The sequence below is a fragment of the Microbacterium sp. bgisy207 genome (assembly GCF_965345035.1).
Classification (GTDB): domain Bacteria; phylum Actinomycetota; class Actinomycetes; order Actinomycetales; family Microbacteriaceae; genus Microbacterium.
In genome coordinates, this window is record NZ_CBDRMG010000010.1 from 57672 (window position 1) to 115342 (window position 57671).

General features: G+C 69.2%; 50 protein-coding genes and 1 tRNA gene (2 of these 51 cut by a window edge). 35 read left to right on the forward strand and 16 right to left on the reverse strand.

All coding sequences use genetic code 11. From position 1 onward, the window contains the following. A protein-coding gene (gene guaA / locus ACSGC5_RS10975) for a glutamine-hydrolyzing GMP synthase (protein ID WP_434970655.1) crosses the window boundary here: on the forward strand, nt 1-724 show its 3' end. Its footprint begins 860 nt before the window's first position; 724 of the gene's 1584 nt are visible here — the last part of the coding sequence; its start codon lies off the left edge, out of view; the stop codon is at nt 722-724. Nucleotides 725-862: 138 nt separating this feature from the next. Further along, entirely contained in the window at nt 863-2257 is a 1395-nt protein-coding gene (locus ACSGC5_RS10980) for a glycosyltransferase family 4 protein (RefSeq protein WP_434970656.1), read from the forward strand. A 108-nt stretch (nt 2258-2365) separates the two neighbouring features. On the opposite strand, the gene ACSGC5_RS10985 is transcribed toward ACSGC5_RS10980, so the two are convergent. Next, nucleotides 2366-3286 carry a Bax inhibitor-1/YccA family protein gene (locus ACSGC5_RS10985; RefSeq protein ID WP_434970657.1) on the reverse strand — a complete coding sequence of 307 codons (921 nt, stop codon included), beginning with the start codon at nt 3284-3286 and terminating at the stop codon, nt 2366-2368. A gap of 122 nt (nt 3287-3408) precedes the next feature. Between ACSGC5_RS10985 and ACSGC5_RS10990 the strand changes: the two genes are divergently transcribed. The 4 genes from ACSGC5_RS10990 (at nt 3409) to ACSGC5_RS11005 (ending at nt 10001) form a co-directional block, all read left to right on the forward strand. Next, the gene (locus ACSGC5_RS10990) at nt 3409-4440 is read left to right on the forward strand and encodes a glycerophosphodiester phosphodiesterase family protein (protein WP_434970658.1); all 1032 of its coding nucleotides are present in this window, start codon (nt 3409-3411) and stop codon (nt 4438-4440) included. Nucleotides 4441-4533: 93 nt separating this feature from the next. Next, a complete protein-coding gene (locus ACSGC5_RS10995; protein ID WP_434970659.1) occupies nt 4534-6189 on the forward strand; it encodes an ATP-binding protein in 1656 nt (551 codons plus the stop codon). A gap of 226 nt (nt 6190-6415) precedes the next feature. Then, entirely contained in the window at nt 6416-8161 is a 1746-nt protein-coding gene (locus ACSGC5_RS11000; protein ID WP_434970660.1) for an ATP-binding protein, read from the forward strand. A 163-nt stretch (nt 8162-8324) separates the two neighbouring features. After that, on the forward strand, nt 8325-10001 hold the full coding sequence (locus ACSGC5_RS11005; RefSeq protein ID WP_434970661.1) for an ATP-binding protein: 1677 nt from the start codon (nt 8325-8327) through the stop codon (nt 9999-10001). Here the strand turns inward: ACSGC5_RS11005 and ACSGC5_RS11010 are convergent, their stop codons facing one another. The 3 genes from ACSGC5_RS11010 to ACSGC5_RS11020 form a co-directional block, all read right to left on the reverse strand. Next, entirely contained in the window at nt 10002-10298 is a 297-nt protein-coding gene (locus tag ACSGC5_RS11010; RefSeq protein WP_434970662.1) for a hypothetical protein, read from the reverse strand. A 111-nt stretch (nt 10299-10409) separates the two neighbouring features. Further along, nucleotides 10410-10688, reverse strand: coding sequence for a helix-turn-helix transcriptional regulator (locus ACSGC5_RS11015; protein WP_434970663.1), 279 nt, complete (start codon nt 10686-10688; stop codon nt 10410-10412). A 49-nt stretch (nt 10689-10737) separates the two neighbouring features. Further along, entirely contained in the window at nt 10738-10986 is a 249-nt protein-coding gene (locus ACSGC5_RS11020; protein ID WP_434970664.1) for a hypothetical protein, read from the reverse strand. 90 nt (nt 10987-11076) lie between these two features. Between ACSGC5_RS11020 and ACSGC5_RS11025 the strand changes: the two genes are divergently transcribed. From ACSGC5_RS11025 to ACSGC5_RS11035, 3 genes are read left to right on the forward strand one after another with little or no spacing between them, the layout of a single operon-like run. Then, nucleotides 11077-12003: an ABC transporter ATP-binding protein gene (locus ACSGC5_RS11025; RefSeq protein WP_434970665.1), complete on the forward strand. Its 927-nt coding sequence runs from the start codon at nt 11077-11079 to the stop codon at nt 12001-12003. After that, nucleotides 12000-13043: an ABC transporter permease gene (locus ACSGC5_RS11030; protein WP_434970666.1), complete on the forward strand. Its 1044-nt coding sequence runs from the start codon at nt 12000-12002 to the stop codon at nt 13041-13043. The genes ACSGC5_RS11025 and ACSGC5_RS11030 overlap by 4 nt, the downstream gene beginning before the upstream one ends. A gap of 24 nt (nt 13044-13067) precedes the next feature. Beyond that, complete coding sequence (locus ACSGC5_RS11035) at nt 13068-14051, forward strand: hypothetical protein (protein ID WP_434970667.1); 984 nt, start codon at nt 13068-13070, stop codon at nt 14049-14051. A gap of 152 nt (nt 14052-14203) precedes the next feature. Here the strand turns inward: ACSGC5_RS11035 and ACSGC5_RS11040 are convergent, their stop codons facing one another. Beyond that, the gene (locus tag ACSGC5_RS11040; protein WP_434970668.1) at nt 14204-15904 is read right to left on the reverse strand and encodes a DUF222 domain-containing protein; all 1701 of its coding nucleotides are present in this window, start codon (nt 15902-15904) and stop codon (nt 14204-14206) included. Nucleotides 15905-16071: 167 nt separating this feature from the next. Between ACSGC5_RS11040 and ACSGC5_RS11045 the strand changes: the two genes are divergently transcribed. After that, on the forward strand, nt 16072-16620 hold the full coding sequence (locus tag ACSGC5_RS11045) for a DUF421 domain-containing protein (protein WP_434970669.1): 549 nt from the start codon (nt 16072-16074) through the stop codon (nt 16618-16620). A 101-nt stretch (nt 16621-16721) separates the two neighbouring features. Further along, nucleotides 16722-16913, forward strand: a complete 192-nt coding sequence (locus ACSGC5_RS11050; protein ID WP_434970670.1) for a hypothetical protein — start codon at nt 16722-16724, stop codon at nt 16911-16913. A 25-nt stretch (nt 16914-16938) separates the two neighbouring features. Here the strand turns inward: ACSGC5_RS11050 and ACSGC5_RS11055 are convergent, their stop codons facing one another. After that, nucleotides 16939-18114: a Mur ligase family protein gene (locus ACSGC5_RS11055; protein WP_434970671.1), complete on the reverse strand. Its 1176-nt coding sequence runs from the start codon at nt 18112-18114 to the stop codon at nt 16939-16941. A 199-nt stretch (nt 18115-18313) separates the two neighbouring features. Here ACSGC5_RS11055 and ACSGC5_RS11060 point away from each other — a divergent pair, with 199 nt between their 5' ends. Both ACSGC5_RS11060 and ACSGC5_RS11065 read left to right on the forward strand, forming a co-directional pair. Then, nucleotides 18314-18898, forward strand: coding sequence for a helix-turn-helix domain-containing protein (locus ACSGC5_RS11060; RefSeq protein ID WP_434970672.1), 585 nt, complete (start codon nt 18314-18316; stop codon nt 18896-18898). Then, the gene (locus ACSGC5_RS11065; protein ID WP_434970673.1) at nt 18889-19347 is read left to right on the forward strand and encodes a hypothetical protein; all 459 of its coding nucleotides are present in this window, start codon (nt 18889-18891) and stop codon (nt 19345-19347) included. Before ACSGC5_RS11060 ends, ACSGC5_RS11065 begins: the two co-directional genes overlap by 10 nt. Before the next feature lie 37 nt (nt 19348-19384). Here the strand turns inward: ACSGC5_RS11065 and ACSGC5_RS11070 are convergent, their stop codons facing one another. From ACSGC5_RS11070 to ACSGC5_RS11080, 3 genes are all read right to left on the reverse strand, one after another. Continuing rightward, nucleotides 19385-20170 carry a nucleotidyltransferase domain-containing protein gene (locus tag ACSGC5_RS11070; protein ID WP_434970674.1) on the reverse strand — a complete coding sequence of 262 codons (786 nt, stop codon included), beginning with the start codon at nt 20168-20170 and terminating at the stop codon, nt 19385-19387. A gap of 33 nt (nt 20171-20203) precedes the next feature. Further along, nucleotides 20204-20276 (reverse strand) — tRNA-Met (locus ACSGC5_RS11075). A 60-nt stretch (nt 20277-20336) separates the two neighbouring features. Beyond that, a complete protein-coding gene (locus ACSGC5_RS11080) occupies nt 20337-20948 on the reverse strand; it encodes a MerR family transcriptional regulator (RefSeq protein WP_434970675.1) in 612 nt (203 codons plus the stop codon). A gap of 94 nt (nt 20949-21042) precedes the next feature. On the opposite strand from ACSGC5_RS11080, the gene ACSGC5_RS11085 reads away from it, so the two are divergent. Further along, the gene (locus ACSGC5_RS11085) at nt 21043-21459 is read left to right on the forward strand and encodes a hypothetical protein (protein WP_434970676.1); all 417 of its coding nucleotides are present in this window, start codon (nt 21043-21045) and stop codon (nt 21457-21459) included. A gap of 9 nt (nt 21460-21468) precedes the next feature. Here the strand turns inward: ACSGC5_RS11085 and ACSGC5_RS11090 are convergent, their stop codons facing one another. Both ACSGC5_RS11090 and ACSGC5_RS11095 read right to left on the reverse strand, forming a co-directional pair. After that, nucleotides 21469-21885, reverse strand: a complete 417-nt coding sequence (locus ACSGC5_RS11090) for a YccF domain-containing protein (protein ID WP_434970677.1) — start codon at nt 21883-21885, stop codon at nt 21469-21471. Nucleotides 21886-21979: 94 nt separating this feature from the next. After that, complete coding sequence (locus ACSGC5_RS11095) at nt 21980-22687, reverse strand: DUF1684 domain-containing protein (RefSeq protein ID WP_434970678.1); 708 nt, start codon at nt 22685-22687, stop codon at nt 21980-21982. A gap of 109 nt (nt 22688-22796) precedes the next feature. Between ACSGC5_RS11095 and ACSGC5_RS11100 the strand changes: the two genes are divergently transcribed. From ACSGC5_RS11100 to ACSGC5_RS11145, 10 genes are all read left to right on the forward strand, one after another. Continuing rightward, the gene (locus tag ACSGC5_RS11100) at nt 22797-25466 is read left to right on the forward strand and encodes an ABC transporter substrate-binding protein (protein WP_434970679.1); all 2670 of its coding nucleotides are present in this window, start codon (nt 22797-22799) and stop codon (nt 25464-25466) included. A 76-nt stretch (nt 25467-25542) separates the two neighbouring features. Continuing rightward, nucleotides 25543-26481, forward strand: coding sequence for an ABC transporter permease (locus ACSGC5_RS11105; RefSeq protein ID WP_434970680.1), 939 nt, complete (start codon nt 25543-25545; stop codon nt 26479-26481). Beyond that, nucleotides 26478-27335, forward strand: a complete 858-nt coding sequence (locus ACSGC5_RS11110) for an ABC transporter permease (RefSeq protein ID WP_434970681.1) — start codon at nt 26478-26480, stop codon at nt 27333-27335. The genes ACSGC5_RS11105 and ACSGC5_RS11110 overlap by 4 nt, the downstream gene beginning before the upstream one ends. Continuing rightward, nucleotides 27332-28900 carry an ATP-binding cassette domain-containing protein gene (locus ACSGC5_RS11115; RefSeq protein ID WP_434970682.1) on the forward strand — a complete coding sequence of 523 codons (1569 nt, stop codon included), beginning with the start codon at nt 27332-27334 and terminating at the stop codon, nt 28898-28900. Before ACSGC5_RS11110 ends, ACSGC5_RS11115 begins: the two co-directional genes overlap by 4 nt. Before the next feature lies 1 nt (nt 28901). Further along, a complete protein-coding gene (locus tag ACSGC5_RS11120) occupies nt 28902-29990 on the forward strand; it encodes a peptidase C39 family protein (protein WP_434970683.1) in 1089 nt (362 codons plus the stop codon). Nucleotides 29991-30063: 73 nt separating this feature from the next. After that, nucleotides 30064-32460 (forward strand): ATP-dependent helicase, encoded by a 2397-nt coding sequence (locus ACSGC5_RS11125; RefSeq protein WP_434970684.1) that lies wholly within the window; start codon nt 30064-30066, stop codon nt 32458-32460. 126 nt (nt 32461-32586) lie between these two features. Further along, nucleotides 32587-34170 carry an aspartate:alanine exchanger family transporter gene (locus ACSGC5_RS11130; protein WP_434970685.1) on the forward strand — a complete coding sequence of 528 codons (1584 nt, stop codon included), beginning with the start codon at nt 32587-32589 and terminating at the stop codon, nt 34168-34170. 96 nt (nt 34171-34266) lie between these two features. Beyond that, on the forward strand, nt 34267-35298 hold the full coding sequence (locus tag ACSGC5_RS11135; RefSeq protein WP_434970686.1) for an SseB family protein: 1032 nt from the start codon (nt 34267-34269) through the stop codon (nt 35296-35298). After that, complete coding sequence (ligD, locus tag ACSGC5_RS11140) at nt 35288-36343, forward strand: non-homologous end-joining DNA ligase (protein WP_434970687.1); 1056 nt, start codon at nt 35288-35290, stop codon at nt 36341-36343. The genes ACSGC5_RS11135 and ligD overlap by 11 nt, the downstream gene beginning before the upstream one ends. Beyond that, nucleotides 36340-36852, forward strand: a complete 513-nt coding sequence (locus tag ACSGC5_RS11145) for a nitroreductase family deazaflavin-dependent oxidoreductase (protein ID WP_434970688.1) — start codon at nt 36340-36342, stop codon at nt 36850-36852. Before ligD ends, ACSGC5_RS11145 begins: the two co-directional genes overlap by 4 nt. 19 nt (nt 36853-36871) lie before the next feature. Here ACSGC5_RS11145 and ACSGC5_RS11150 read toward each other — a convergent pair whose 3' ends face one another. The 3 genes from ACSGC5_RS11150 to ACSGC5_RS11160 all read right to left on the reverse strand — a co-directional run bounded on the left by ACSGC5_RS11150 (nt 36872) and on the right by ACSGC5_RS11160 (nt 40682). Further along, on the reverse strand, nt 36872-37918 hold the full coding sequence (locus tag ACSGC5_RS11150) for an ATP-dependent DNA ligase (RefSeq protein ID WP_434970689.1): 1047 nt from the start codon (nt 37916-37918) through the stop codon (nt 36872-36874). A 44-nt stretch (nt 37919-37962) separates the two neighbouring features. Further along, on the reverse strand, nt 37963-39120 hold the full coding sequence (locus ACSGC5_RS11155) for an AI-2E family transporter (protein ID WP_434970690.1): 1158 nt from the start codon (nt 39118-39120) through the stop codon (nt 37963-37965). 95 nt (nt 39121-39215) lie between these two features. After that, nucleotides 39216-40682: a phytoene desaturase family protein gene (locus tag ACSGC5_RS11160; protein ID WP_434970691.1), complete on the reverse strand. Its 1467-nt coding sequence runs from the start codon at nt 40680-40682 to the stop codon at nt 39216-39218. A 183-nt stretch (nt 40683-40865) separates the two neighbouring features. Here ACSGC5_RS11160 and ACSGC5_RS11165 point away from each other — a divergent pair, with 183 nt between their 5' ends. Continuing rightward, nucleotides 40866-41351, forward strand: coding sequence for a flavodoxin family protein (locus ACSGC5_RS11165; protein WP_434970692.1), 486 nt, complete (start codon nt 40866-40868; stop codon nt 41349-41351). A 61-nt stretch (nt 41352-41412) separates the two neighbouring features. Here the strand turns inward: ACSGC5_RS11165 and ACSGC5_RS11170 are convergent, their stop codons facing one another. After that, nucleotides 41413-42090 (reverse strand): TetR family transcriptional regulator, encoded by a 678-nt coding sequence (locus ACSGC5_RS11170; protein ID WP_434970693.1) that lies wholly within the window; start codon nt 42088-42090, stop codon nt 41413-41415. A gap of 209 nt (nt 42091-42299) precedes the next feature. Between ACSGC5_RS11170 and ACSGC5_RS11175 the strand changes: the two genes are divergently transcribed. From ACSGC5_RS11175 to purH, 10 genes are all read left to right on the forward strand, one after another. Beyond that, a complete protein-coding gene (locus ACSGC5_RS11175) occupies nt 42300-45893 on the forward strand; it encodes a glycosyltransferase family 2 protein (RefSeq protein WP_434970694.1) in 3594 nt (1197 codons plus the stop codon). Then, entirely contained in the window at nt 45890-47467 is a 1578-nt protein-coding gene (locus ACSGC5_RS11180; protein ID WP_434970695.1) for a chitinase, read from the forward strand. Before ACSGC5_RS11175 ends, ACSGC5_RS11180 begins: the two co-directional genes overlap by 4 nt. 130 nt (nt 47468-47597) lie before the next feature. Next, on the forward strand, nt 47598-48761 hold the full coding sequence (sucC, locus tag ACSGC5_RS11185; protein ID WP_434970696.1) for an ADP-forming succinate--CoA ligase subunit beta: 1164 nt from the start codon (nt 47598-47600) through the stop codon (nt 48759-48761). Nucleotides 48762-48797: 36 nt separating this feature from the next. Next, nucleotides 48798-49700, forward strand: coding sequence for a succinate--CoA ligase subunit alpha (gene sucD, locus ACSGC5_RS11190; RefSeq protein ID WP_434970697.1), 903 nt, complete (start codon nt 48798-48800; stop codon nt 49698-49700). 129 nt (nt 49701-49829) lie between these two features. Next, entirely contained in the window at nt 49830-50264 is a 435-nt protein-coding gene (locus ACSGC5_RS11195) for a nitroreductase family deazaflavin-dependent oxidoreductase (RefSeq protein WP_434970698.1), read from the forward strand. Between the two features lie 131 nt (nt 50265-50395). Then, nucleotides 50396-50983, forward strand: a complete 588-nt coding sequence (locus tag ACSGC5_RS11200) for a hypothetical protein (RefSeq protein WP_434970699.1) — start codon at nt 50396-50398, stop codon at nt 50981-50983. After that, entirely contained in the window at nt 50980-52569 is a 1590-nt protein-coding gene (locus tag ACSGC5_RS11205) for a polysaccharide deacetylase family protein (protein ID WP_434970700.1), read from the forward strand. Before ACSGC5_RS11200 ends, ACSGC5_RS11205 begins: the two co-directional genes overlap by 4 nt. A gap of 43 nt (nt 52570-52612) precedes the next feature. Further along, a complete protein-coding gene (locus ACSGC5_RS11210) occupies nt 52613-53869 on the forward strand; it encodes a cell division protein PerM (RefSeq protein WP_434970701.1) in 1257 nt (418 codons plus the stop codon). Between the two features lie 4 nt (nt 53870-53873). Beyond that, nucleotides 53874-54458, forward strand: coding sequence for a phosphoribosylglycinamide formyltransferase (gene purN / locus ACSGC5_RS11215; protein ID WP_434970702.1), 585 nt, complete (start codon nt 53874-53876; stop codon nt 54456-54458). A gap of 102 nt (nt 54459-54560) precedes the next feature. Further along, a complete protein-coding gene (purH, locus tag ACSGC5_RS11220; protein ID WP_434970703.1) occupies nt 54561-56168 on the forward strand; it encodes a bifunctional phosphoribosylaminoimidazolecarboxamide formyltransferase/IMP cyclohydrolase in 1608 nt (535 codons plus the stop codon). A 141-nt stretch (nt 56169-56309) separates the two neighbouring features. Here purH and ACSGC5_RS11225 read toward each other — a convergent pair whose 3' ends face one another. After that, on the reverse strand, nt 56310-57671 hold the 3' portion of the coding sequence (locus ACSGC5_RS11225) for a dihydrolipoyl dehydrogenase family protein (protein WP_434970704.1). 57 nt of this gene lie beyond the right edge of the window; 1362 of the gene's 1419 nt are visible here — the last part of the coding sequence; the start codon falls outside the window, past its right edge — the gene reads right to left on this strand; it ends in the stop codon at nt 56310-56312.

Here is a 57671-nt window from a genome sequence, read left to right on the forward strand (position 1 = left end):
GACGTTCCTCGAGGCCCTCGCCGGGGTCAGCGATCCCGAGCAGAAGCGCAAGATCATCGGACGCGAGTTCATCCGCGCGTTCGAGCGGGTCCAGCGCGAGCTCGTCGACGAGGCCAAGGCCGACGGTGAACCCATCCGCTTCCTCGTGCAGGGGACCCTGTACCCGGATGTCGTCGAATCCGGCGGCGGCGCGGGAACCGCGAACATCAAGAGCCACCACAATGTCGGCGGGCTTCCCGAGGATCTGCAGTTCGAACTCGTCGAGCCGTTGCGGACACTCTTCAAGGACGAGGTCCGCGCGATCGGACGCGAGCTCGGTCTTCCCGAGGTCATCGTCGGCCGCCAGCCCTTTCCGGGGCCCGGTCTTGGCATCCGGATCGTGGGTGAGGTCACCGCTGACCGCCTCGAGATTCTGCGTGATGCCGACGCCATCGCCCGCGAAGAGCTGACCAAGGCGGGGCTGGATGCCGAGATCTGGCAGTGCCCCGTGGTGTTGCTCGCCGACGTGCGGTCGGTGGGAGTTCAGGGCGACGGGCGCACGTACGGGCATCCGATCGTGCTGCGCCCCGTCTCGAGCGAGGACGCGATGACCGCCGACTGGACGCGGCTGCCCTACGACGTGCTCTCGCGCATCTCGAACCGCATCACGAACGAGGTGCGTGAGGTCAACCGCGTCGTGCTGGATGTCACCTCCAAGCCCCCGGGGACAATCGAGTGGGAGTGACGCGAAGCGGCGCTCACACTCGAATGATGGGCGCAGTGTGGCACTCGACCGCGGGAGCGGGCGAGTGGGAGTGACGCAGAGCGGCGCTCACACTCGAGCGATGGGCGCAGTGTGGCACTCGACCGCGGGAGCGGGCGAGTGGGAGTAGCTCCCACCGGTGGGGGTGCTTTGCCGGAGGCGCGTTACCTCGTGCTCGCGTCGCGGCTCGTTCCCGACCGCGATGGCGGGTTCACGATCTCGGTGCTTCGACGAGCGGCTGACATGGCAGCCGCCGGCGCGGATGTCACACTCCTGACCGTCGACCCCGGTGAGACTGCCGACCACGACGCTCACCGAGCCGAGTGGGTGCGGCGCGGGCTGCTTGCGGACCGTTCCCGGCTTCGGAACCTCTTCGATGACGCGCGATCCGATCCGTCGTGGCTGCGGCGCGCGGCGCGTCCGGGCCCCGTGCCGTCATCCCCGTGGCCGAGGCGTGCCATCACCGACGTCAACGGCGCGACCGTCCTCGATCTGCCGGTCGTGAGTGACGATCCCGCCTGGCATCTGACGGATGCCCCCGTCCAGGTCTACGACGGCGGCGCGGTGATCGGCTGGCTGCCCGGATTCGGCGGTCTCTATCGCGCGTGGCTCAACGCCGTCGCGGCGGTTGCTGCACCGAGCGAAGAGCCAGTGCCAGTCGTACTGTGCGAGGCGCGGCAGATCGGCGAGACGCTGGTCGCCGCGGGCAAGCCAGCGCTGGATGCCGGCATCCGCGTGCTGCACACGACGCACGCGTGCCATGTCCTTTCGCCGTTCCAGTGGGACTCGCCGATGGATGCCGCCTGGGAGCGGTGGTTCGAGATCGCAGGCCGGTTCGACGGCGTGCTGTGGTTGACGCCCTCGCAGCGCGATGACGTCGAGCGGCGGTTCGGCGCGCAGTGGATGCGGTCGTTCGTCGTGCCGCATCCTGCCCCGGCGGTGTCCGTGTCCGCCGATCCGGTCGCCGGCCGGATCGTCATCCTGAACTCGCTGATCCCCCGTAAGCGCGTCGACCATGTGCTGCGGGCGCTTCCCGCGGTGCGCTCGGTCGTGCCGCACGCGCACGTTCGCGTATTCGGCGACGGTCCTGCCCTCCCCGAGCTTCGAGCGCTGGCGGCCGAGCTGGACATCCGGGATGCCGTGGAATGGATTGGTCACGTCGCCGATCCCGCGACGCAGGCCTGGGCATCCGCCGACGTGCTCGTCCTGGCGAGCACGAACGAGGGACAGCCGCTGGTGATCCTCGAGGCGCTCGCGGCGGGTGTTCCGGTCGTCGCGTACGACATGCCCTACGGTCCGCGCGACACCCTCGCGCACGGGGGCGGCGTGCTCGTCGCCGATGGCGACATCGACGCCCTGGCCGCAGCGCTCATCGACGTGCTCTCGGATCGGGAGCGTCACGCAGAGCTTTCGGTCTCGGGACGAGCCGCTGCTGCGGCGATGGATGCTGCGGCATCCATGCGTGCCCTGGGCGACGCCGTCCGTGCCGCCCTGGCCGATCCCGTCAGCCGCTGACACCTCGCGCGCGCCGCGCCGAGCCTCCAGGGGCAAGGGCGAGCGTGCGCCGAATGCAGAAGGGCCGCCCGACTCCGGAGAGTGGCGGCCCTTCTCAGGATCAGTGCGTCAGTTGTTCCCGCGCAGAATCGCGAGGATGCGCAGGATCTCGATGTAGAGCCAGACGACCGTGACCATGATGCCGAAGGCACCGAGCCACGCGTACTGGCGCGGGGCGCCGTTACGCACGCCCTGCTGGATCGAGTCGAAATCGAGCACGAGCGAGTACGCGGCCATGATGACTACGAAGACGCCGATGATGACACCCAGGGGGATGCCGAAGATCTCGATCGTGCTCGACATGCCGAAGGCGCCGCCTGCGATCGGGGCGTTGAAGACCATCAGCAGGACGTTGACCAGCGAGTACACGAGGTAGCCGATCATCGCGATCATGAAGACCTTCGTCGCCTTCTTGGAGGCGCGCACCTTGCCGCTGGCAAACAGCGCCAAGGTCACGCCCACAACCGCCAGCGTGCCGATCGTCGCCTGGATGACGATGCCGGGCCAGATGAACTCGAAGAACGCCGAGATGGCGCCGACGAACAGGCCCTCGAACGCCGCGTAGCCCCAGATGAGCGCGGGGCGGATCTTCTTGCGGGACGTGAAGATCACGACCATCGCGAGGACGAAGCCACCGAGCGCCCCGACGATCCACGGGATCATCGTCGGGTTGGGGTTGGTGGCCGTGACCGGCGCCATGGTCCACATCCAGCCCACGACCGCAGTCACCAGCAGGATCGCGAACAGGCCGATCGTCTTGATGACGGTGTCTTCGACCGTCATCCGTCCGGTCTCGATCGCACCTGCCGACGGTGCCGCGTAGGCGCCCTCGAGCTGGGCATTGACTGCGGCATCCGTTGCCGCCGCGTGGGTGGATGCGTACTGGGTCTGCGCGCCGAAGCCGCTCTGGCCGCTCGTCGGGAAAGCGCGGCCCGCGCCCTGCTCCTGGAACGCGGGGTTGTTGAATGCGGGGTTGTTTCCAGCCGCCACGAGTTCTCACACTCCAAAGTCCGTGAAAAACAGCCGTCTGCTGTTGATCAAGCGTATCGGACGGGTGTGGTCAGGCGACCGGCGACCGCTGTGAAGCCGCTATGAACGACTAGCCTGAGCGCGTGAACCGGCCCCTGATCATCGGCCACCGCGGTGCGCCCGGCTACCGCCCCGAGCACACGCGCAGCTCCTATGAGCTCGCGATCCGGATGGGGGTGGACGCGGTCGAGCCCGACGTCGTGGTCTCCCGCGACGGCGTTCTGGTCATCCGTCACGAGAACGAGCTGTCGACGACGACGGATGTCGCTGAGCGGCCCGAGTTCGCAGGCAGGCGCACAACGAAGCGGATCGACGGGCTCGACCACGCGGGGTGGTTTGCCGAGGACTTCACCTGGGAGCAGCTTGCGACCCTCCGCTGCAGAGAGCGGATTCCCGGCATCCGTCCCGCAAGCGCAGCTTTCGACGACCAGGAGCCGCCGCTGCGGCTGCGCGATCTGCTGGCGCTGCTCGACGAACACCGAGCGCAGGGCCGTGTGGTCATCCCGGTCATCGAGATCAAACACGCCACCTTCTTCGCGTCCCTCGGGTGGGACATGGCCGCGCTTCTGGATGCCGAGCTGCAGGCAGGGGGATGGCATGACCGCCGCGTCGTGGTCGAGTCGTTCGAACTCGGTGTCCTGCGGCAGCTTCGCGAGCGCGGAACGACCGCAGAACTGGTGTTCCTCATGGAGGCCGACGGCGCTCCTGTCGATCGGCACACGAGCCCCGGGGCGCGAACGTATGCCGAGTGGATGCAGCCCGAGGGTCTGGATGTCCTGGCCGCCGAGGTCGACGGAATCAGTCCTGACAAGGCAGTCATCCTGACCCCGGATGTCCAGGGCTCCACGATCGGTCCGGCGCCGTTGATCACGCGAGCGCACGAACGAGGCCTGACCGTGTTCACCTGGACATGTCGCCCCGAGAATGCCTTCCTCCTCCCGGAGTTCCGGTCGGGCGAACTGGCCGACTACGGCGATTGGCGTGGTGAGTGGAGCGGACTGCGCACCGCGGGCGTGGACGGCATCTTCGTGGATCACCCCGACCTCGGCATCGAGGTCTTCGGATGCGGGGCTCACAGCGAGATGTCGACAGATCAACGAGGTGTTGACATATAAACCCGGCAGCGGAATCGTGTGAACCGGGTACAGGAATCGTGAGATCACGGTTCGTATCGCTGTGACGCGGCAGTGGCACGGAGGGTGATGTCCTTGGTCGACACACAGGCGGATACGCTGCGCGTGCAACCCTGGGCTCAGGTAGCCATTCTTGTCATCTCGGCTGTCACCTTCGTCGCCGGAACCGTGGGGTACGGGTTCCCGCTGCTGACCCCCGTGGCCGTATCGTTTGCCGTTCTGATCGCGGGAACTGCTGTCGTGTTCTGGGTGGACCGCACCCGAGACCGGGTCGATACCCGATGGCTTTCGATCGTTCCCCTGTTGGACATCATGGCCACGGCGGTCATCGCGGCACCGATGTCACACGATCTGCAGTTCGCCGCTGTCCTCGTGATCCTGCCGTTGATGTGGCTCGCGCTGGCGTTCGATCCCCTTTCCATCGCAGTCGGCGTGGTGTTCTCGGCATCCGTGCCTGCCGCGCACTCGCTGGCCACCGACGACTGGCCGGACCACCCGGTGGACTGGGTTCCGTTCGTCCTGGCTCCCGTCGTCATGTCCGTCTTTGCTGCCTCGGCTTTCCTCGTCGGTCGTGCACTACGCGCTAATCAGCGCGCAACTGACGCGACGATGAAGCGACTGCGAGCGGAGTCGCGGGCGCGGGCCGCGGATGTCGCGACGATGGCCGCGATCGAAGAGGGAACCGAGGACGCCGTCGTCGTCTTCGATCGCGCAGGCGAGCTCCTGCGAATCAACGACAAGGCGCGGCGTCTCGCAACCAAGGCCAGGCTGGACTTCCGTCAGCCCGGGCTGGGAGACCACCGTATCTTCGCTGCTGATAGGCGCACCCCGCGGGTGTTCCCGAGGGATTCGATTCGCAAGGCCATGGAGCTCTCGGTCGCTGTGGAGCACGTGGCCTGGCTCGGCGCGGAGGGTGACCAGGTCGCGGTGCACTATCGGATCTTTCCGATCGTCACGGGCGGAGAGGTCGTTGGCGCGGCGATCATCGCTCACGATGTCACTGAGCTCGTGGAGGCGATCGAGATCCGCGACCGTTTCCTCGACGCGGTCGGGCACGAGCTGCGCACACCGCTGACCGCGTTGCTCGGAGAGACCGATCTTGCCCTCATGGGCGAGGTCCCGGATGACGTTGCGGAGCGTCTCTCCGCTATCGACGAGGCCGCGAGCCGCGTGCTCACCGCAGTGGAACGGCTCGTCGCTGCCGGCCGCGAATCGGTATCCATGATGCGCGACACGGCCGACATTGCCATCATCACGGGCGATACCGTGGCCGACCACCGTGGTCTCGCCGAGGAGTGCGGCGTGGCGCTTCGGGTCGTAGACCGGAGGGTGGGCTTCTCGCGCGTGGACACGCGTGTCTTCCGCTCCATTCTCAGCGAGTTCCTCGTCAATGCGATCCGGTTCACCCCGGCGGGAGGCGAAGTCGTCGTCACGACGGACGTCGTTGACCTGGTGGGACCGGTGGTGGAGATTCGCGACACCGGGGTCGGGATGACTGACACCGAGAGACGCCGCGCTTTCGAGCGCTTCTACCGCTCGGATTACGCGCGCGATAATGCGATTCCCGGCGCTGGTCTAGGGCTTTCGATAGCAAAGAAGCTCGCCGACCAGTCGGGGATCGGTGTCGGACTGTATGCCACGGTGGATGGGGGAACCCTCGCCCGGCTGATGCTGCCCAGCGCGGACCCCGAGGACTTCGCCTCGGCTGTTGCGGTCGTGCCGAGGCCGTAGGTCAGAGGTCGAGCGCCGTTCGCTGCGCGTCCTCATCTCGCTGCGACCGAAGCGTGTAGCTGCAACCGAAGCGCTCGCCGCGCCCCGTCCGGACCCAGTGCGATACGCGCACTGTCGCCGGCGTCGAGCACGAGCCACGTCTGGTCCCCAATCCTCCGCCGGGCCGGCCTCGACGGCGTGTTCGTGGACCATCCCGATCTGGGAGTCGCGTCCTTCGCCTGAGTGCTTGACAGCGTGCGTCGTCTGGGCGACGGTTGAGGCGGGGGTGACCTCGATGGATGAGTTGGCCCGTGTCGGACAAGGTGGTTCGACAGTGACCGGCGCGCAGAGCCGTGAGCAGGAGGCTGCGGTCTCCCCGGTGATGCTTCGCACTCAGCCGTGGACGCAGTTGGCGTTGCTCGCGGCAGCCGTGGGTGTGGTCGCCACCGCCCACGCGTTCGGAGCCGACATGCTCACTCCTAGCGCACTCACCGGTCTGGGCCTCATCGCCGTCGGTGCGCTGGTGATGGTCATCCTGTCTCGGATCCGGCCGCGAGAGCACACGGCGTGGGTGGCGGTTGTCCCGCTCAGCGGCCTGGTCGGCATCCCCTTGATCCGCAACGAGGCGTCAGAGCTGGTCGACGGCATCGGGTTCATGATGGTGTTCCCGTTGGTGTGGCTGGGGGCGGCGTTCCCCCTGGCCACCATCGCGATGGGGATCGTGCTGGCCGGTGCGATTCCCCTCGCCCCTGCGATCAGTGCTGGGCGGGTCCCCGACGCGGCGCCGGAATGGATCGCGTTCGGGGTCTTCGTCGCGTTCGCAGCTCTCATCGCCCTGTCGGCCTTCGTGACCGCCCACCAGCTGCGTCGGGAGGTGTCGCATCGCCACGCGGCGCTCGCGGCCTCCCGTGAGGCGTCCGACGCCCAGGAGCGCCTGTCGGCAATATTCCAAGCGGTGTCCGAGGCGACGGAGGATGCCGTCATCGTCTTCGACCCGCACGGCCGAGTTCTCACCGCGAACGGGTCTGCTCATCGCCTGGCGAAAAGGGCCGGAGTCGACCTCGAAGGGTCCTCCTTCTCGCGCGGTCGGTGGGTCTACTCCGCGGATCGGCGGACTCCGTTGCTGCTGTCGCGTGACGCGATCGCGGAGCTGGCGCGCAGACCCGGTATCCGTGCGCGGATCGCCTGGCTGGGGGAGCGCGACCAGGTCGCGGTCAACTATTCCGCGCATCCGATCTCTCACGACGACGAGCCCCTCGGGTTCGTGTTGATCGCCCACGACGTCACTGACCTCGTCGAGGCGATCGAGGTGCGCGACCGCTTCCTCGATTCGGTGAGTCATGAGCTGCGGACGCCGCTGACGGTGCTCATGGGCGAGACGGAGCTCGCTCAGATGGAAGACGTGTCCGAACGCGTCGCTTCGCGTCTTGATCGCGTGGATCAGGCAGCGCAGCGGCTCTTCAGCACGGTCGAGCACCTTCTGTCGGCCTACCGTAAGACGGTGCGCGCCCTTCCACAGACCACGAGTGTCGCGCTGACCGTCGGGGATGTCGTGGAGCGGGAAGCGTCGCTCGCGCGCGAACGTGACGTGCGGGTGCGGTTCGCCGATCATGGGGTGGGTACAGCGAGTGTGGACCCGCGGAGCCTTGCTGCGATCCTGGACGAGCTCCTCCGTAACGCGGTCCTCTACTCACCGCCCGGTGCCACGGTGTCGATCGACACCCGGCGCGACCAGGACCGGCCGGTCGTTGAGATCACCGACGCCGGTGTCGGGATGAGCGAGACTGAGCGCCGTCGCGCCTTCGACCGCTTCTACCGCACGGATTTCGCCCGTGAGCAGGCTCTCCCGGGAGTGGGGCTCGGGCTGTCGATCGCGCAGAGCCTCGCCGAGGGGAACGACATCTCGATCGAACTGGAGCCGGCGCCGCGTGGAGGAACCCGGGCGCGGGTGTGGCTTCCGCCGGCGATGCGCTCCGACGAGGAGGCGGCGTGATCGTCGTGCGCGCCGCGGGGGTCGGTGCGGTGGCGCGGCACCGCGCCTGACGGTCTCCACGGCACACGCCGGAACAGTTCTTGACAGACTCCCGGTCAGCCGGAAGGGTGAGCCAGACGAGTCCGGAAGGGTGAGGCGGACCGGGCTAGGGGTTGATGCAGTAGTGAATCGAGGAGCGGCGCTCGGCGACCCGATTTTGCGCCTGCGCCGTCAGCCCTATCTGCAGGTCGGGCTGGTCATCGCCGCATGCGTCGTCCTGCTGGTCGATGCCCTTCGCGGGGGAAACTGGTCGTATTGGTTCGCCGTGGACGGATTTGCCGTCCTGGTCGTCGGACTCGGCATCATGATCTTCGTCGCCGTCGCCCGGCCGTCTGGGCCGGGACGCTGGATCGCGGTGGTGCCGCTGGCCGACCTGGTCGGCGTCGCACTGATCTGGCCCGGTGTGGAGGAAGCGTTCCCGTCGGCGGCGTTGCTGTTCCTGCCGCCGCTGATGTGGCTCGGGCTCGCGTTCCCGCTCCCGATGGCCGCGCTCGGCGTCGTGCTGGTCTTCGTTGCCCCCGCGGTCGCGCTCGCGCGGGAGACCGGCGCCTCGCTTTCTGAGGATGCCCTCGCGAACCTGCCGTTGTTTCCGCTGATCGGCGCGCTCGTCACGGCGTCGGCCTACGTCGTCGGTCGCCTGCTGCGCACGGAGCATGAGCACGCTGCGGAGGCATTCGAGCGCGTCCTGGTGACCATGCGCTCGCAACGCGACCAGGCCGAGGTGTTCCGATCCGTGCTCGATGCGAGTCCCAACGCGATCGCCGTCATCACGCCCCGTGGCCGCATCCTGCATCGAAATGACGCATTCGATGCGTTGGTGGCTCGCGCGGGTCTCGACGTGGGGACGGACTGGTCGGAGGGCCCCGCCTCTCACGTCTACGGTGAGGACCGCAGTTCTCGCGTGCGGCTTGATCGAAAGCTGTTGGCGCGGGTCGCCAGTAGCTCTCGCAGCGAGCGCCGCACCATCTGGGTCGGCGCCCCCGGGGATCAGCGGGCGATGAGCGTGACGGTGCGGCCCATCGCCCGCGGCGAGGAGCCCATCGGCGCCGCGTTCATCGCGGCCGACATCACGAGCCTCGTGGACGCGGTCGATGTTCGTGATCGCTTTCTCGACATCGCCGGGCATGAGCTGCGGACGCCGCTCACCGTGCTCTTGGGCGAACTCGATCTGCTCGACCTCGAGGGTGCCCCGCCCCAGCAGAACGAGCGGCTCGCGCGGATCGAGGCAGCCGCAATGCGTCTGCGGGAGGTCGTCGACAAGGTCATCGCCGCAGGTCGGCAGGAGGTGTCCGCATCACGCGAGGTGACCGACGCCGCCCTGATCGTGACGCAGGCCGTCGCAAACTGGCGGCCCGCTGCCGACGAGATGCGGGTGGACCTGACGGTCCGAGAGATGTCTTCGTTCTTCGCGTACGTCGACTCGTACCTGTTGCGCCGCGCTCTCGAGGAGTTGCTCTCGAACGCGCTGCGTTTCACGCCGCCGGGGGGTGCGGTCCGTGTGAGCGTTGAGCGCGACGGCGAGCGACCCGTGATTGTCGTGACCGATACGGGGATCGGGATGACGGCGGGTGAGCAGCGACGCATGTTCGAGAAGTTCTACCGCACCGACAGCGCACACCGCAGCCAGATCCCGGGCTCGGGGTTGGGGCTGCACATCGTTCGCACGATCTGCGACCAGTGCGGAATCGATGTGTCGGTGCGGTCGACTCCCGGCCGAGGGACATCGGTGCGGCTCGCGCTTCCGCCGGCAGCCCAGACGCCGAGACCGGGCCGGGATCGCGATACTCGCCGCACGAGCTGATCATGCGTCGGCGATACGCCGCAACGTCGTGTCCCGCCGAAGGTCGCGCACGAGTCGGGGAAGCTCGTCGAGCGCGATCTCTACGCCGATGCCGTTGCCCGCGTCGATCACGAGCCAGGTCTGGTCTTCGTCCGCCCGTCGCAGGATGCCGACCTCGAGGTCGGCATCGTCCCCGACGCCTCGCGCCCCCACGCCGCGGACGCGTGCGCGCACCGCTGTTCCCGGGCTGCGGTGATCCTCGTCCGCCGGATGGCTCGTTGCCGCGTGCGGTGTGACGCACCAGCTGTGCTCGCACATCGTGCCGCTCCTTCTCAGGCGGGTCGACAATCTCCGCCAGCGATGTCTGGGGTGGGCACGGTGCGTCTATCGGACCATCGACCTCCGACATCGCCGGTGGCGGATCCGTGGCTAGCGGCCTGGGGCGATGCCGGGCAGGTCAGGGGGAAGGATGCTGGCGAGCGGCACTCCCAGGACCTCGGCGAGCGAGGCCAGCGTGCGAAGACGCGGGTTCGCGGGCGTTCCCGGATTGGATTCGCCCTTCTCGAGCTTGCGATAGGTGAACGTCGAGATTCCGGCAGCGTGTGCAACGCGCTCCTGCGATAGCCCTCGATGGGCGCGCGCACGGGCGAGGGCGACGCCCAACGCCTCGACGTAGTCGGTCCAGGGGTCGTTCTCAGGAGTGGACACGGATCCAGCGTCGCGGACGATTCGGTGATACATGCACATGTATACCTTCTCATTCGCGGCCCCCGTGACAGTCATGGTGTCGACGTCTGGGCGTCACGGCGATGCTGTGCCGCGGCTGGGTTGCCGTGCGGGGATAGTGCGCGCGGATGCTCTCCGCGGACACCGCCGCACCGGCTGTCGCGAGCACGACCCCGACAACGAGCGCGATCAGGCGCCAGTCGCGTCGTGGCCCGCCCCGCTTGCTGGTGGCTCCCACCCCGCCCACCCGCTGCTCCGACCCCGAATTCTCGAAGAGCATGTATACATGCTACACGATCACCGCGGCATCGCTCGAGGTGGCCGGCTCGCACGCCCGCAGCCCACCCCTCGCCTCGCGTAGGGTGGGCACATGGATGCCGCCATCGTCGTGACTGGACTGCGACGCTCGTTCGGCCGGGTCGAGGCGGTTCGCGATGTCTCGCTTCATGCCCGTCCGGGTGCGGTCACCGGGTTGGTCGGCCCCAACGGGTCGGGCAAGACGACGCTGTTCCTCATGCTCGCCTCGCTCTTGGCCCCGGATGCGGGAACGATCCGTATCGGTGACATCGATCCCATCGAGCAGCCACAGGCGGCGAGGGCGATCCTCGGCTGGATGCCCGATGCCCTGGGGACCTGGGGTGCGCTCTCCGCGCGCGAGACGCTCATCGTCACCGGGCGGCTGCACGATCTGCCCAAGGACGTCGCGCGCGCACGCGCCGATGAACTGCTCGAACTCGTCGAGCTGACTTCGCTCGCGTCTGCGCCCGCTCGCGTCCTCTCGCGCGGCCAGAAGCAGCGGCTCGGACTTGCTCGAGCCCTGGTGCACGACCCGCGCGTTCTCCTGCTCGACGAACCGGCATCAGGATTGGACCCGGCGGCCCGCGTCGAGCTGCGACACCTCCTTCGCCGATTCGCCGCAGAGGGGCGCACGGTGCTCGTATCCAGCCACGTCCTCGCTGAGCTCGAGGAGGTCATCGACGACGCCGTGTTCCTCGTCGCCGGCAGCTCCGTCGACTCCGGCACGGCGGTTGCCGCGCGTCGCACGCGGGACTGGCGGATCCGGTTGCTCGGTCAGCCGACGGATGCTGCAGCATCCGTCACCGCGGCTCTCGAGTTGCCAGCGGACGCGGTGCGCGTCGACCGAGCAGATGTCCTGATTTCCGTCGCGACGGACGACGATGCGGCGGCAGCCCTTCGCCGACTCGTGGAGCGCGGCGTGCCGGTGAGCGAGTTCGCGCCCGCCGTCGGCGACCTCGAACAGACCTTCCTCGACCTGCGCGGAGGTGATCTCTCGTGAGCGGGAACCGCCTGGGGACGCTTGTCCGCCTCGATCTCACGCAGCGGGTGCGCAGCGTCGCCTGGTACGTGCTGCTCGGCGTATTCGCCGCGCTCCTGGTCCTCGTCACGGCGCTGTCGCTCCTCGCCTTCTCGTACTCGGACGGCGTAGGCGCGGGCGTCTACTCGGTCGTCGTCTTCGTTGTCCTGCTCCTGGTCGTCCTCGTCTCTCCGACCCTGTCGGGGAACGCGATCAACGGCGATCGGGATGCCGCGAACCTCGCCCCCGTCCAAGTGACCCTCGCGACGACCGCTGAGATCGTGCTGGCGAAGTTCCTCGCCGCGTGGCTCACGGGTCTGTCCTTCGTCGCGGTGGCGGTGCCGTTCATGCTGGTCGCCGCCCTCAGCGGCGGAGTCGACCCGCTCGTGGTGCTGGTCTCTCTGGTGATCCTCATCGTCGAGATCGCGATCGTCGCCGCCATCGGCGTCGGCCTCAGCGGAATCGTCGCCCGCCCGCTGTTCTCTGTCGCCGTCACCTATCTGGTGGTCGCGGCGCTGGTGGTGGGCACGCCGATCGCCTTCGGCCTCGGGGGCGCCGCGATCCGCACTGACGTCACCCAGTCGTATCGCAGCTACGTCTACGACGACTCGGGGTTGCCGACGACGAACCCGCCGACGTGTGGCCCGTGGGAGAGCTATTCGTACGAGGTGCCACGATTCGACACGGTCTGGTGGCTGCTGTCGGCGAACCCGTTCGTCATCCTCGCCGACGCGACCCCGGCCCGTTTCAGTACCGGCGGATACCCCGAGGATCTTTTCGGGAATTTCGCTGTGCTTGTCCGCGGAGCTCAGATCCCGCCCGAGGACAGTGTGACGTGGGATGAATGCGCGTGGGCGCCGACTACTCAGTCCACCCCCGAGGAGATCTACTCGCAGACGACGCCGAGCTGGTTCGTCGGCCTCGCCGTTCAGGTTGTGCTCGCCGGCGCTCTCCTGTGGTGGGGCGGGTCGCGAACCCGTACGCCATCGCGGACTCTGCCGCCGGGCACGCGCATCGCGTGAGTGGGTTCCCGGGAGCGTGAGGGGATGAGGTCCGCGGTGCGGCGCACCATCCTGGCCGTCGTGGCGGCGGCGCTTCTGCTTGCGCTCGGGGCGAGCATCGCCGCGGTTGCGCCGGACGTTCTTGCCACCAGCGCCGAACCCGCAGCCCGGATGCGGGTTGAGCAGGGAGCCGCCGGTTTCGAGCGCGATGTCGCGATGGCGTGGCTTGCGCGGGCTCTTCTGGTGCTCGCGGTCGCGTGGGTGGTGATCGGGATGTTGTCGGCGCGCACGCGCCTGGTTCGTCGTCCTGGGGCGGCGGCTGCACGCGCGGCGTGGCTGGCGGCGACGCGCCCATGGCGGGCGCGGGAGTCGACACTCGGGATGCTGCCACTGGACCGTTGGTTGCTGATCATCATTCCCGGCGGCCTGCTTGTTGCGACGCGGGCTGTGCAGACCTCGTTCCTGTCGTGGACGCACATGGCGCTCGTGCTCGGGGGGTGGCTCGTGTTCCTGCTCGTCGTGCGGGCGTTCGTGCGTGAGCGCTCGCCGTGGCCCGTTGTCGCGGCGGTCGGTGGCGTGCTCGTCCTGCGCAGCATCCTGACCCTGATCGTGCTGTCGATCGCGGGCCCGGGCGGATACTGGTTGGTCCTCTGGGCCGATCCGGTGCCTCGTACCGTCTACACCACGATCGCGTTCGCGCTGTTCGTGTGGCTCTTCGTCGCGGCGGGGTGGGCGTTGTCGAGCCAGTTCGGTGCCCGACGGGGAACGGGCATCGTGCTGGCCGGCATTGGCGCGGGCCTTGCGATCCCGGCGGCTGTCATCGGACTGGTCGGGCTCGACGGGTTCCCGACGCTGTGGAACGACGAGATGGGGCTGCTGTTGTGGGGTCTCGCGCGGGTTCTCGGCCTCACGACTCACGCCGACATTCCCCCCGCAGCGCCGTGGATCGCCGCGGGCGTCGGTGTCGTGGTGGCTCTCCTGGGCGTGTTCCTGGCGCTGACCTGGCGACGCGACGATCCCCGCCGGTGAGCGCGCCCGCGACGGCGCGGCGCTGCCGACGGCGCGGTGCTCTCTGTGGCGCGATGCTGCCTCTGGCGCTGTGCGTGAGTCGGTCGACCAGCGGGTGTCGTCCGTTTCGCTTCACGGACGTCGATGACGCTTCACGGACGTCGATGAGGCTTCTAGGACGTCGATGACGAGTCGAGCATCGTCGAGGCGCTGCGGCGTGCGGGGATCGACATGGTGGACCGAGGTGCCGCGCCGACCTGAGATCCGCGCAGCTGCGCGGCCGGCGCGTCCGGTGGGGACACTGTCGTGGCGATCGCCGTCGCGGTGGATGGCGTGCGCCAGGGTGGTCGGTCGGGTGGCGGCGGCGGGTCCCACGCCCACGACCAGGGCGCTTTCGTGCGCAGCGGCCGCGGCGGGGTCTCGGTTCCGTCCGGTGATCGGTGTCCGGGTGGCGGGATGAGGATGAACGGGCCGAGTCCGTCGCGGACGATGCGCCACCCGTTGTTGTGAAGTTGCATGTGGTGAAACCGGCACAGCAGGATGCCGCGGTCAATGTCGGTCCTGCCGCCGTGTGCGACGTGGTCGATGTGATGCGACTCGCAGTACGCGGCGGGCACCGGGCATCCGATCCCGGCGCAGCCGCCGTCGCGGATCGCGAGCGCAAGCTTCTGCCTCGCACTGAAGAGGCGCTGCTCGCGACCGAGGTCGAGGGGGTTGCCACGGTTGTCGACGGTGACGTCGATCGAGCCGTGCTGGCACAGGGTGCGATCGATGATCGTTCCCGGGAGGGTGTCTCCGCCGTCTTCGGCGTGACCGGTAGCGATCATGCGGCCGAGCGGGTCGCGGGGGCCCGACTGGTCTTTGACGATGACCATGCGAACGCCGGGCTGGCGGACGCCGAAGACATCGGCGGCCTCGGCTACCGCGCCGGCGCGCAGGACGTCGACCAGCAGGTCGTACTCCAGCTGTTCGTTGGTGCGCGGGTCATCGGCGAGCTCCGCGGCTGCGGCACGTTCGGCATCCGTGACGAAGCGGGGGCCACCGCGCCGGGGCCGAAGCGCTGCCGCGAACATCGATCGCACGAACAGCGCCATCTCGTCATCGAAGGTGATGTGACCGTGGTGTTGGCCGTGCTGGTCGATCCACATGCGCAGCGAGCGCTTCTCGTAGCGGGTCTGGAACCGGCACGCTGCCCCGGTCGGATCGAGGATGTCGCGCATCTGCCGTGCTCGGCTTCGCAACTCCTCGACAGATGCGCCCTCGACTGCCTCGTCGATGAGGGATTCCGCCGCGACTGACCAGGCGAGAGCAGCCGCGGCCGGGTCGACACCCTCGGCTTCGGGTTCGCCGAGTCCGCCCCGGATCGCATCGTGCTGGGACGGTGTCAGCCGCCCCTCGAGCAGGGCTACCCGCATCGGCGAGTGCCATGGCGTGCGCGCGGATGATTCGGCGGGGTCGGCGCCTGGTGACGGTGAATCGTCGCCGGTGCCGGCAGCGTCGCCGCTCTCGACATCCGCCGGTTCGGTGGAGCCCGCATCGAGCAGGGCTGCCCCGACGCGCAGCTGGCGCAGGGCGTCAGCGCGGCTTCCGCCGGTGATCGACTGGATCAATGCGGCCGGCGACGCGTGGCCCTGGCCCGCTGCCAGCCCCGAATGCCCCTGTTCGCGACGGGACCTCGTCGCCGCGACGCCGGCGACCACGGACTGCAGGCGCTCGGCATCATTGGCGATAGCCGTGACATGACGGAGCACCTCCAGCACGGAGGCGTCGGACAGTGCCGCTGCACCGGCGGGTAGCCCGGTGGGTTCGACATCCAGCTCGGCGAACACAGCGAGCTGGTCGAGCCGCTCGCGCATTGCCGTGAGGATGTTCATGTCTTCAGGACATCACCAACCTCCGACATTGGCGGGCATCTCGCCGTCGCTCGAAAATGCCTGTGGACAGGGCTTTGTTTCGCGGCTCTGGGGAGGAAGCGACAGGCGCATCGGAGCCCGCGGGGGCAGTGAGATCGGCATCCGGCGACCCGCGCAAGGGTGTTCCGGTGCATCGCGAGCCGACCTACTCTCACGGCATGTGGTTCGACAGCTGGTCAGACATCGTCCGCGTGCTCCTGGTCGGAGTCGCGTCCTACGCGTTCCTCATCGCCTCGATACGCATATCGGGCAAACGCACGCTCGCCCAGCTCAATGCCTTCGACTTCATCGTCACGGTCGCGCTCGGATCCACGCTCGCGACGATCCTGTTGACCTCGGATGTCGCGTTCGTCGAAGGGATCGTCGCCCTCTCGCTTCTGCTCCTGCTGCAAGCGGTGGTTGCGTTCGCCGCGGCGATGTCGCGTCGCATCCGCAAGCTCACGACTGCCGCCCCCACTCTGCTGCTTCGCAACGGTGCAATCGACGAGGACGCCCTCCGCCGCCAGCGCGTCGCACGCGCCGATGTGGAACAGGCCGTGCGCCAGAGTGGTGCAGGTGACCTGTCGTCCGTCGCGGCGGTCGTGATGGAAAGCAACGGGAAGCTCAGCGTCATCTCGCGAGATCGGCTCGGTGATGCATCCGCGCTCGGTGCACTCGGTCTGTCGAAGGAAAACTGAGTGGTCGGCGTGACCAGGGCCTTGCGCGCCGCGGCGAGTCATCGTTGAATCGGTATCGCGTCGCCGAGACACCACGTCGCCGGGACGCGAGAGGGGGCGCCATGGCTGACGAAAACGGGCACTATGACCCGGATGGCGGGTATGACCCGGATGGCGGGTATGACCCGGATGGCGGGTATGACCCGGATGGCGGGTATGACCCGGATGGCGGGTATGACCCGGATGGCGGGTATGACCCGGACGGCGGGTATGACCCGGACGGCGGGTACGACCCCGATACGGGAAGCGCGTGACCGCTGAGGCAGTGCGGCGCGCCGGCTAAGGACGTGTCATCGCGGCGCGGATGATCTCCCGATCATCGTGGGGGACGCGTTCCCTCCCGACGAGCTGGTAGTTTTCGTCTCCCTTGCCCGCGACCAGAACGGTGTCGCCCGGCCGCGCCATCTCGATCGCGGCGAGGATCGCGTCTCGGCGTGCCGGGATCTCGATGCATCCCGGCACGCCTTCGCGCACCTCCCGGCGAATACGATCGGCGGGCTCGCGGCGGGGATTGTCGTCAGTGAGGATGGCGAGGTCGGCCAGCTGACGGGCGATCTCGCCCATGGGGCCTCGCTTGCCGCGGTCGCGTTCGCCGCCGGCGCCGAAGACCAGGATGAGGCGTCCCGGTGTGCGCGCACGTACGGCCTGCAGCGCTGTTCGGAGCGCACCGGGGTTGTGCGCGGTGTCCACCATGGCGGTGACGCCATCGTGTTCGGCGATGACCTGGAGCCTTCCCGGCGGCGGCGCGACGTCGTGGAGAGCCTCCGCGACGTGTGCGGGATCCCCGCCGGCTCCGATCACCGCAGTGGCGGCGAGGACCAGGTTCGTCGCGGCGATCGAGTGCACGGTGGGTAGCACCGCAGGGTAGGAAGAGTCGCCGATCATCAACCGAAGTCTGAGCCGACCGTCGACTTCCTGCGCGCCACCCATCCGTACCTCGCCGCCGTCACCGACGGTGATCAGATTCGCACCGCGCCGCGCAACGGCGGCGCGGACCAGATCTCCCTGAGCCGAGTCGGTGGCGAGAACGGCGATGCCGTCGGGGCGCAGGTACTCCTCGAACAGACGCAGCTTCGCCTTCCAATACCCGTCGATGCTGCCGTGCACGTCGATGTGATCTCGTTCCAGCCCCGTCGAGACGGCAACGTCGACTTCGACCCGCTCGAAGAGTCCATCGGCCAGGATACCGACGTATGCCTCCAGCGAGACGGCATCCGCTCCAGCCCGGGCCTGCGACCCGATGAGCTCCGGCAGATAGTCCGGGGAGCGGCGGGTGTTCGCCTCGTGAACGTCTCCGCTTACGTCGGTGATGCCCGTCGAGTCGTAGCTGGCAGCTCGCCATCCGATGAGGGTCATCAACTGCCGAGTCGCGGTCGCGACGCTCGTCTTGCCGTTGGTGCCGGTGACGGCCGAGACGACCGGCCGGCCCTCGGGTCGTGGGACTGGTGTGATCATCCTGCTCCTGGGGAGTGGCGGCGCCTGTATCGCGGAACCTATCCCACCCGCGCGCCGCGCGCTACCGGCGAAGGCTCGCGCTGAACGGCGTCGGCCGCTGCGGCAGCACGATCGGGCAACGCGAACCAGGTATCCGACTTCGGTGCAGGGGGAGATGGACCGGTTGACTATCGATATAACGGATAATAATATCCACTATATGAGAACAGAGCCGCCTCTTCTCGCTCCGATCTTCCGGTCGGACGGGCAGGCGCGCCTGCTGTCGGTCCTTCTCCTCGGCGATGGGGAGCTGAGTATCACCGACGTTGCGACCCGCGCGCAGCTCGCTTACCCCACCGCTCATCGCGAGGTGGCACGTCTCGTGGATGCAGGCATCCTCGTCGAGCGTCAGGTCGGACGTACGCGATTGGTTGCCGCCAACGCCGATAGCGACCTCGTCCCGCCGTTGCGCCAAATCCTCCAGGTCGTCACAGGCCCTGTCACCCTTCTCTCCCGAGAACTTGCCGGCATCGAGGGCATCGATTCGGCGTTCATCTACGGATCGTTCGCAGCGCGGTTACGCGGCGTCGACGGTCCGGCTCCCAATGACATCGACGTGATGGTGGTCGGGACGCCAGAGGCTGAGCTCGTCTACCAGGCATGTGATCGGGTCGAAGAGGTGGTGCACCGTCCTGTGAACGCGACGATTCTGACCCCGGCTGAGCTGGCAGCGGACTCGGGTTTCCTTGATCATGTCCGCGCAAGCCCTACGGTCTCGATCCTTGGGGATGTTCCGTGGCAGTGAACCCGCTGACGAAGACGCAGCGGGACGCCATCGATGTGCTGGTTTCTGCGCGTCGACTCGAGAAAGTCCCGCCGGATCCAGCCCGCGCTGCCGCATTTCTCGCCGCGGCGGCTGAGCGGATCAGCCAGCTTCCACTGCTGACCAGCGTCGTCGTCGCATACGATCTCGCCTACGACGCGGCGCACGATGTCGGCGAAGCACTGCTTGCGGCGCACGGATACCGCACGCGCAACGGCGTGGGTCAGCATGAAGCGCTCGGGCGCTACGTGCGCGCCGTACTCGACTCGCCGCCCGGTGATCGCGCGGCGACTCGATTCGATCGACTACGCCGCGTACGGAATAAGAGTCGCTACGACGCTATCCCCATAGGTGCGGTCGAGGCTGCGCTTGCGCGACAAGCCGCTCACGAGCTTCATGTCGCTGCGATCGCGCGCGGAGTCGGCACCTGACGGACGGCTGCCAACAGCGCTGCGACGGATGCCGGACTCAGCCGATCTCCGCGCGGAAGAACGCGTCGGCACGGGCTCTCGATTCCGCAACGTCGCGAGTCGGCGGCATTGTCTCGAACCGCTCCGCATCGTCGAGCTGTTCCGTGACGAAGCGCTGCAGGATCTCCGGCGCCTCGCCCGAGCCCAGCTCCCGCGTCTGGGCTTTGAGTGCGATGAGGTCTCGCGCCGCATCCCGGATGCCGGCACTGACGTCCCCCTCCGAGAGCAGCGTCGGCAGATCCATGGGTGGCACTGCCTCGTCGGTGTGGACCGCGAGCCAACGCAGTGCCGCTGCGGGGCGCAGGACATAGAAGAAACGCTTCAGCGAGGGCGGACCCGACCGCTGTTGCAGGGCGACATGGCGATAGTGGCGTCCGACGGCGGCACGCTCTGCGACGTCGGATGCCAGCGCCAGAAGGCGGTCGCGAAAGCCGGCGTCGCCGGTGTAGACGATGGGCGAGCGGAGCCATTCGATCGCGGTGGCGTTGCCTTTCGTTATCAATCGCACGGCCTTGGTCAGATCCCAGCCGTTCACATCGAAAACCGCATCGAGGGGTGTCTCGATGACATCCCGCTCGGGCCACAGCGAGAGGTAGCGCTCGCGGGGCCGCACGTAGATGAAGCGACAGTCGTAGTCGCTGTCGGGCGAGGGGAACCCCCACGCGCGGCTGCCGCTCTCGATCGCCCAGGGGATGCGCACGTCATGCTCGCTCGCCACCGTTGACAGGCGCTCGTCGATCTCGGAGACGACACTTGGCTTGAGGCTTGGTGGGATCGTGCGCACGGCTCGACCCTACGCGTCGGGGAGAAGCTATCGACGCGACGGCGGGAGTCGAACCCGCTGCGCGACCGGGTATGAACCGGTGCCCGGAACCATCCGGTCCGCCGCGATACGGCCCAACGCTAACCGCGGCCCCTGACGCTCGGCTGGCGTGTTTCTTACCGTGACGTCACATGTCGTCATCCGTCGCCCGCGTCGCGAGCAGATGCTGGTGCGCCAGTCGGCGCAACGCGAGGATCGCGGGCTCATACATCGCGGTGCCGAGCACGGCGTACGAGATCTGCTCGCTTCCGCTGAGCTCTGCGAGCGGGATCAGCTCGGCGGCTGCAATCTGCAGGAGCGGTCCGGCATAGCGGGCGGCGGTGTCGGCATCCCAGGCCAGCCCCGCGGATTCGATCCCGCGGATCGCGGCCTCCAGTTGTGCAACCGCGGCGAAGCGCTCGTCGTACGTGAGCCCCAGCGCCTCGATGGTCTCGCGCGCGCGCTCGGTGCTCGTCTCGTCGGCGTACGGCGGCAAGGCGCTCACGGCCTTTCCGAGCGTCGCGTACGCCGAGTCGTCGGGCTCGTCGATCAGAGCCAGAATCTCCTTCACTCGGGCAAGCGGGAGTGCCCGCACATCACTGAGCGCCTGGATCACACGCAGGCGTGCGAGGTGCTCGTCTCCGTACTCGGCGCGGGTCGCCGATGTGGCTGCGCCTCGGGGCAGCATCCCTTCCCGGATGTAGAACTTGATCGAGGCGACGGGGATGCCGCTGTGCTCAGACAGTTCGGAGATGCGCACGATGCTCCTTGCTTGGATAGTTTCACTATCTTATATTGGGTAGTGACACTATCCAATACGCGCCGGCGGCGCGGAAAGTCGAAGCGGAGCATCCATGTCCCCGATCCTGTCCATCGTCGTCGGCGCCACGCTGTTGACGGTCATCACCATCGCCTACGGCGGCACGTTCGTCCTGCGCGCCACGACCGGCGGCTACCCGTTCAACGGGTTGCAGAAGACGTTCTTCCGGGCAGGTCACGCGCACGCGGGCGTCCTGGTCATCCTCGGGATCGTCTGCGCACTCACACAGGCATCCGCAGGAGTGACGGGCGGTTGGGAGTGGGCAGCAGTCGGCGTGCTCGCGTCGGCGATCCTGGTTCCCGCAGGGTTCTTCCTGTCGGTGATCGGTCGTGATCCGCAGAAGCCGGGTCGGGCGATGGCCCTGCTCTGGGCCGGCGTCGCCGTGCTCGCCGTCTCGCTTGCCGTGGTCGGAGCATCCGTCATCGCAGCCGGCGTGGCAGCGCTCAGCTGAGCTGCGAAGTCAGCGGGCTACAGAGTCGGCGGCGCGGTCGAACTGACCGCCCCGGCGCTTCTCGACGATCTCTTTGCCCAGCGGCATCAGCGAGACCGGTACGAGCTTGAAGTTCGCGATTCCCAGCGGGATGCCGATGATCGTGATGCACAGCGCCAGCCCCGACAGGATGTGACCGATCGCGAGCCACCAGCCGGCGAGAATGACCCACACGACGTTTCCCAGGAACGAGAACACCCCGGAGCGTGGGTGGTCGACGACCTCTCTGCCGAAGGGCCAGAGCGTGTAGAGGCCGATGCGGAACGACGCGATGCCCCACGGGATCGTCACGATGAGCACGCACAGGATGACCCCCGCGAGCATGTATCCGAGAAACAGCCAGAACCCCGACAGGACGAGCCAGATGATGTTCAGGAGGGTGCGCATGGCATCCATTCTGTGTCGGGCACCTGGGTAGCGGGTGGATGTCAGTCGGTACGCGCCAGGGCCGCAGCCTCTCCTGCGGAGCTCGCGTGCACACCTAACGCACGAGGCGCTCGCCCGCGCGAACGGGGATCTGCCAGCGGTTCGTCGGCGGGGGAAAGACGCAGACATAGCCGTCCGAGAACGCGCACGGTGGCAGGTACGCGCGGTTCAGGTCGACCGCGACGGTCCCATCCGATGCGGGCGGCGGCATCCGAAGGAAGCGGAAACGATAGCTGTCTGTTCCGCTCGTGGCGTCGGAGAACGCGGCGAACAGCCATCCGTCGTCGAGAGTCCGCACGCACAGGCGCACGTGGCCCTCGGGCAGAGCGAGGTCAAGGACACCGTCGAGATCCTCCGTGCTGTGGTGTCCGTCCACAGCCACGCTCGGAACCTCCCGCGTCGGTGAGCGATCGAGGCGCGCCTCGAGCCGCATCGCCTCATCCGTCGGCCATCGTTCGATCCGGGAGATGCCGCGGCGAGCGGGGGCCTCAGGGTCATACACCCGCAGCGCGACCGCGCCATCGCGTTCGAACCCCCGAAGCTCGAGCGCACCCGACTCCCAGCGGTCTCCGGGTGCAAGGGTGACGACCCCGGCCTCCGTCGTCCCGACCGCACGGCCGTCGTCGTCACGCCACTGACCCGGCGCGCCGTCGAACGCGCGGGGGATCTTGTCCAGCCAGTGTGTCGCCGCGAGGGTGGCGATCCCGCCCGCCGACCAGACGGCGGCGTCGCGGCGCGCTCTCCACTCTTCGTCGGTCGTCATGACGGCCTTCCCCTCGGATCCGCGGCGGTCGGTGGCTCGGTGGCCAGGAAAAACACTCGCGAAACATATTGTTACACCATCGAAACTCAGTGATAGATAGCATCTCGCTATGGATCGACGGAGCGACATCGACATCGACGCGCTGACACGAGCGCTCGACGTGCACTCGCTCCGCATCCTCGTAGCGATCGACCAGACCGGCTCGATCAGCGCTGCCGCGCGCTCCCTCGGCTACTCGCAGCCGACGATCACGCAGCATGTGCAACGCCTCGAGGCACGACTGGGCGTGGCCCTCGTCGTACGCACGGCGCGCGCCGCGCGGCTCACGCCCACCGGCGCGCTGCTCGCGCAGCACGCTCCGCGCATCGATGCCAGCTTGACGGCGGCGGCGACCGAGTTGGCACGGATGCTCGGGCGCCGGGCGGATCTCGTTCGCATCGCCGCCTCTGCCGAGGCCGTGGGCACTGTCGTCGCACCCACCCTCGGGCGTCTTGCCGCACAGCAGCCCGACATCGACGCCTCGTTCGTCGAGGCCTCCGACAACGCGGCAGCGCTCGCCCTCGTGCAAGACGGCCGGGCAGACATCGCGGTGACGCTCACGCTCGCCGTCAGCGGTGAGCGGCATGGGACGGCGCGACGCGGCGGCATGCGCTCGACGTTCCTGTTCGCCGAAGAGATCATCGCGCTGAGCACCGCCGACATCCCGGATGCCGGCGGGCGCATCGATCCGGCGCTGCTGGCCGATCAGCTCTGGATCCGCGGCGCGGGCTCACCGGGGGATCTCCTGGCCGAACGGCTCGAGCGCCCCCGCGCGGGAGACGACATCCTGGTCTCGAGCGCGGCAGCCGCCGTGGCCCTTGCCCGTCACCGCGTGGGCACGACCTTCGTCGCCGAGAGTGCGCTCGCGGGAATCGATCTTCCCGACGGGCTCCGGGCGTGGGGCCTGTCTCCTGCCGTTACCCGCCGCGCCACCGCGACCATCCTGGTCGAAGCCGCGACGATCCCGGCCGTCGAATCCGCGCTTCGCGTGCTCGCCTCGCTTCGCCCCTCATCCGCCGAGGTCGAGGTCATCCTCGACGCCCGGCGCCGCAGTGCCGGTCATCGAGCCCGGTTCGGCACCGCACCCACGACCCATCCCGTCCGCACCGCACCCACAGAGGAGAGTCCTATGCCCTTCCCGTCACCCGTCCGTCTCGCCCAGGCGGGCGCCGTCGTTGCCGCTGGGGCGCTTCTGCTCTCCGCGTGCAGCGGGAGCGCAGCGCCCGAGGCGAGCACCGCGCTCGCCGACAGCGGCGAGCAGATCGACAGCATCACCGTCGCGCTCCCCGGCTCCCTCTCGAACCTGTACGTCGGGCAGGAGTCCGGCATCCTCAACTATTACATCGCCTCGATCGCGCAGGAGGGGCTCGTCTCGATCGACGCTGAAGGCGCCATCCAGCCGGCGCTGGCCGAGTCATGGTCTCAGCCCGATGACGTCACCTACGTCTACGAGCTGCGCGACGATGCCATGTTCCAGGACGGCACCCCGGTCACCGCCGACGATGTCGTCTTCAGCCTCAACGAGGCGCGCGACGAGACGACCTCGCCGGGTCTTGCCTACTACATGACCAACGTCGAGTCCGTCGAGAAGACCGGTGACAGCGAGGTCACCATCACCCTCACCGAGCCGGATGCCGCGTTCGCGAAGAACATGAGCACCGGTGGCGCGGCCTTCATCACCTCGAAGGCGTTCTGGGAGGCCAATGACGGGAACGTCGGCACCGCATCCTCGCTCCTGCTCGGTTCCGGCCCGTACAAGGTCACGGAGTTCGCGCCCGACTCGCACGTCACGTTCGAGCGCAGCGACACCTGGTGGGGCGAAGAGCCGAAGGTGAAGAACATCACGGTGAACTTCGTCCCGGATGAGTCGACGAGGCTCCTGGCAGCGCAGTCCGGTGACATCGACGTGGCCTTCAACGTGCCGCTCGCGCAATCCACGCAGTGGGAGAACCTCGACACCATGCGGGTCGATTACGTCAACGATCTCTCCTACGTGGGTCTGTACTTCAACACGAGTGTCGCCCCGTTCGACGACCCCAAGGTGCGCGAGGCGATCGCTCACGCCGTCGACCGCGAGGCCTACGTCGACAAGCTGCTGCGCGGGCACGGCGAAGCGGCCACCGCGATCATGACCCCCGAGTCGCTCGCCGCCGTGTACTCGCCGGATGTCGCCCGCGAGAAGCTCGCCGAGATCCCGCAGTGGGACTTCGATCTGGATGCTGCCAAGGCCGCGCTGGCCGAGTCGGGCTACCCCGACGGCTTCGAGACCGAGATCCTCACCCCGAACACGGGACCGCAGCTGGGAACGGCGGCTCAGGCCCTCGCCCAGAACCTCGCCGAGATCGGCATCACGCTCAACGTGCGTGAGGTTCCGATCGAGGAGTGGCTCGCGAGCCTGGACGCGTCCAGCGACTACGGGCTGAACATGATGTGGTACTTCTCGACGCTCGGCGACCCGGCAGAGATCCCCAGCTACCTGCTGGGAGTCGGCAACCCCGCCGCGTACGACAACCCCGAGATCATGTCGCTGCTCTCGCAGATCGGCGCCGAGTCCGACCCCAGCGCGCGGATCGACCTGCTCATCGAGGCCGAGACGCTGCAGGCCGAGGATGCCGTGAACGTGCCGCTGTGGTGGGGCCAGTCGGCCACCGCCTTCGCGAACGATCTCGGGATGAACGACTACAGCGCATTCGCGTTCATCTCGTCGTGGCCGACGCAGCTCTACCGGGCTGCTCCGTAAGGGGATCGGGTCTACCGCAGTGACAACGGGTTCACCCCTCCGAGCACGCGCACCGCGATCGCGGCCCTTGGGCCGGATGCTCGCAGTGCGCGTGCTCGGCATGCTCGGGGTGTTGCTGGTGCTTTCGGTCATCGTCTTCTCGCTGATGTACCTGGCGCCCGGCGACATCGTCAAGAATCTGCTCGGGAACCGGCCGACCTCGCCGGAGGCGGTCGCGGCCATCCGTGCCCAATACCACCTCGACGACCCGCTGCCGGTGCAGTATCTGCGATGGCTCGGCGGCTTCCTCACGGGCGACCTCGGAGAGTCGATCCGGTTGCAGACCTCGGTCGCCGACGCGATCGGGTCGCGGGTCGGGCTGACCGCGCTGCTGTGCGGCATCGCCTTCGTGCTCGCCCTGGTCGTCGCGATCCCGCTCGGTGTGCGCAGCGCCGTGCGGGCGGGGGGCCCGTCTGACCGCGTCGCGAGCGCGCTGGCCGTCGTCGGCCTGAGCGCCCCGACCTTCGCGGTGGGTCTCCTGCTGCTGTACGTCTTCGCCTACTACCTGCCGCTCTTTCCCGTCTACGGAGCGGGGTCGGGCGGGCTCGACACTCTCTGGCACCTGATCCTGCCCGCCATCACACTTGCGCTCGGTCTGGGGGCGATCATCCTGAAACTCACGAGGACCGCGATGCTGCGCGAGCTCGAGACCGACTACGTGACCTCCGCCCGCGCGCGCGGGCTCTCCGAGTCACTCGTGCAGCGGATCGCGCTGCGCAACGCGGCGATTCCGATCGTGACCGGTGCGAGCCTCGTGCTCACCTTCCTGGTCGGCGGGACGGTGCTGGCCGAGACGACGTTCGCGCTGCCGGGCCTGGGAACGCTGCTTCAGGATTCCGTGCTGTTCAAAGACATCGCGGTCGTTCAGTCGCTGACGCTGCTGGTGGCGATCGTCATCGCGGTGATCGCGCTGCTGGCCGACATCGCCTACATCCTGCTCGATCCGAGGGTCCGTGAACGGGGGGTTCCCGCATGACCGCGGCGATCGAGCTGATGACGGCGCCCATGAGGCGTCGACGACGGATGCCGATTCTCATCCTGCTCTCCATCGGCGTCATCGTGCTGGCGGTCCTTGCGGCTGTGCTCGGTCCGCTGGTCTTTCCGGATGCGATGCGTCAGGACATCCTGTCGGCGCTGCTGCCCCCCGGCACCGACGGCCACCTGCTGGGCACCGACGAGCTCGGGCGCGACGTGTTCGCGATGACGGTCGCGGGGACGGCCTCGGCGCTGATCGGACCGGTGTGCGTTGCGGTCGGGTCGATGCTGCTCGGCATCCTGCTGGGCACCCTCGCCGGCTACCAGCGCGGATGGCTCGACTTCCTCATCAGCCGCTGGACCGATCTGCTCCTGGCCCTTCCCGTGCTGCTGGCGGCCATCGTCGTGGCGGGTGTGTTCGGCGGCGGGTACTGGGTGACCGTCCTGCTCCTGATCGCGCTGTTCTCACCGTCGGACATCCGCATCGTCCGCGCCGGCGTGCTCGAGCAGTCCGCCCGCCCCTACATCGAGGCCGCGCAGATGCTCTCGCTCTCCCGGTGGCGGGTCATGTTCCGCCACATCCTCCCGAACGTCTCCACGCTCGTCATCACGAACGCGATGCTCAACGTCGCGTTCGCGATCGTCGCGTTCTCATCACTGTCGTTCCTCGGAGTCGGCGTCCCGCCCGGGACTGCCGACTGGGGACGCCAGCTCACCGACAACCGGGCGATCATGTTCGACAACCCCGCTGCTGTCATGGTGCCGGCCACGCTCATCATCCTCGTCGCGTGCGCGATGAACCTGGTCGGCGACTGGCTGGGGCAGCGTCTGTCGCAGGTGGGGGAGGACGCATGAGCGGCGTGCAGATCCAGGGACTGACAGTCCGCGGCCCCCAGGGCGTCGTGGTCGAGCCGTTCGACGCGACGATCGCTGCCGGGCGCACCCTTGCGATCATCGGCGAGTCGGGTTCGGGAAAGACGTTGAGCGCGAAGAGCCTCATCGGTCTGTTGCCGCGCGGATTCCGGGCCGGCGGCACCGCCGTGGTGGCAGACACCACCATCCCGCTCGATGCCCCGCCGTCGGCGTGGGTCTCGGTGCGCGGTGGCACGGTGGCGCTGCTGCTGCAGGACCCGTTCACGAGCCTGTCTCCGGTTCACCGATGCGGCGACCAGATCGCATGGACGCTGCGAGCAGCATCCGACCGCCGGATGCCGCCCGCCGAGGTGGCCAGGGCGGTCGCCGCACGGCTGGCGGAGGTGAAGCTGCCCGAGCGTGTGGCTCGTTCGTATCCGCACCAGCTGTCGGGCGGGATGCGGCAGCGCGTCGCGATCGCTGCGGCTCTGGCCGCGGATCCGAGACTGCTCATCGCCGATGAGCCGACGACCGCGCTGGATGCCTCCAACCAAGCGGAGATCCTGGACCTGCTGCGCGCGGTGCAGGCGCGCCGCGATCTCTCGGTGATCCTCATCTCCCACGACCTCGGGCTGGTGCGCGGCCGCAGCGACGACGTTCTGGTCATGCAGCACGGCGTCATCGTGGAGCGCGGCGCAACGAACACCGTGCTGTCGGCGCCTCAGCATCCGTACACCCGGGCGCTCATCGACGCCGACCCCGTGCTCGCGCCACCCCGGGAGACGGTGGTGCCCGAGGAGGCGCAGACGGCGACCCTCGTGCTGGCGCGGGGTGTGACCAAGCACTTCGGCGAGCGGACCGTCCTGGACGGGGTCGATCTGCGCATCGGCGAGGGCGAGATCGTCGGGGTCGTCGGCGAGTCGGGTTCCGGCAAGTCGACCCTCGCGCGCTGTATCGCGGGGCTCGAGCGCGAAGACGCCGGCACGATCTCGTTCGACGGCGACACGCTCGCCCCGGGTCGCCGGTCGCGCACGCCCGCGCAGATGCAGATCGTGTTCCAGGATCCGTATTCGTCGCTGAACCCCATGATGTCGATCGGGGCGATCCTGCGGGAGGCGCTCACGGTGGCGCGACGCCCGGCATCCGATGTGGCGCAGCTGCTCGAGACCGTCGGCCTGCCCGCCGGTTTTGCCGCGAAACGCCCCGCCGAGCTTTCGGGTGGACAGCGTCAGCGCGTCGCCATCGCCCGGGCGCTGGCTCCCCGCCCGAGACTGCTCATCTGCGACGAGTCGGTGTCGGCGCTCGACGTCTCGGTCCAGGCGCAGATCCTGGCGCTGCTCACGCGGTTGCGTGACGAGCTCGGGATCTCACTGCTGTTCATCTCCCACGACCTGGCCGTCGTGCGGCTGCTCGCCGACACGGTCACGGTGCTGTGGGATGGCCGGGTCATCGAGTCCGGACCCTGCGACCGCGTGCTCACCGACCCACACCACGAATACACCCGGATGCTGGTTGCTGCCGCGCACCGTGAGAACACGTCGGTGCGTGCCGGCGACAGAGAGGACTGACGTGCAAGCGATCGAACCGACTCTCGCGGAGGGCGCCGCCGGCGTCGCCGCGGTCTTGGCCGCCGGAGTGGCCGATGCCCTCGGGACGGAACGTGCCGCGCGCTGGCGCATCGGGCGGGACGGCTACCGGCCGGCGGTGGAGGCGCTCGCCGACGGCGACCGCATCCTCGCGGCAGTCTTGACCTCCGGGCGCCCCGCGACCGCGGCGACGAAGATCGTCGATCTGTGGGTGTCACCGGATGCGCCGGACGGCGCTGCCGACCGCCTCGTCGAGGGCGTGCTGGCCCGGGCACGTGAGCGCGGTGACGCGGCGGTGAAGTGGGAGCTTCCCGAGGGCGCCACGGCGCCCGCGAGCGCTGCCGACCACGGTTTCGCGCGGATGCGTGCGCCCTGGGGCGCCGTCGGCACGGAGGTGACGCAGGGCCTGGTGCGCTGGCTGGTTCCGATCGCGCACAAGGAGCCGGGGTATTACGGCCAGACGACGCTGTTCACGTGCGGCGCGGTGGCGGGGCTGATCGCCGCCGAACGCTTCGGTCGCCCCGGCTTCGCGGGGGAGACCGAACCTGATCGTGAACTCGAGATCGACTTCTGGCGGCGTGCGAGCAACTACCCCGCGTGCGAGCCGATCGGCTTGGCCGTGACGGTGCAGGAGCATCTGGGCGCCGGCGGTGCCGTGCAGGTGGCGTTGGACCACCCCGGCCCGGTGCTGCTGGAGGACTTCAGCGGCTTCGATCACGACTTCCGCGCTGAATTGCAGCGGGAGTCCCGCAAGCGCGCAGCAGATCTCGGCATCCCGATCGACGGTGCCCGGGTCCCGATGTCAGAGGTCGCTACCCGGGTCGCTGCCGGTGAACAGGCACTGCTTCTCATCGACGAAGCCCCGATGCACGCGGACCCCGGGCCGCACTGGATCGTGGCCCACGCCGCCGCCGGACCGTACGTCGTCGTCGAGGATCCGTGGGTGAACCGTGAGACCGGAGAGACCTGGGTCGATACGCACGAACTGCCGATCCACGTCGACGATCTCGAGCGTCTGGTCGCCTGGGGCCCGGACGGTTACCGCGGCGTCATCTTCCTTTCGGCGCGCTGACCGGCGGGGATCCTGCCCGAGGCTCGCACCGCCCGGCGTGAATGTCGGAGGCCGCCAATAGACTTGGGGGGTTATGGATGCGGTGGACGACGAGCTGCTGACCGGCCTCAATCCGCCGCAGCGCGAAGCGGTGCTCTACCGTGGGCAGGCGCTGCTGATCGTCGCGGGCGCAGGCTCAGGCAAGACGCGTGTGCTCACGCACCGAATCGCCTCGCTGCTGCGCTCCCGGGAGGCCTGGCCGAGCCAGATCCTCGCGATCACCTTCACCAACAAGGCAGCCGGCGAGATGCGCGAGCGTGTCGGTCAGCTCGTGGGGGAGCACGCGAAGGGGATGTGGATCTCGACCTTCCACTCCGCGTGTGTGCGCATCCTGCGGCGTGAGGCCGAGCAGTTCGGGTTCACGAAGGCGTTCACGATCTACGACTCCGGCGACTCCCGCGCGCTCATCAAGCGGCTCGTCAAAGAGCACGAGGCCGATGCGTTCGGCCTGACCCCCGCGGGGGTGCAAAGCCGCATCTCCAAGCTCAAGAACGAGCTCGCGGATGCCGAGTCCTACGCCCGCCAGGCGAACATGAACGACCCCGCCGAGCGCCTCTTCGTCGAGATCTTCGGTGACTACCAGCGGGCGCTGCAGCGGGCCAATGCGTTCGACTTCGACGACCTGATCGCCCAGACGGTGTACCTGTTCCGCGCCTTCCCGCAGGTCGCCGACGTGTACCGGCGCCGGTTCCGGCACATCCTCGTCGACGAGTACCAGGACACCAACCACGCGCAGTACGCGCTCATCCACGAGCTCACCCGTCCCGTTACGGGGGCGGCGGCCGAGCCGTACTCGGTCGGCGGGATGATGATCTTCGAGCCCGATCAGGCGCCCGAGCTCGACGGCGCCTCGCTCACCGTCGTCGGCGACTCCGACCAGTCGATCTACGCGTTCCGCGGCGCCGACATCCGCAACATCAGCGAGTTCGAGCGCGATTTCCCCGGCGCCAAGGTCGTGCTGCTCGAGCAGAACTACCGGTCCACGCAGAACATCCTTTCTGCGGCGAACGCCGTCATCGGCCACAACTTCGACCGGAAAGACAAGAAGCTGTGGACCGACGTCGGGGCGGGGGAGCAGATCGTCGGGTTCACCGGCTACTCGCAGCACGACGAAGCCCAGTTCGTCGCCGATGAGATCGAGGCGCTGCGCCGCACGGGCGTGGAGTACAGCCAGATGGCCGTGTTCTACCGCACCAACTCCCAGTCCCGCGCGCTCGAAGAGATCTTCATCCGCTCGGCGGTGCCGTACAAGATCATGGGCGGCACGAAGTTCTACGAGCGCGCCGAGATCAAGGACGCCCTCGCCTACCTGGTCGCCGTGGCCAATCCTGCCGACGAGATGGCCGTCCGCCGCATCCTGAACAAGCCCCGTCGCGGCATCGGCGACGTGACCGAGACGGCGATCGCCCGGTACGCCGCCGACGAGCAGATCACCTTCCGCGATGCGCTCGCGAACGCCTCGGCGTTGGGGGTGGGTCCGAAGATCCAGGCGGCGATCGCCCAGCTGGATGCCGTTCTGGCCGAGGCCGGCGAGCTCATGCTGCCGGCATCCGGGGAGCTGGCACCTCCGACCACCGTCGCCGAGGGGTTGCAGCTGCTGCTGAACAAGTCCGGCTACCTCGACGCCCTGCGCGCCTCCCGCGACCCGCAGGACGAGGCGCGCATCGAGAACCTCGACGAGCTCGTCGCCGTGGCCCGCGAGTTCGCGCGCAACAATCCCGAAGGCACGGTGGTCGACTTCCTCACCGAGGTCGCGCTGGTTTCGGATGCCGACGACCTCGAGGACGCGAGTGGGTCCGTCTCGCTCATGACGATGCACACCGCGAAGGGCCTCGAGTACGACACCGTGTTCATCACGGGCGTCGAAGAGGACCTCATTCCCCACCGCATCTCGGCAGGAGAGCCGGGCGGGCCGCAAGAGGAGCGTCGCCTGTTCTACGTCGGCGTCACCCGCGCCCGCTCGCGCCTGTATCTCACCCTCGCGATGACTCGGGCGCAGTTCGGCGAGGTCTCCGTGGCGATGCCCAGCCGCTTCCTGCAGGAGATCCCCGCGACGCTCATCGACTGGCGGCAGTCTCCGGGCGACGTGAATTCGCGCGGCGGATCCCAGTCCCGCGCCCTCAACGCGCGTCCGCGCGGCGGATTCGGTTCGTCGACCGGTGCGGGCGGCGCGGGACGCTACGGTGATGCGCTCGTGCCCCGATCGACGTCGATCGAGAAGTTCGCCAACCGTGTTCCCGCGAAGGTGCGCGACAACGGCGACATGGTGCTCGCGCCGGGCGACCGCATCCGTCACGATGATTTCGGCGAGGGACGTGTGGATGCCGTGACCGGCGAGGGCGCCAAGCGTGTGGCGCACGTGCGCTTCGACTCGGCGGGCGCAAAGAAACTCCTCATCAAGATCGCTCCCATCGAGAAGCTCGACGCGTAGAGTGCGGGACCTTCGCCCCTGAGCATCAGGGTCGTCTGCGCGTACGATCGCCGTGATGGCGCGAGCGAGGGTGCACGGACGCCCAGGGCCGCGGAGACGGTCAGGCCCGCTCGACAAAGGAGGCCCATGACCCTCGCGCCGTTTCTGACGCTCTTGTCCGAGCATCCGGTGCTCGTGCTGTTCCTGGTCACCGGCATCGGCGCGGCGATCGGCCGCATCCGGCTGTGGGGGATGTCGCTGGGTGCCGTCGCCGTGCTCTTCACGATGATCGCGCTCACGGCCTGGGGAGTGTCCCAGGGCGTCGTGATCGAGGTGCCCGCATACGTCGGGGACTTCGGACTGGTGCTGTTCGCCTTCAGCATCGGCGTGATCGCCGGGCCGGGTTTCGTGAACGCGCTCCGCACCTCCTACTGGATGCTGCTGCTGGTCTCGGCCATCATGATCGCCGCCGCCGCCCTGACGCTGTGGCTCGGGTGGATGCTGGATCTGTCGCCGGAAACGATCGCCGGCGCCTACGCGGGGTCGGTGACGAGCACCCCCGCTCTCGCGGCCACCGGGGGCAGTCCCGCCGCCACTGTCGGATACGCGAGCACCTATATCTTCGGCGTCGTGGGCGCGATGGGAGCCGTCGTGCTCGCACTGCGCCACAGCCGCACCGACACCGACGCGCCGCCGCGCATTGTCGATCTCGTGGTGCGAATCGACACCGACAGCAATCCGACGATGACCGACCTCACCCGCCGGCACGGTGGCCGCGTGCTGGTCTCGCGCTTGCGTCGCCCCGACGGTGAGGTGATCGTCGTCGGTCCCGACACGGTCCTGGAGAAGGGGTCGATCATCAACATCGTCGGTCCCGAGCGGGTCGTCGCCGCCGTCACCGACCAGTTGGGGCATCCGTCGACGCTGAACATCACCCACGATCGCAGCCGACTCGACTATCGGCGCATCATCCTGTCGGACTCGCGGTGGTCGGGGCGCACGATCGCGCAACTCGGTGTCGCCGAACGATTCGGCGCGACGATCGTGCGGGTGCGGCGCGGGGATGTCGAGTTCCTCGGCACCCCCGACTTCGTGCTGCACCAGGGCGACAGGTTGCGGGTCGTCGCTCCGCGCGATCAGCTGCCCGCGGTCACGGCCTTTCTGGGCGACTCCGAGCGGGGCATGGCCGACCTCAACCCCGTGGCGCTGGGCCTGGGCATCGCGGCAGGCATGTTGCTCGGGCTCATCGAGGTGCCGCTGCCGGGCGGATCCCACCTGTCGCTCGGTGCGGCTGCCGGCGCGCTCATCGTCGGCCTGGTGATGGGCAGGATCGGGCGGATCGGTCGCTTCGTGACGACCATCCCCAACGCCGCAGCGACGGCTCTGGGCGAGCTCGGCCTGCTGATCTTCCTCGCCTACGCCGGCTCGAAGGCGGGGTCGCAGATCCTCCAGGCGATCGCGTCGGGAGAGATCGTCGCTCTCGTCGCAATCGGGTTGGTCGTGACATCCTTCGCGATGTTCGGCACCTACCTGCTGGTGCGACACATCCTGCATCTGGGGGGAACCAAGCTGTCGGGTGTCATCGCCGGAGCGCAGACCAATACCGCCATCCTCGCCTTCGCCCAGGAGCGGACCGGCCACGACGTCCGTGTCGCCCTCGGCTACAGCCTCGTCTATCCGACAGCGCTGGTCGTGAAGATCTTGCTCGCCCAGCTCCTCACGCTGTTGTGACGCGGAGCGGCCGCGGGCGGCCTCCGCGCCTACCGCGTTTCCCGAACTGTGACAACCCTGGTCCCGATCGGCGTCCGACGTCTGTAGCCTCGAAGCATGGCTCTGTTCTCTCGACGCCCCGCAGAAAAGCCTGCCGAGACGCCTGAGGTCGCCCCAGAGGGCCCGGCCACGGATGCCCCGGCCTCGGACGCGTCGGCAGAGGAACCGGACTTCGACGCTGTCGTCGGAATCTCGATGTCGTCCTTCCAAGGCCTCGGCGCGCCGGCACCGGCGCCCGGCAGCGGAGCACAGGACACCGCGCCTCCGGCGCCGACGGCAGGCGAGGCCGACAGTGCCGCGCGCCCCACGCCGCAGGACAACGGTCCGCTTGTGGCCGCCCTCGCGGCGCTCCCCGAGCGGCCGGAACCGGCCCAGCTGCTCCAGGTGGCGCGCCAGCTGCTGCAAGGGCACCTCTATCTGCGTGTCAAAGGCGACGCCAAGCGGATGCTCGCCGAGGGCGAGAACATCCCCCTCGCCATCACGACGATCGGTGAGAACCAGTACGTTCTCGCCTACAGCGGAGTGAACGCGCTGCGGGCGAGCCTTGCCGCCGACGGTGCCACCGACACCTCGGCGATGGCACAGCCGGCGCAGGCGGTCCTGCGATTCCTTCTGTCCGGCACGTATGCCGGACTCATCGTCGACCCGGCGTCCGCCCCCGCGCGAGCGCTGCTCTCCCGCGACCTCATCGCCCAGATGATGGAGCAGGCCGATCCGGAGTTCCGCGTCAAGAAGCTGCTCGCGGCCCGCCGCACCGACTCCACGCCCGATGAGGTCGTCGCGGCCATCCCGTCCTCGCGCCTGTGGATCGCGGTCAACAAGCCCGAGGGTTCGGATCAGGTCGGTGTCGCCGAGGCCCGCACTGCCGATGGTGACCGTCTCATCGAAGTGTTCACCCATCCCATCGAGATCGCCGCGCTCGGGCGCGGCGATCGCCCCGCCTCCGTGACCGGCGCACAGCTGGGAGCCGCGTTGCGCGCGGACCCTGGCCTGGCCGGCATCCTCATCGATCCCGCAGGGCCGTGGATCCGACTCGATCGTGATCAGCTCGCTCCGCTCATGGTCGAGACGCCCAGCGATGGCGACTGACCGGATCATCCTCGAGATACCCGGTCCGGACGGAGACCGGGAGGTCGGCCTGTCCAGTCCCGATCGCGTCCTGTGGCCCGCCGTCGGGATCACCAAACGCGAGCTGGCCGAGTACCTCCTGGCGGTCGCCGTCCCCTTCCTCGCGGCCAACGGCGATCGGCCGGTCTCGCTCGAGCGTTACCCCGATTCGGTCGAGGGGGAGATGTTCTTCTCCAAGAACCCGCCCAAGGGTGCGCCGCCCTTCGTCGACACCGTCACCGTGACTTACAACAGCGGGCGGCGGCATCCGCAGATCGTCCTCACCGAGCCCGCCGCCGTCGTGTGGGCCGCGCAGATGAACACCGTCGTGTTCCACCCGTGGGCTTCGCGGACCGCGAACACCGACAACCCCGTCGAACTGCGCATCGACCTCGACCCGCAGCCGGGCACCGACTTCGCCGACGCCGCCGCGGTGGCCCCCGCGCTGCGGGACGTCCTCGCCGAGGCGGGGCTGGAGGCGTGGATCAAGACGAGCGGGAATCGCGGCATCCACCTGTTCTGTCCGATCGAGCCGGAGTGGGAGTTCCTGGATGTCCGGCATGCGGTGATCGCCGCCGGCCGCGAGCTGGAGCGACGGATGCCGGAGCGCGTCACGACCAACTGGTGGAAGGAAGAGCGCGGGCAGCGGGTGTTCATCGACTTCAACCAGGCAAATCGCGACCGCACGATGGCGGGCGCGTACAGCCCTCGGGCATTACCGACGGCGACCGTTGCCACCCCCATCACGTGGGACGAGCTGGCCTCCGTCGATCCGGCATCGTTCACGGTGCGCACCGTGCCGCAGCGCCTCGCCGACATCGGCGACCCCTGGGCGGAGTTCGGCGCGTCGCCCGGCAGGATCGACACGCTGCTGCAGTGGTGGGAGCGAGACCTCGCGGACGGCCTCGGAGAGTTGCCCTTCCCGCCCGAGTTCCCCAAGATGCCCGGCGAGCCCCCGCGGGTCCAACCCAGCCGGGCGCGCACGCCCGACCCGACCGACCATCCCGAGACCGAGGGGGACTCGTGACCGCATCGACCGCAGGTGAATCCCGCGCCGACCAGACCGCCGGGCGGACCGAGGCGGCGACGATCGACCAGTGGATCGCACGTGCGCTGCGCAGCCGGTGGATCGTGCGTGCGCCCATTCCGCTCTTCCGGGCGGGACTGGGCTGGGTCTTCGGAGGTCGCCTCATGCTCATCGAGCACATCGGCCGCACGAGCGGGGAGCCACGGTACGTCGTCGTCGAGGTCATCGAGCGCGAGACGAACGCGATTCGGGTGGCCTCCGGACACGGACCGAAGGCGCAGTGGTTCCGAAACCTCTCCGCCCACCCCGCCGCACGCCTCTGGGTCGGCCGAGCGAAGGCTGTGCCCGCGGTCGCGCGCATCCTCCCCGACGAGGAGGCTGCCGCCGTGTTGGCGCGCTACGCGCGGGTCCATCCCGATGCGTGGGAGCACCTGAAGGCTGCGATGGACGAGCTCGCGGGTGGCGATGCCTCCGTCCCCGTGATCGAGTTCACCCCGCCGCCGCGCTGATCCGACCGGCAGCCGACGGTCACCTCTCGAGCACCGCTCCCACGTCGTACGCACGCACCGACTCGAGCTGCTCATACGTGCAGGAGCGGGGATCGCGGTCGGGCCGCCACCGCAGGAACTGGACGGTGTGCCGAAAGCGCCACTTCTCGAGCTGGTCGTAACGCACCTCGAGCACCCGCTCGGGCCGCAGCTGCACGAACGACACGTCCTTCCCCGACGCGAAGCGGGACCGCTCGCCCTCGCCCGTGATCGCCGCACCGGACTCGTCGCGCTCGACCAGGGGCGCCAGCTCCTCGACGAGCGCGAGCCGACGCGCGTTCGACCAGGCCGCGACACCACCGACCTGAACGAGCTGACCGTCGTCGGTGTAGAGGCCCACAAGAAGCGATCCGACCCCTTGGCCGCTCTTGTGGATGCGGTAGCCGAGCGCGACGACATCCGCCGTGCGCGCGTGCTTGATCTTGAACATCGCGCGCGTGCCCGGCGCGTACGGCTGCGCGAGGGGCTTCGCCACCACTCCGTCGAGGCCGGCGCCCTCGAACTCCTCGAGCCAACGGTTCGCAAGGTGCGGGTCGGAGGTCGTGCGCGTGAGGTGCACCGGATGCGGCACGCTGCGCAGCAGGTCGACCAGCTCGGCGCGCCGAGCGGAGAACGGCTCGGCTGCCAGGTCGCGGTCGCCGCGGGCAAGGATGTCGAAGGCGATGAACATCGCGGGCGTCTGCTCGCTGAGCATCCGTACCCGCGACGCGGCAGGGTGGATGCGCGCGGTCAGCGCGTCCCAGTCGAGGCGCTGGGCGCCGGGCTCGCCCAGCGCGATCACGATCTCGCCATCGAGGAGGCACGGCTCCGGGAGCAGCAGGGAGAACGCCTCGACCAACTCGGGGAAGTATCGCGTGAGGGGTTTCGAACCGCGGCTGCCGATCTCGAGATCCGTGCCGTCCCACGACACGAGGGCGCGGAAACCGTCCCACTTCGGCTCGAAGCTCAGGCCGCCCGCGCTCGCGCCCGGCTCCGGGATGCGATCGACGGACTTCGCGAGCATCGGCTCGGGGATGGCGTAGGGCATGGGGTCAGCATCCTGTCTCGCCGGGCGACTGTCCAGCCCCCAGGTCAGGACGGCGCCGGCTCGGTCCTCTTGCGCCGAGCCCACCGGGCCGGCAGGTCCGGACCGTCCCACACCTGCACGATGCCCCAGGCGACGGCCGTGATCGGCACAGCCAACACGGCGCCGACGATGCCGCCGAGCACGGTGCCCACGGTCAGAGCGATCAGGATGACGAACGAGTGCAGCTTCATGGAGCGGCCCATCAGCACCGGTTGCAGGAAGTTGCCCTCCAGCTGGTTGACCGCCACGACCACCCCGACGACGAACAGCGCGTTGACCCACCCGTTGGCCACGAGCGCGACGAGGGCGGCGAGGATGCCGGCGATCGTCGCACCGACGATCGGGATGAAGGCGAGAAGAAAGACCAGGACGGCAAGCGGTAGGGCGAGCGGGACCTGCAGGATCCATAGGCCGATGCCGATGCCGATCGCGTCGACGAGGGCGACCGATGCCGTGCCTCGCACGTAGGCGCCGAGGGTCGAGACGGTCTTGTCGCCGATGCGGCGCGCCCGGGCTTCGGCGGAGCCGCGGAAGGGACGCAGGAGGAACTCCCACATCCGCGGTCCGTCCTTGAGGAAGAAGAAGAGCACCACGACCATCAGCACGAAGCCGGTCGCGAAGTTGGCGACGACGCTCACCCCCGCGATGGCACCGGTGCCGAACTGTGCGCTCGTGATGAAGTCCTGGAGGGAGGCGATCCACTGGTCGATCTGTTCCTGATCGATCCCGAACGGCAGCGTCTGCACCCACTGCCACAGCTGCTGGGCGCCGGCCTCTGCCTGACTGTAGAGCATGTCCCACTGGTCTCGGACCGCCCAGACGATGAGCCAGCCGACCCCGCCGAGCAGCAGCACGATCGCCAGCAGCGCGATGAGGGTCGCAAGGATGGACGGAACGCCGCGGCGCCGCATCCAGCTCATGGCGGGGGCGAACGCCGACGCGAAGATCAGCGCGAGCAGGACGGGGATCACCACGAGCGTGATCTGCTGGAGCCCCCAGATGATCCCGACCGCGAGCGCGACCACGACGATGATCTGCAGGCCGCGGGTCGCAAGCATCCCGAACTTGTCGCCCCACATCTTGCTGGGCGGGACGATGCCGTCGTCGGGGACGGCGAGGGCGCTATTGCTGTCCTTGTGCGAGCCGATGCCGAACAATCCCATTCCTCGACCGTAGCCGCGTTTGCCGGGCGCGCGCACCGGCTTGACGGGGGAGGCGGTTTCCGCAACGCCTTCCCCCAGGCGTGGGCGCCGTGAGGTCAGTCGAGCTCGCCGAACAGGTCGCCGAGAGAGATCGGCACTCCGGCCGCGTCGCCGAGCGCGGTGCGCGCCGCGTGCCAGCCGCTCATCCCGTGCACGGCGGGCCCCGGCGGGGTTGAGGCTGAGGCCAGGTACACGCCCGGCAGCGGCGTTCGCCACGGATGCCGTGACACCACGGGACGGCGGACCGCTTGCGCGATCGTGAAGGCGCCACCGGAGATGTCGCCTCCGATCTCCGCGGGGTTGAGGTGAGCCCGCTGCACCGCGGTCGAGGAATGCAGCGCCAGAATCCGGTCCCGGACACCGGGTGCGAAGCGCTCGATCTGGGCGAGGATGGCATCGGTCGCATCCACCGGTGAACCGAGCGGAACGTGTGTGTACGCCCACAGCACTGCCTTGCCGGCGGGAGCGCGCGTCGGATCGATCACCGACGGCTGCACGGCCAACACGAACGGTCTGCGCGGGATCCGGCGGCGGAGGACCTCACGTTCGGCGGCGATGATCTCCTCCCGGGTGCCGCCGAGGTGCACGGTCGGTGCACGGCCGACTTCGGGGTCGCGCCACGGGACCGGCCCGTCGAGGGCGACATCGATCTTCATGACGCCCGGCCCGTACCGGTAGCGGCGGATCGCGCCGGCGTAGCGGGCAGGAAGACCGGACGCCGTGAGCAGCAGCCGTGGCGACGTGTCCAGGATGAGGAGGTCGCCCGCGCGCGGATCGCCCCAGTCCAGGTCGTCGAGGGCGGTGACGCGCACCCCCGTCTCGATGACCCCGCCGTGGGCACGGATGTCGTCGGCCAGCGCATCCGCGATCGCCTGCGCACCTCCGCGGGGGACCGGCCACCCGCCGGCGTGCCCGTGGGCCGCCAGCAGCAGGCCCGCCGCGGCCGACGCCAGCGACGGCATCCACGTGTTGGCGTGCGCCATCGCGCCGGCCATCAGGGCGGCGGCGCGGGGTGTGCGAAAGCTCTGCGACCCGAGGCGGGTGCCCTGCTCGAGTACTCGGATGCCGTAGCGCAACGCGGTCAGCGGATGCTGCGGCATCCGGATCAGCTGGTCGCTCGTGACGGCGGTGAGCTCGTCGATGTGCCGCGCGAGAGGGCGTGTCATCGCCAGCCAGGCGCGGCCGTCGACGCCGAGGTCCTGCGCGGCGCGGTCGACATCGCGCCAGGCGATCGCGGCCGGCCCGTGGTCGAGCGGGTGTGCGTACGAGGCCTCGGGAATCAGCCACGAGACGCGCTGGTCCAGGCGCATCGCCCGGAACACGGGCGACGCCAGTGCCGCCGGATGGACGGCCGAGCACACGTCATGACGGAATCCGGGCAGTGTCAGCGCCTCGGTCCGCACCCCGCCGCCGATCCCGTCGGCTGCCTCCAGGACGCGCACGCGCAGTCCCGCCCGGGCCAGTGTCGCCGCGGCGGTCAGACCGTTCGGGCCGCTGCCGACCACGGTTGCGTGCGCCGCCATGTCGCCAGTCTGCCAGTCTCGGCACCCGCCGGCCCGGACATGCCAGGATCCGGGGCCCGTAGCGCTCAGCGCGGTGGCGCGGGTCGCATCGCCGGCGTTGACCGCTCACGTGCTGGCCGGGAAGAATCCGGGGGAGCGACGGATCCCGCCGTTGCCCGGATCCACGAGAGCGCCGCTGAGTCGATGAGCACACGGATACAGGTCGTCTACGAGTCGCAGTTCGGCAACGTCGAGCGCCTTGCGGAGGCGATCGCCGCCGAGTTCGGTGTCGCCGCGCGCGCACTGTGGGAAGGCGGCCCGGAGGTGGACACGGGCACCGATGTGGTGGTTCTCGGCGCACCCACGCATATGTTCACGCTGTCGACGGCGCTCAGCCGATCACTGGCGCGCAGCAGCGGCGGTCGGGGCGGCCCGGGAATGCGCGAGTGGCTGGCAACCGCAGCGCTGGAGCGCGCCGGAGCCGTTGCCGTGTTCGGCACCCAGAGCAGCCGGTTCTCGGGATCGGCGACGAGGGCGGCCGTGCGCCGCGCGCGTGGGCGCGGGTCGACCGTGATCGGGTCGGCGGAGTTCCTGGTGACAGCGCAGGCAGGCCCCCTCGCCGCCGGTGAGCTCGACCGAGCCCGGGACTGGGCGAGGGCGATCCGGCAGCAGATCGCCGGGGCGTCCTGACGCGCACGGCAGTCTGGGTCGCCACGGCCGGTGCGCGCCCTCGCGGCCGGCGCAGTCGCGCTCAGCCCTCGAGAGTGGAGCCGATCCGGCGGGTGACCTCGGCCAGCGGCATCCGCCGGGGGAACACGGCCACGACGACCTCGTCGTGCTCCGGGTGCGCGGGGTCGGGGTGCACGCCGAACTTGCGCATGACGTCATCGAGCGCATGGCGCAGCACCGACACGGGGACGGGTGCGGTGTCGCGGAGCAGCTGACGGAGCACATGGTTGTGGACGGCCGCGATGGCCGCCGAGAAGCCGACCGCCTCGACCGGGTCAAGCCCGGGCAACGCGCGACGCAGGTACTCATCGAACAGCCGCTCGTATCGGAACACTGTGACGATCTCGCGCTCGCGAAGCGCCGGTACCTTGCGCACCACCGAGTAGCGGCGCCGCGCGAGGTCGGGGTCGGCAGCGAAGTGCTCGAACACCGTCACGGCGGCATCGCACACCGCCGCCCACGGGTTCTCGTGCGGCTGCGACAGATACTCGCGCACCCGAGCGAGGAGCACCTCGTGGTCGGCGAACACCACGTCGTCCTTGCCGCCGAACTGCCGGAAGAAGGTGGACCGCGAGCTCCCCGCCGCCTGCGCGATCTGCTCGACGGATGTCGCATCGAAGCCATTCCGGTCGAACAGATCGAGCGCGACAGCGACGACCGCGTTCCGCGACGACGGTGTGGCGGCTGAGGTGTCGGACATGCCGTGAGCCTACCGCCGGGGGAACCTCAAGTTTGTCTCAGCGTTACCTCAAGGAAGGGGCCGCTCCGCCCAGGATCACCCCATGAACACCCGGTTTTCCGGTATCGGGCGGTAGCGTCGCCGTGCGGGGTCGCTTCGGGTGCGCAGCATCCGTCGGCGCCGCGTTTGCTTGAGAGGCGTCCGATCAGCGGACAAGGATGGAAGCGCGGATGAGCACACGCACAGCGCTGCCGTCGACACGACGGCCGCAGTGGGGTTCCGAGAAACGGCGTGAGCCGCTCTCGACCGTGCACGCGCGCCCATCGGCCGCGAAAGTGGTGTGGGCGCGGATCGCGATCGGCGCGACGATCGCCGCCTGGCTCGGTTACATGGTCGTGACGATCCTGCCCCAGCTGTTCGCCAATGAGGGGGTGTTCCGAACGCTCGAGGCCATCCTGTACGCGGCGGTCGTGACGTTCCTGACTTTCTCCGCGCTCATGTATCTGGTCGCGCGCGAAGGTGCACTTCGGCGGTTCCGCGACCACGTCCGCGCTCCGCGAGGCGAGCTCGACCGGCACTTCGCCGACGGTCATCAGGACGGGCTGACGGTGCTCATCCCGTCGTATGCCGAAGAGCCGGCCGTCGTACGCAAGACGATGTGGTCGGCGGCCCTTCAGGAGTATCCGTCGCTGCGGGTCGTGCTGCTCCTGGATGACAGCCCGTTTCCCACGGACCCGGCCGTCCGCGAGCGACTCGAGGAGACGCGCCGGATCGCCTCAGACATCGAGACGGCTCTCGCCGAGCCCGGCGAGCGATTCACGGCTGCCCTCCTGGCCTACGAGAACGAGTGGCTCCTGGGCGGCACGATCGCCCCGGACGCCGTCGACACGCTCCGCGATGAGTACGTCGCTGCCGTGGCGTGGCTTCGTGCCCTCGGCGACGCCTGGCCCCACGAGGATCACGTCGACACCTTCTTCATCGACCAGGTCGTCGGTGGGCTCGCCGATGACCTGGATGCGACGGCGGTGGCGTTGCAGGCCGCCGTGGATGCCGATGCCGCACCGACCGGTGAGCGACTTCTCGAGCTTCACCGCCGACTGGTGCGGATCTTCACGGTCGAGGCGACCACTTTCGAACGCAAGCGCTATGCGTCGCTGTCGAACGAGCCCAACAAGGCGATGAACCTGAACGCCTACATCGGCCTGCTCGGCGGGCGCTACCACGCTCATCCGACCGACGCAGGGACGGTGCTGGTCAAGGTCGGCCCCGGCGATGAGGCCGATCTCGTCATCCCTGACACGCCCTACCTCCTGACGCTCGACGCCGACTCGCTGCTGCTGCGCGATTACTGCCTGCGCCTGGTCCACTTCCTCGAGCAGCCGGAGAACCAGCGCGTCGCGGTGACACAGACGCCGTACTCGTCCTTCCGCGGAGCCCCCACGCGCATCGAGCGGCTGGCGGGCGCGACGACCGACATCCAGCACATCCTCCACCAGGGGATGTCGGCGCACGAGGCGACCTTCTGGGTCGGGGCCAACGCTGTCATCCGTCGGCGCGCGCTCGAGGACATCGTCCAGGTCGAGATGGTCAACGGCTACGAGGTCCGGCGCTACGTGCAGGACCGCACCGTCATCGAGGACACCGAGTCGAGCATCGACCTCGCCGACCAGGGGTGGACCCTCGTCAACTACCCCGAGCGCTTGAGCTACAGCGCCACCCCGCCCGACTTCGGTTCGCTCGTCGTGCAGCGGCGCCGGTGGGCCAACGGCGGCCTGTTGATCATGCCGAAGTTCCTGAAGTACGCCCAGCGGCGACGTAAGTCGCACCGGCCGATCACGATCGCCGAGTGGATGCTGCGCACCAACTACATGGCGTCGCTGGCGTGGGCGTCGTTCGGTCTGATCATGCTGCTGACGTATCCGTTCGACAGCAGACTCCTCAGCCCGCTCGTCGTGTTCGCGGCGCTGCCGTACTTCATCTCCCAGGCGAGCGACCTGCGGTACTCGGGCTATCGCACGATCGACATCCTGCGGATCTACGGTTTCAACCTGATCCTGCTGCCGGTCAACCTCGCCGGAGTGCTCAAGTCCATCGAGCAGGCGCTCACGGGCAAGAAGATCCCCTTTGCCCGAACGCCGAAGGTACGCAACCGCACGGCGACGCAACTGCTGTACGTCGTCGCTCCCTACGCGATCGTGATCTTCTCGGTCTTCACCGCGTGGTGGAACATCCTCCACGAGAACTGGGGCACCGCCGCGTTCGCGGCGTTCAACGCGACTCTCGCCGCCTGGGCCATCGTCGAGAACATCGGCATCCTCGAGTCCCTCGCCGACACCTGGCTGGGCCTCACTGACTGGATGTGGGTGGATGCGACGCCCACGAAGCCTGGGCGTGCGCAGGCCGGGTCGCCGCAGACCCAGCCCGACTGGCGGGCGGCGCTCTACCACGGCCATCCCGCGCCGGGCGAGACCGCTCCGGCCTATCTGCCTCCGCCCACGGTTCCCGCCCGCGCACCGATGCTCGAACTGGCTGCACTCGAACAGCCAGCGGTGACCGCGGCGCTGGCACTCGATCCACCGGAACCCGATCCGGTGACGGCGACCCCACCCGAGGTCGCCGACGCCGAGGCGGCTGCTGAGCCGGAACCCGAAGCGGTGCCGGCAGCCGCCCCGGCGGCCCCCGACGCGGAGACGCTCGTCGACCGGCTCGACACGGCACCCGCGATGGCCGAGCCGCAGCCGGAGGTAGACCTCGATGTCGGCCCTGAGCCCCACCTCGACTCCGAGCCCGTGTTCGACCCTGCGCCCCACCTCGACCCCGAGCCCGTGCTCGGGCTGAAGCACGAGGGGGATCCCGAACTCCTGCCGCAGGCCGTGGAGGCGGAGCCGCGGATCATCGCGGCGGCCTCCGACACCTGGGTCCCTGAGCCGCAGGTCCTGGCGGCTGAGGCCGAGCGCCAGACCGTCGTTCCCGAGCCGGAACCGATCACGCAGGCCGACCAGTTCCGCCCCACCTATGCGATCGCCCCCGCCTACGGCATGGAGCTGGTGCCCGACCTGTGGATGCCGGGACCCGGCGGCCGCATCGTCTCAGCGCAGTGGGATGACTTCGGCGACGCCGCCGAGCACCCCGTCGAGATCGCCACCGACGCATGGACTCCGGCCGACCGGCCGGACCGTGCTGTGCAGGTCTATCCGCCGGCTCAGCCGGTTCTCCAGGAGCCGCCTCGCGCCTCGCACTCCGCCGGCTCACCGCCCTTCCCCCAGGCTCATCCCGTGGCGTACCCGGCGACCCCGCAGTACGTCTTCGCGCAGCCCACTGCGGAGCCGCACGCCGGGGTGCGCTACCCGGAAGCGCCCGCGCCCACATCCTCGCGCTGGCAGGATGCCGCACCCGCCGTCGCTGACCACTGGCAGGGCCAGGCGCCGCAGTATTCGGCGCCGCCCGTCGGAGCCCCGGCGCCCTCGCCGACTCCGGTCTGGTACGACCACGCGCCGCAGCCGCAGTATCCGCAGCCGCAGTGGCAACAGACCCACGCTCCGGCGGTCTCCCCGCAACACCGGGTGTGGCCCGCCGAGACGGTGCAACCCTTCTTCCACGCGGGGGAGCCCGTCGGCGATCAGGCAGCGCAGCCGGGAGACTGGCACGCCGTCTCCGCGCCCGAGGAGTGGCCTGCAGGCTCCACCCCGGCCGCGGCGAGGGCCGTCCCCGACGCTGTTCCGGTAGGTGTGCCACCGGGGCGGATGCCACTGCGCAATGAGGTTCCCCTCTCGCCCGGCGCTCCCGTGTCGCGCCCGGTGCGCGGCAGAGGTCGAGGGTGGTGACCGACAAGGCGGCGACGAGTGCCCACGAGCGCAGAGCGACGGGTCCGCACGCCGGCAAACGCCTGTCGCCGTGGCGCGTCATGCTCGGCATCCTCATCGCCGCCGCCGCCGGGGTGGCGATCTGGTTCGGATTCCACACGGTTACCGACCGGGTGGTGATCGACCCGAATCAGCCCTGGTTCGCGGCCTACGTCGACACGACCCTCACCCCGGCCTACGCGTTCGAGTCGCCCGCGTCCGCTGCCGACGAGGATGTCGTCCTCGGGTTCGTCGTCGCGGCCGACGAGAGTACCTGCGAACCCTCGTGGGGGGCGGCCTACTCGCTCGATCAGGCTGCCCGCGACCTCGATCTGGACCGTCGCATCGCGCGGCTGCGTCAGCAGGGCGGCGACGTCGTGGTCAGCTTCGGCGGCCGGGACAACACGGAGCTGGCGGCAGCCTGTCCCGATGCCGAGTCTCTCGCCGCCGCGTACCGGGCGGTGATCGACCGGTACGACCTCACGCTCATCGATCTGGACATCGAAGGCGAGGCGCTCACGGATGCCGCAACCGGCGCGCGCCGAGCCGAGGCGTTGCGCATGCTCCAGGACGAGCGGGACCCCGACGATCCGCTCACGGTGTGGGTCACTCTGCCGGTGACGCCCGAGGGCCTCGATGCCGCCGGTGAGGCCGCGGCCGCACAACTGATCGACGCCGGTGTGCGCCTCGGTGGGATCAATGCCATGACGATGGACTACGGCGTCGACCTCGGGGGTCGGACGATGGGGGATGTCGCGATCTCCGCGATCCGGGGAGTGCGCGACCAACTCGTGGAGATGCTGCGGGACACGGACGAGCCGCTCAGCTCGGCGGCGGCCTGGGCTCGTATCGGCGCGACACCGATGATCGGCCAGAACGACATCGTGGACGAAGTCTTCACGATGGACGACGCCGCTCAGCTCAACCAGTTCGCCCGGGAGGCCGGGCTCGGACGGGTGTCGATGTGGTCGGCGAACCGGGACCGCTCGTGCGGGGACAACTACGCCGATGTGCGGATCGTGTCGAACTTCTGCAGCGGCGTCGATCAGGGCCAGGAGAGCTTCGCGGTGGTGCTCGGCGATGGCCTGACGAACACGGGCACATCCGGCAGCCACACGCCCGTGCCGCTGCCCAGCGCGTCGGCGACGGATGACCCCGCCTCGAGCCCGTACCCGATCTGGAACCCCGAGACCCGTTATCTCGCGGGCTCGAAGGTGGTGTGGCACGGCATGGTCTACACCGCGAAGTGGTGGACCCGGGGGGATGTTCCCGATGACCCGATGGTCAGTGGCGCCGAGAGTCCCTGGGATCTCGTGGGTCCCGTGCTTCCGGGTGAGACGCCCTACGCGGTGCCGACCCTGCCGCCGGGGACCTACCCCGACTGGTCCGGCGATGCGGTGTACCGCGAGGGCGACCGCGTGCTCTATGACGGCGTGCCGTTCGAAGCCAAGTGGTGGACACAGGGCGACAGCCCTGCTGCGGCATCCGACGATCCCGATGGCTCGCCGTGGGTTCCGCTCACCGCCGCCCAGATCGAACAGATCGCGGGCGGCTGAGCGCCCGCGATCACGGCGGCGTCTCAACCGTTCTTTCTCGGGTAGTAGGCTGCTTTCTTGGTCGAACTCTCTCGACATCGAGACATCAGACACCCCTCACCCACCCGACGCCGCAGCGGAGGACATCAGCGTGGATCTGTACGAGTACCAGGCACGAGACCTATTCGAAAAGTACGAGGTGCCGGTGCTCCCCGGCATCATCGCCGACACCCCTGAGGAGGCGAGGGCGGCTGCCGAGAAGATCGGCGGTGTCGTCGTCGTCAAGGCTCAGGTCAAGACCGGCGGCCGCGGCAAGGCCGGCGGCGTCAAGGTCGCGAAGAACGCCGACGAGGCCTACGAGGCCGCGAAGGCGATCCTGGGCCTGGACATCAAGGGACATGTCGTGGGGCGCGTCATGGTCGCCGCCGGCGCCAAGATCGCGGAGGAGTACTACTTCTCCGTGCTGCTGGACCGTGCGAACCGCTCGTACCTGAGCCTGTGCTCGGTCGAGGGCGGCATGGAGATCGAGCAGCTGGCCGTCGAAAAGCCCGAGGCGCTCGCGCGCGTCGAGGTCGACCCGCTCGCCGGGATCACGCCCGAGAAGGCGCTCGAGATCGCCTCAGCCGCCGGCTTCGACGCCGAGCTGGCCCCGAAGGTCGCCGACGTGTTCGTCAAGCTTTTCGCCGTCTACACCGGCGAGGACGCGACGCTCGTCGAGGTCAACCCGCTCGTGCGCACCGAGGACGGCGAGATCATCGCCCTCGATGGCAAGGTCTCGCTCGACGAGAACGCCGGGTTCCGTCACCCCGAGCACGAAGAGCTCGAAGACAAGGCTGCCGCCGACCCGCTCGAGGCCAAGGCCAAGGCGAACGACCTCAACTACGTCAAGCTCGACGGCGCCGTCGGCATCATCGGCAACGGCGCGGGCCTCGTGATGTCGACCCTCGACGTGGTCGCCTACGCCGGTGAGGCCCACGGCGGCGTCAAGCCCGCGAACTTCCTCGACATCGGCGGCGGGGCATCCGCAGCCGTCATGGCCGCGGGACTGGATGTCATCCTCGGCGACCCGCAGGTCAAGAGCGTGTTCGTCAACGTCTTCGGCGGGATCACGGCGTGCGACGCCGTCGCCAACGGCATCAAGGGGGCGCTGGACACCCTGGGCGACACCGCATCCAAGCCGCTCGTGGTGCGCCTGGACGGCAACCGCGTCGAAGAGGGCCGCGCGATCCTGCGCGAGTACGCTCACCCCCTCGTGACCCTGGCCGAGACGATGGACGAGGGCGCCGACAAGGCTGCCGAGCTCGCGAACGTCTGACCCGGCATCCGGACTCAACCGAAGGACTTCACAGACATGTCGATCTTCCTCAACAAGGACTCCAAGGTCATCGTCCAGGGCATCACCGGCGGCGAAGGCACCAAGCACACGGCCCTCATGCTCAAGGCCGGCACGCAGGTCGTCGGGGGCGTCAACGCCCGCAAGGCCGGCACGACCGTGAGCCACACCGACAAGGACGGCAACCCCGTCGAGCTCCCGGTGTTCGCCTCCGTCGCCGAAGCGATGGCCGCGACCGGCGCCGACGTCTCGATCGCGTTCGTCCCGGCCGCGTTCACGAAGGATGCGATGATCGAGGCCATCGACGCCGAGATCCCGCTGCTCGTGGTCATCACCGAGGGCGTCCCGGTCGGCGACACCGCCGAGGCCTGGGCGTACGCGAAGAGCAAGGGCAACACGACCCGCATCATCGGCCCCAACTGCCCCGGCATCATCACGCCCGGCGAGTCACTCGTGGGCATCACGCCCGCCAACATCACCGGCAAGGGCCCGATCGGCCTCGTCTCGAAGTCGGGGACCCTGACCTACCAGATGATGTTCGAGCTGCGTGACCTCGGCTTCTCGACTGCGATCGGCATCGGCGGTGACCCGATCATCGGCACGACGCACATCGACGCGCTCGCCGCGTTCGAGGCCGACCCCGAGACCAAGGCGATCGTCATGATCGGCGAGATCGGTGGGGATGCCGAAGAGCGCGCCGCCGACTTCATCAAGGCCAACGTGACCAAGCCGGTCGTCGGCTACGTCGCGGGCTTCACGGCTCCCGAGGGCAAGACGATGGGCCACGCCGGCGCCATCGTCTCGGGCTCGGCGGGCACGGCGCAGGCCAAGAAGGAAGCCCTCGAGGCCGCGGGCGTCAAGGTCGGCAAGACGCCGTCCGAGACGGCGGCCCTGATGCGCGAGATCATCGAGTCTCTCTGACATCGTCTTCCTCTCGAGACACCCTCCGTCGCGCGAAGCACCGCGCGACGGAGGGTGTCTCGCATGAGGGGTGGTGCCTCGCGGACAGGTGTGGGTGCGGGCGGGGGAGCCGGGCGGTAGCCTGATGCCATGCCGCTGACTGGAGAGTACAAGCCGTCGACGTCGGAGTGGGCGCGCACGCAGGCCGAGACCTATGAGGCAACCGGAGGTGCCGAGGGCTCGACGCTGCGCGGCAAGCCTGTCATCGTCCTGACCACGCTCGGCGCGAAGACCGGGGGGCTTCGCAAGACGGCGCTCATGCGCGTCGAACACGACGGCAGCTACGCGGTGATCGCATCGAAGGGCGGCGCGCCGGACGAACCGAAGTGGGCCGGCAACATGCGCAAGAACCCCACCGTGGAACTGCAGGATGGCGCCACAAAGCGCGACTACCGTGCGCGCGAGGTCGACGGCGACGAGCGCGAGCTGTGGTGGGCGCGCGCGGTCGAGGTCTGGCCCGATTACGACGAGTACCAGAAGAAGACCGACCGGCGTATCGCGGTCTTCGTGCTCGACCCGGCCTGAGCCTCCCCTCCCCGCCCGACGGAGGCTGGGAGTTCGCTCGCAGTGGGGGGTTTTTCCGGTCCGCCGCCAGGTTCTGGACACGCGCGCACGGCACAATTAGCTCGGCGCCGCCCGTGCGCCTCGGAGCCATCATGAACGACACCGCGCGAGCCGCCCCGACGCCTCGTCGCACCGCGACATCCGCCCCATCCCGGTCCCACACCCCCTGGTGGATTTGGACGCTCGCCGCCGTCGGCGTGCTCGGTCTGCTCGCCTTCACGATCGTGATCGGCATCATGGCGGTACCGGCGGCCCTCGCCAACCTGCGCACCCAGGTGGCCAGCGTGCACAGTCCCCTCGTCCTCGGGTCGGGACCGACCTCCGTCGAGGTGGTTGTTCCGGACGGATGGCTCATCACCCGCCCGGACGACTCCCACGCCCTCATCACGACTCCTGACGGCGGCATGACCGTCGATGTCGACCTGGACGCCGAGGCTCCCGCGGACGCGGCAACCACGGCCGGGGTCGCGTCTCCGCTTGTCGAGGTGCTCGCATCCGGGTTGACCGCCGCGCACGGGTCACCCGTCCCGACGTCCGAGGGCGACCCCGCCGACGTGCCCGCCCTCGTCGCTGCCGTTGGCCCTGTGGCCGGCGGCTCGATCGTGTTCTCGGTCTCGACTGCCGACCTCGACCGCTATCGGCCGGCCCTGGCGAACCTGCTCGAAGGAGTGCGCCCGTGACGACCTCGCCCGCGCGTGCGGTACGCCCCGCAGCGACCGTTGCCGCTCTCGCTGTCGCATCCGTGCTCGTCGCGGGTTGCGCGCCGGCCGTCGATGCCAGCTGGACGCCGCCGATGTGGCCGGCGACGACCCTGCAGGTCGTCGAGGAAGAGCCCGCCGCGCTGAGCGCGGAACCCGGGCAGCCGCTGGCCGCCCACGTCTCGCCCGAGCGGATTCGGCAGGACGGCGTCGGGATCCAGGCACGGTACGCGCTGCTGCCCGGCGTCGGGGCGTTCAACGACGCGGTCAGGGCCGCCATCCGCACCGCGGTCGGCGCGCGCCAGGATGCCACCGGCGCGACCTACAGCCCGCAGGCGGGGGCCGTCGGTGCGGGCCTCGCGGACAGGTCCTGTCGCCCCGGTTCAACCGCAGCACCCGCCGCGCAGCTGTTGGCCGACCCGGCACTTGCCGGACCCATCGTGGGCGGCGGTTCGGCGACGGTCGTCTGCGACGTGGTGTGGGCGGCGGGAAGCATGTTCGGGCAGCGCCTGCGCACCCTGATCTCGCAGGCTGACGGCGTGGTCGCCGACAGCGTCGAGACCCTCTACGCCGACACCGCCACCGGGGAAGTCGCCACGGCTGCGCAGCTGTGGACGACGGATGCTGCGGCAGCGCTGGCCGACGAGGTCTTCGAGGGGCTGCGCCGCGCGGCGGGTTCCCTCTCGCTCGCGCCGCTGGCAGACCCGTCCGCCCTCGAACGGCTGGCAGGCGCGCTCGCCACCACTGTGCCCTCACCCCAGGGCGGTATGCAGTTCACGATCCCGGCGGGTTTCACCACCGACGCGCTCGCTGCTCTCGGCATCCCGCCCACCGATGCTGCCCGGACGATCCTCGTCCCTGCCGCGCGAGCCGACCCGCTGCTCACAGACCTCGGCCGGCGGTTGCTGGCCTCCGCCGGGCAGCCGTACTCGGGCCCGAGTGTGCAGAAGCCCGGGGATGTGCCGGTCGACTGTTCGCTGACGCCGTGCGTCGCCCTCACCTACGATGACGGCCCGAGCGATCTCACTCCCGGGGTGCTGGACGCTCTCGCCGCCCACCGCGCTGGCGCAACGTTCTTCGCGATGGGAGAGAAGGCGAAGGCGTATGCGGGGACCCTGCAGCGGATGGTCGCCGAGGGTCATCTGGTCGGGAACCACAGCTGGAACCATCCGGCCCTGACCACGCTCACGGATGCTCAGATCCGGGCGCAGCTGCGCGATACGACGGCTGCGCTGGAGGCGGCGTCCGGTCAGGAGATCACGACCTTCCGCCCGCCGTACGGCGACTACAACTCGCGCGTCCTCGCGGTCGCGGGCATGCCCGCCATCCTGTGGGACGTCGACACCGAGGACTGGAAGGGCCCCGCTGACGACGTGCTCATCGAGCGTGCGGTGACGCAGCCGCGGCCGGGATCGATCGTGCTGCAGCACGACATCCACCAGAACACCGGGCGCACGGTGGGGGCGGTCTGCGACGGGCTCCTCGACCGCGGATTCACGATCGTGACGGTCCGGGACCTGTTTCACGGCGCGGTCCCGACATCCGGGGCGTGGCGCAGCGCTCGGTGAGTCGACCGGCAGCGGGCGCGCTGATCGGTAAGGTCGAACCCGCATGAACCGGGTCATCGTCTTCCTTCTCGCGGCGTTCGACGCGCTCGTCACCGTCGCGGCCGGGGTGGCGGTCGTCCTCGCCCCCGCTACCCTCGTGTGGGTCGTCGGATTCGGTGGTGCCGCGCCGTGGGATGCGCTGTGGCCGACGGCGGCGATGGTGTGGCAGCTCGGTCACGTCGTGCCGCTGGAGATCACACTGCCGGCCGACTACGTCGGGGCCGTCGGCATCGATCCGGATGCGGCGAGCTTCACGCTCTCGCTCGCGCCGCTGGCGTTCGCGGCCTTCGCCGCGGTCTCGGCAGCCCGATCGGGTCGCCGCGCGTCGCGCTCCGGCGCTGCGTTCACCGGCGCAGCCGGGGGCGCTCTCGCGTATGCCGCGGCGGCCGCGGGCATCGCTCTGACCGCCGGCAATCAGGTTGCGGCGACCTCGCTGACCGAAGCGATCCTCTTCCCGGCGCTGGTGTTCGCCGTTCCCGCGCTCCTGGGAGCCATCGTCACCGAATGGCAGGATGCCGATCGCGGGCTCATCGCGGCGGTGCGCGAGCGAGTCGAGGACCTGCCCGAGGATTGGTCTCGAACGCCGACCATCATCGTCCGCACGGGCGCGATCGCGACCGTCGGGATCGTCGGTGTGGCCGCACTCGCCACCGCTGTCGCGATCTTCGCGCGTGGCTCCCAGATCGTCGGTCTGTACGAGGCCTCCCACGTGGATGTCCTCGGTGCCGTCGTCCTCACGCTCGGGCAGCTGCTCTACCTGCCGACACTCATCGTGTGGGCGCTCGCGTTCGTCGCGGGCCCGGGTGTCTCGCTCGGGGTGGGGTCGACGGTCGCGCCGTCCGGAACCACCACCGGCGTCCTGCCGGGTGTGCCCTTGATCGGGGCGCTCCCCGAGTCGACGTCGCCGTGGCTGCTGCTGCTCGTGCTCCTGCCCCTCGGCATCGGGGCCTTCGCCGGGTGGGTCGCCCGGTCGTTGTACTCGGCGGATGCCGAACGCCTCCCGGTCCGCATTGTCACGACACTGGGGATCGCCGTCGTCGCTGCCGCATCTGCGGCAGTCCTCGCGGGGCTTGCGTCCGGTTCGCTCGGGCCGGGGACGCTGGCGCGGGTCGGACCAGAGCCGGGCCCCGTGGCCCTGGCCATCGGCCTCGAGATCGGCGTGGGTGCGGCGATCCTGCTGCTCTCTCCGCGTCGGCGAGTCCGCGAGGACACCGTCGCCCCCGACCTCGCCGCAACAGTGCAGGGGCCCTCGGTAGACTGAACCGGTGCTCACCGTCGCCGTTCTCATCTCCGGCGCCGGATCCAACCTCCGGGCGCTGCTCGAGGCGGCGAACGAGCCCGACTACCCGGCACGAATCGTCGTCGTCGGCGCTGATCGCGACGCTGACGGCCTCTCGCACGCCGAGGCCTTCGGCATCCCCTGGTTCTTCGTGCCCTACGACGAATACCCGAACCGCGAGGCGTGGGGCGAAGCGTTGCGCGACCAGCTCGCGGCGTGGCAGCCGGATCTGATCGTGCTCAGTGGTCTGATGCGGCTGCTGCCGGCCGCGGTGCTCGAGCCCTGGGCGCCGCGCATCATCAATACGCACCCCGCGTACCTCCCCGAGTTCCCGGGGGCCCACGGCGTCCGCGATGCCCTGGCGGCGGGTGTGGCCCAGACGGGCGCCAGCGTCATCGTTGTGGATGCGGGCGTTGACACCGGCCCGATCCTTGCGCAGGAGCGCATCGCCGTGTTGCCCGGTGACGACGAGGCGAGCCTCCATGAGAGGATCAAGCCGGTCGAACGGCGACTCCTGATCGATGTCGTCCGGCGCATCGCGGACGGCGAGATCAACCTTTCCGCCCCGTGACCTGCGTCGTGGATCTCGTACCCGAGGCCGACGACCACCCGAATTCACAGCTTCCCCACAACCCGTGCCCCCGGCCCAGAGCCCTGACAGCGAGGAGACCTGATGGCAGGCCCCAGCCACGACCCGTCCCTGTACCGCGACCGCGACGTCGTGCCCGTCCGACGGGCGCTGGTCTCGGTCAGCGACAAGTCCGAACTCCTCACCCTGGCGACCGCTCTTGCCGAGGCCGGTGTCGAGATCGTCTCGACCGGGTCGACCGCCGCGACCATCCGTGATGCCGGGTTCGCCGTCACCGACGTCGCGACCGTCACGGGCTTTCCCGAATCCCTCGACGGTCGGGTCAAGACGCTGCATCCCGCCGTGCACGCGGGGCTTCTCGCCGATCTCCGCCTCGCACACCACGAGAACCAGCTCGCCGATCTGGGCATCCAGCCGTTCGAACTGGTGGTCGTGAACCTCTATCCCTTCGTCGAGACCGTCGCCTCGGGTGCTCAGGGCGACGACGTCGTGGAGCAGATCGACATCGGCGGTCCGGCGATGGTGCGCGCCTCGGCGAAGAACTACGCGAACGTCGCGATCGTGGTTTCACCGGAGTCGTACGGGTCGGTCATCGAGTCGATCCGTGCGGGGGGGACGACCCTCGCGCAGCGCCGTGAGCTGGCGGCGCGGGCATTCGCCCACACGGCCGAGTACGACCGCGCCGTGGCGACGTGGTTCGCCGACGAGACGCTCGGGGAGGATGTCGACCTTCCGGCGCACCTGACGATCCGCGCCGAGCGCCTCGCGACGTTGCGCTACGGCGAGAACATGCACCAGCGCGCGGCAATCTACACCCGCACGGGGGGTCACGGTATCGCCCAGGCGACCCAGCTGCAGGGCAAGGACATGTCCTACAACAACTACGTCGACGCGGATGCCGCGCTCCGGGCCGCCTTCGACCTGGTCAAGCCCGCTGTCGCGATCATCAAGCACGCGAATCCGTGCGGCATCGCCATCTCGGCACCCAACGCGCTCGATCCGATCGCCAGCGCCCACCTGCGGGCGCACGCGTGCGACCCGGTATCCGCGTTCGGTGGTGTCATCGCCGCCAACCGCAAGGTGACGTTGAAGATGGCCGAGAACCTGCGCGACATCTTCACCGAGGTGATCGTGGCGCCGGACTTCGAGCCGGAGGCTCTGGAGGTGTTCCGACTCAAGAACAACCTGCGGGTTCTCAAGCTGCCCGACGACTGGAAGCAGGAGCCGATGGACGTGCGCCTGATCTCGGGCGGACTCCTGCTGCAGGACGCGGACCGGTTCCCCGACGACATCGAATCGGTCGCCACCGACTGGGAGCTCGTCTCCGGTGAACGGCCGGATGCAGCCACGATGACCAACCTGATCTTCGCGTGGAAGACCTGCCGCGCCGTGAAATCCAACGCGATCGTGCTGGCGAAGGACTCTGCGACCGTGGGTATCGGCATGGGGCAGGTCAACCGCGTCGACTCGTGCCGACTCGCCGTCGAGCGCGCGGGAGACCGTGCGGCGGGGTCGGTGGCGGCATCCGATGCCTTCTTCCCGTTCGCCGACGGCCCGCAGGTGCTCATCGACGCGGGCGTCTCGGCGATCGTGCAGCCCGGCGGTTCGGTGCGTGACGAAGAGGTCGTCAAGGCGGCACGGGATGCCGGCATCACGATGTTCTTCACCGGAGAGCGCCACTTCTTCCACTGAGCGGGCCGCGGGCGCTTTTCACTGAGCGGGCCGCGGGCGCTTTTCACTGAGCGGGCCGCGGGCGCTTTCCATTGAGCGGGCCGCGGGCGCTTTCCACTGAGCGGGCCGCGGGCTCCTCGACCCGCGGCGCACCCCGCTCGTTCAGGGTCTGCCGTAGGTCTCCAGCCATCGCAGCCACACTTCGCTGACGGTCGGATACGCGGGAACCGCGTGCCACAGCCGTGCCAGGGGCACTTCGCCGACGATCGCGATCGTCGCCGAGTGCAGCATCTCCGCGACATCCGGACCCACGAACGTGGCGCCCACGAGGACGTCGCGGTCGCGGTCGACGACGGCGCGGGCACGGCCGCGGTAGTCATCCGATGTCGTCGCGGCGCCGGCGACCCAGGAGAGGTCGTAGTCGAGAACCCGGATGTTGATCCCGGCCGCCTCGGCCCGTTCGGCGGTGAGTCCCACCGACGCGACCTCGGGGTCGGTGAACGTCACCTGGGGGACGTGATCGTGGTCGGCGGTGGCCACATGGGTGCCCCATCGCGAGGTGTCGACGGGTCTGCCCTGGGCCCGGGCGGCGATGACATCACCCGCCGCCCGGGCCTGGTACTTGCCCTGGTGGGTCAGAAGCGCGCGATGGTTCACATCGCCGACGGCGTAGAGCCAGTCGGTGTCTTTCACAAGCATCGTGTCGTCGACGTCGAGCCAGTCGCCCGGGGCGAGACCGACGGCCTCAAGGCCGAGGTCCGCCGTGCGCGGAACCCGGCCGGTGGCGACCAGCACCTCGTCGGCGGTGACCGAGGTGCCGTCCGAGAGCGTGAGCGTGCGCCCTGCGGGGCCGCGCGACGCGGAAACCACATCGACACCGGTGAGCACGCGCGCGCCCTGCGCGGTGAGGGCCTCGCCGACCATCTCGCCCGCGAACGGTTCCATGCCCCCCAACAGCCCGGACCGCGCGATCAGCGTCACGTCGGTGCCGAAGCTCGCGTATGCCGTTGCCATCTCGCAGCCCACGACGCCGCCGCCGATGATCGCGAGGGACGCGGGAGCGGATGCCGCGCTGGTGGCTTCGCGGCTGGTCCACGCTCCGATCTGCGCGAGCCCCGGCGTAGCCGGAAGCAGCGCGGCCGACCCCGTGCAGACCGCGACGGCGTGGATGGCGATCAGATCGACGACCTCCCCGCCCGGGCCGGTGACCTCGACCCGCTTGCGGCCGGCGATCCGCGCGTGTCCGCGGACGAGGTCGATGCCCGCGCTCTCGAGCCACTCGACTTGCGAGGTGTCCGTCCAGTCGTGGGTGATGCGCGTGCGGCGCGCCAGGGTCGCCGCGACATCAACGTCGCCGGTCACCGCCTGGGCGGCCCCGTCGACTGCCCGCGCTGCGCGCACAGCCGCGCCGCTGCGCAGCAGCGCCTTGGACGGCATGCACGCCCAGTACGAGCACTCCCCGCCCACGAGTTCACTCTCGACGATGGCGACCCGCAGGCCCCCCTGCACGGCTCGGTCGGCGAC

Bases quoted from the DNA above. Each gene is read 5' to 3' on its own strand.
- ACSGC5_RS11115 (WP_434970682.1), top strand. From the start codon at position 27,332: ATGAGCGGCGTGCAGATCCAGGGACTGACAGTCCGCGGCCCCCAGGGC.
- ACSGC5_RS11135 (WP_434970686.1), top strand. From the start codon at position 34,267: ATGGCTCTGTTCTCTCGACGCCCCGCAGAAAAGCCTGCCGAGACGCCT.
- sucD (WP_434970697.1), top strand. From the start codon at position 48,798: ATGTCGATCTTCCTCAACAAGGACTCCAAGGTCATCGTCCAGGGCATC.
- ACSGC5_RS11055 (WP_434970671.1), bottom strand. From the start codon at position 18,114: ATGATCACACCAGTCCCACGACCCGAGGGCCGGCCGGTCGTCTCGGCC.
- ACSGC5_RS11170 (WP_434970693.1), bottom strand. From the start codon at position 42,090: ATGTCCGACACCTCAGCCGCCACACCGTCGTCGCGGAACGCGGTCGTC.
- ACSGC5_RS11085 (WP_434970676.1), top strand. From the start codon at position 21,043: ATGTCCCCGATCCTGTCCATCGTCGTCGGCGCCACGCTGTTGACGGTC.
- ACSGC5_RS11020 (WP_434970664.1), bottom strand. From the start codon at position 10,986: ATGCTCTTCGAGAATTCGGGGTCGGAGCAGCGGGTGGGCGGGGTGGGA.
- ACSGC5_RS11195 (WP_434970698.1), top strand. From the start codon at position 49,830: ATGCCGCTGACTGGAGAGTACAAGCCGTCGACGTCGGAGTGGGCGCGC.
- ACSGC5_RS11130 (WP_434970685.1), top strand. From the start codon at position 32,587: ATGACCCTCGCGCCGTTTCTGACGCTCTTGTCCGAGCATCCGGTGCTC.
- ACSGC5_RS11125 (WP_434970684.1), top strand. From the start codon at position 30,064: ATGGATGCGGTGGACGACGAGCTGCTGACCGGCCTCAATCCGCCGCAG.
- ACSGC5_RS11110 (WP_434970681.1), top strand. From the start codon at position 26,478: ATGACCGCGGCGATCGAGCTGATGACGGCGCCCATGAGGCGTCGACGA.
- ACSGC5_RS11060 (WP_434970672.1), top strand. From the start codon at position 18,314: ATGAGAACAGAGCCGCCTCTTCTCGCTCCGATCTTCCGGTCGGACGGG.
- ACSGC5_RS11025 (WP_434970665.1), top strand. From the start codon at position 11,077: ATGGATGCCGCCATCGTCGTGACTGGACTGCGACGCTCGTTCGGCCGG.
- ACSGC5_RS11105 (WP_434970680.1), top strand. From the start codon at position 25,543: ATGCTCGCAGTGCGCGTGCTCGGCATGCTCGGGGTGTTGCTGGTGCTT.
- ACSGC5_RS11150 (WP_434970689.1), bottom strand. From the start codon at position 37,918: ATGCCCTACGCCATCCCCGAGCCGATGCTCGCGAAGTCCGTCGATCGC.
- ACSGC5_RS11200 (WP_434970699.1), top strand. From the start codon at position 50,396: ATGAACGACACCGCGCGAGCCGCCCCGACGCCTCGTCGCACCGCGACA.
- ACSGC5_RS11210 (WP_434970701.1), top strand. From the start codon at position 52,613: ATGAACCGGGTCATCGTCTTCCTTCTCGCGGCGTTCGACGCGCTCGTC.
- ACSGC5_RS11010 (WP_434970662.1), bottom strand. From the start codon at position 10,298: ATGTGCGAGCACAGCTGGTGCGTCACACCGCACGCGGCAACGAGCCAT.
- purH (WP_434970703.1), top strand. From the start codon at position 54,561: ATGGCAGGCCCCAGCCACGACCCGTCCCTGTACCGCGACCGCGACGTC.
- ACSGC5_RS11090 (WP_434970677.1), bottom strand. From the start codon at position 21,885: ATGCGCACCCTCCTGAACATCATCTGGCTCGTCCTGTCGGGGTTCTGG.
- ligD (WP_434970687.1), top strand. From the start codon at position 35,288: ATGGCGACTGACCGGATCATCCTCGAGATACCCGGTCCGGACGGAGAC.
- ACSGC5_RS11035 (WP_434970667.1), top strand. From the start codon at position 13,068: ATGAGGTCCGCGGTGCGGCGCACCATCCTGGCCGTCGTGGCGGCGGCG.
- ACSGC5_RS11040 (WP_434970668.1), bottom strand. From the start codon at position 15,904: ATGAACATCCTCACGGCAATGCGCGAGCGGCTCGACCAGCTCGCTGTG.
- ACSGC5_RS11160 (WP_434970691.1), bottom strand. From the start codon at position 40,682: ATGGCGGCGCACGCAACCGTGGTCGGCAGCGGCCCGAACGGTCTGACC.
- ACSGC5_RS11095 (WP_434970678.1), bottom strand. From the start codon at position 22,687: ATGACGACCGACGAAGAGTGGAGAGCGCGCCGCGACGCCGCCGTCTGG.
- ACSGC5_RS11050 (WP_434970670.1), top strand. From the start codon at position 16,722: ATGGCTGACGAAAACGGGCACTATGACCCGGATGGCGGGTATGACCCG.
- ACSGC5_RS11100 (WP_434970679.1), top strand. From the start codon at position 22,797: ATGGATCGACGGAGCGACATCGACATCGACGCGCTGACACGAGCGCTC.
- ACSGC5_RS11175 (WP_434970694.1), top strand. From the start codon at position 42,300: ATGAGCACACGCACAGCGCTGCCGTCGACACGACGGCCGCAGTGGGGT.
- ACSGC5_RS11165 (WP_434970692.1), top strand. From the start codon at position 40,866: ATGAGCACACGGATACAGGTCGTCTACGAGTCGCAGTTCGGCAACGTC.
- ACSGC5_RS11155 (WP_434970690.1), bottom strand. From the start codon at position 39,120: ATGGGATTGTTCGGCATCGGCTCGCACAAGGACAGCAATAGCGCCCTC.